Origin of the sequence: Kitasatospora sp. NPDC093679 (assembly GCF_040683455.1) — a bacterium.
Lineage (GTDB): Bacteria > Actinomycetota > Actinomycetes > Streptomycetales > Streptomycetaceae > Kitasatospora > Kitasatospora arboriphila.
Genome location: NZ_JBFBDW010000001.1, coordinates 338977 through 396647, shown reverse-complemented (window position 1 = coordinate 396647; position 57671 = coordinate 338977). Strand labels below are relative to the sequence as shown.

Here is a 57671-nt window from a genome sequence, read left to right as displayed (position 1 = left end):
CCTGCGGTCCTCCGTCGCTGACGTGGACCTGGACCCGACCCGGGCTGTCCTGGGCGGCGTGCAGGTGCAGGACCGCGGGGGGCCGGCCGTGGGTGACGGCGTTGGTGACGAGCTCGGAGAGGACCAGCAGGGTGTCGTAGAGCTGGTCGTCGTCCAGTCCCCATGCGCTGAGCACCGGGCGGGCCGCGTGGCGGGCGGTCGCCGCCGCGCGCGGATCGTGTTCCAGACGCAGGCCGAACACCCGCTCGCCGCCGCCTGCGGTCTCCCCGGGCCGGCGGCCGAGGGAGGAGGTGGGTGCCGTCATCCGAATCACCGCCGTCCACGGATCGGGGTCCGCACGGTTCTGCTTCCGGCGTGCGCCTACCCCGGCACGGGAAGGTAGAACAGTCGATCCGGCAATCGCCGTGGAACCGGTGCCCGGACGGCGTCGCTCGGCGGGCCCCAAGAGTCTCCGGACTGCGCCCGAGTCGGCGGGAGCGGCCGGGTCAGGTGTCCGCCCGGCACTGGCGGCGCGGCCGCCGGGGGCGGGGGCCGTACTGGTCCAGGCACAGCACGGTGGCGTCGTCCGCCAGGTGGCCGCTGAAGGCGCCGGTGACCGCGTCCGGCAGAGCGGACACCATCTCGCGGGGACGTTCGCCTGCGGTGTCGCGGATCAGTGCGGGCAGGTCGACGGCTTCCCGGCGCGTTCCTGCACGCCGCCGGTGTGCATCAGCAGGCGGTCGCCCGGGCGCAGGTCCGGCTTCTGCACCCGGTACGGCGACCCCATGATGTCGAGGCCGGAGGGCATGTCGGCGTTCAGCCGCACCTCGCCGACCGCGCCGTCGCGCAGCCGAAGCGGACAGATCGAACACGGCCCCGCGGGAGTGCTTCCCCAAGTCGCGAAGATCTGCTGTGGGAACTCGTGAACAGAGCCACCCGCCCTGCTCACGACCCGAAGCCAAGGGATACGGGAGGTGAGCCTTCGGGATTGCGGCGGGACTCCGGCCCGCCGCAGATTCAGGCGCCCCGACAACCGGTCCTCGGACGACGGCGCTCCGCCGGCGGCGACTTGCCGTGCCGGTGGCCGGCCCGGCGCCGGTTCCGGCCGGGCACGGGGCGGGGTGGGTCCCCGGGCCGCGCAGAGCGTTCTCAGGACGGGGGCAGGAGGACCGTGTCGACGATGTGGACGGTGGCGTTGGCGGTCTGCACGTTCCCGCACAGCACCTTGGAGTTGCCGTTGACGGTGTAGTCCTCGCCTGAGCCGGTGACGGTCACCGTGCCGCCTTCGAGGGTCTTGTGGTCGCCGGGCAGGGTGGCGGGGGCGAGCCGTTCGGGGACGACGTGGTAGGTGAGGACCTTGGTGAGCTTGGCTTTGTCGGCCAGGAGGGCGTCCAGGTCGGCTTTCGGGATCTTGGCGAAGGCGTCGTTGGTGGGGGCGAACACCGTGATGTCCTTCGCCGAGTTGAGCGTGTCGACCAGGCCCGCCTGGGTGACGGCGGTGACGAGGGTGGACAGCATCGGGTTGTTCGAGGCGGCGGTGGCGACCGGGTCCTGGGCCATGCCGGCGAAGCTGCCGGCGCCGTCAGCGGGGACGGCGGAGCAGGCCGCGCCGAACGGCTGGGATGTCGGCGAGGCTCCGCCCGCGCCCGGGGAGGCGGAGCTGGACGGGGCTGAGGCGGCCGTCGACGCGGCCGGGGCGGCGGAGGATCCGCCGCCGCCGCTGCACGCGCTCGCGCCGAGGGCGAGCGAGCCCGCGGCCAGCAGGACGGCGAACGACTTGGGTCGGGGGAGACGGGACATGGTGTGCTCCTGAGGTGGTCGTGGTGGTGTGTCAGGTGACGGTGACGACGGTGCTGTGCCAGCCCGTCGAACCGGACGGAAAGGGGGGCTTGCGGGTTTCGGGCTGGGTGCGGCCGAGTGCGTCGGTGGCGCGGACCTCGATGCGGTGGGTGCCGGGTGCGGCCGTGTGCCAGGTGTGCGACCACTGGCGCCACAGGTCCGGCCCGGCGTCGGCGGCGAGGTCGGCCTGCTGCCACGGCCCGCCGTCGACGCGGACCTCGACGGCGGCGATGCCACGGTGGGTCGCCCACGCGGTGCCGGCCAGCTGCACGTCGCCGCGCGGCACCCGGGCGAACGGCGCGGGAACCTCGATCCGGGAGGCGGTCTTGACCTCGCCGGTGCGGTCCCAGCCGCGGCGCACCCAGTACGGGTCGAAGGCGGCGAAGCGGGTGACCTCCAGGTCGACGAGCCACTTGGTGGCGGAGGTGTAGCCGTAGAGGCCCGGCACCAGGGACCGGCAGGGGAAGCCGTGCGCGATCGGCAGCGCCTCGCCGTTCATGCCCACCGCCAGCAGGGCCCGGCGGCCGTCGAGGACGGACTCCAGCGGCGTGCCGATGGTCATGCCGTCCCGGGAGCGGGCGATGAGTTGGTCCGCTCCGGGCCGGACGCCGACCCGGCGCAGCAGTGCGGGCAGGGAGGCGCCGAGCCAGCGGGCGGTGCCGGCGTAGGTGCCGCCGACCTCGTTGGAGACGCAGGTCAGGGTGTAGTCCATCTCCTCCAGGGGCTGGCGGAGCAGTTCGTCGAGGGTGACGACGGTGGGGTGGTCGACCAGGCCGTGGATCCGCAGGGACCAGTCGCGGGGATCGATCTTCGGCAGGGTGAGGGCGGTGTCGACGCGGTAGAAGGCGGTGTTCGGTGTGGTGAAGGTGGTGAGGCCGGGCACGACCGGCCGGGTGCCGGCCGGCAGGGGCCGGGCGGGGACGGCGGGGGCGGGCAGTCGGACGGCGGCGCGGGCGGCGGTGATGTCGCCTCGGCTGTCGGCGAGGCGGCGGCCGCCGACGGCTGCGAGGGCGGCAACGGCGGCGGTGGCGCCGGTGGCGGCCAGGACGGTGCGACGGGCCGGGCGGGCGGCGGGGGCGGCAGTACGGTCGGCGGGGGGAGCGGCATCGGGCGCGGGGCCGGGGGTGGGCACGGTGGCGTCTGGCGCGGGTGAGGCGGGTGCTTGGGCTGCGGCCCGCAGCAGGCGGGCCAGCCACCACAGGGCGGCGGCACCGACGATTGCGGCGGCGACGGACGGGAGGGTGTCGTCGGGTCGGGCCGTCGGCCGGGAGAGGGCGGCCCACACGCCCACGCCTCCGAAAGCGGCGATGACGGCCGCGCCGGCGGCGGGCCGCTGACGGCCCAGCAGGCCGGCTGCGGCGGCGAGCAGCGCCATCGTCGTGTAGATCCCGGTCAGCAGCACGGTCTTGTCGTGGGTGCCGAAGGTGCGGACTGCGTATTCCTTCAGCGGGGTGGGTGTGAGGTCGATCGCTGCGGAGCCGACTGCGATCACCGGGGCACTGCCGGGGCCGGTGAACGCCGCGGTGATCTCGCCCGCTGCGACGGCGAGGCCAGCCGCGGCCAGTCCGGTCGCACCGGCGGCAGCGGACCGGGCCAGGGCCCGGGCGCGGGTGCGCGGCGGGCGCTGGCTGCCGGTCAGGTGATCGTCGGGTGTGTTCACACCTGGCATTCGGAGGGGTGGACGGGGCCGGATGGGTGGGCATCGCCGGCGCGCCGGGCCGAGGGTCGGGGGAACGGCTGTGCCGACGGGCCGTCATTGGGGCCGCAGGACCGTCGAGGGTGATGTGCTGGTCCGATCGGGGGACTTCCGGCTGTCGGCAGCCGTCCTCGTCGCCTCCGGCGGCGAACCCCAACTGCCCGGCGCCGCCGGAGGGCGATGGCCGGGCGGTCCCGGGGCGGGACCGTTCGCCGATCCAGTCCGACGCACAGACGGGCGGCCCGCCCCGTGGCCCGCGACGACCCGGCCACGCCGGCGGAGCTGAACGGCGGGCCGCGAACGGTCCCGGGAAGGGTCGGCGGGCTGCGTCTTCCCGCGTGCCGGAGGCGCCGTCCTACCACGGGCGGGCGACGCCGGGCGGCCGGGCCGCGGGCGGGCGGGGCGGCGGCGGGAGCGGGGCGAGGTGGGCGTGTACGGTCTTGCCGCTGGCCGTGTCCAGGGTGACCGAGACGCTGTCGCAGAGGGCTGCGACCAGGGTCAGGCCCCGGCCGCCGAGAGCGGCGCCGGGTTCGGCGAGGCGGGGCTGCGGCAGGACGCGGCTGGTGTCGCTGACGTCGACGTCGAGGCCGGACGGGCCGTGGGCGAGACGGAGGCTTCCCGGGGCGTGCGTGTGACGCACGGTGTTGGTGACGAGTTCGCTGATCACCACCAGGGCGTCCTCGCGCAGCGGCCTGGGAAGGTGAGCGCGGGTCAGGAAGGCGCGGGCGCCGGCCCGGACCTCGGCCACGCACCGGTCGGCGTCACCGAAGGCCACGGTCCATTCCAGCAGGGGCGGCTGTGCCGGGGCGGGTGCGGGCGGCGGGAGAAGGGCGGTGTTCATGGTTCAGGTCCTGGGTTCACTGGCCCGCGGGCTGTCGAGGACAGGGCGGGCCCGGCGCCGGGCGGCACCGGGCCCGCCGATGGCATGGGCGTACGGGTGTCGTCAGCGGCAGTACCAGCCGGCCGGGACCCAGACCTTCTCCCAGTGGGTGGGAATCCACTTCCACTCCCAGCCCGCCTTCTGCCACATTTTGTGCCAGTAGCCGTGGTGCCAGTGGTGGTGGGCGTCCCACCAGCCCGGGTGCCAGACGTTCTTCCAGTACCCGTGGTGCCAGACCTTCTGCCAGTGCCCGTGGACGAGCTTGTGCTCCCAGTGCGCCGGGTACCAGCGGCACTCCTTGTCGTGAGTGACCGAGGACGTGGCGGACGCGGTCGTGGTGGCCGAGGCGGTCGTGGCCGAGGTGGCCACGGCGGCGCCGCCGGCGAGGACCACGCCGGCCGCGGCGGTCGCCAGCGAGCGCCTGGTGCGCGTGGCAGTCATCGTCCCGCACCTCCTTCCTGAGGGTTCGTCACCGGACGCCGAGTGGTCGGCGCCCGGGCCGGGCGGTGTTCCATGACCTTGATTCGCGCACGGACGATGCTTGGACGGGAAGATCGCCCCATTTCTTTCGCTTGAATTTTCGACACTCGGACGGCCTACGTTCTGCGGCCCGGACCCGTCCGCAGCCACTCGGGGAACGAACCAACAACGAGGGCGCACAGGTCCCTCCCCATCCCCACCGGCGACCCGAAAGGCCCGATCGTGAAGCCCCGCCACCCCGACCCGCCCCGCTGCCGCTCCCACCCCCGATCGGGGCGGCGGGCTGCGGCCGGGTCCACACCGTGAACGAGCCCGTCCGGGCCACCACGGCCCGCACCGACGGGCCCCGGCTGGAGGCCCTGATGACCGAGGTCGCCATGGGCGACCAGGACGCCTACCGGAAGGTGTACCGGGCCCTGCTCGGGCCGGTCTTCGGAATCGTCCTGCGGGTACTGCGCGACCCTGCCCAGTCCGAGGAGGTCACGCAGGAGGTCATGCTGGAGGTGTGGCAGCGCGCGGCCCGCTACCGGCCGGAGCGCGGCGCCGTCGTCCCCTGGGTGATGACCATGGCCCACCGCCGCGCGGTCGACCGGGTGCGCCGGGCCCAGAGCGCCGCCGCCCGCGAGGAGCGCGCCGCGGCCCACGAGCACACCACCGCCTTCGACGAGGTCGCCGAAGCCGTCGAGGACCGCCTGGAGCATGAACGTCTGCGCCGCTGCCTCACCGCGCTGACCGGCCTGCAGCGCCAGTCGCTGACCCTCGCCTACTACCGCGGCCTGACCTACCAGGAGGTGGCCGACCTGGTGCACGCGCCGCTGAGCACGGTCAAGACCCGGATGCGCGACGGCCTGGTCCGGCTGCGCGACTGCCTGGGGGTGCACCCGTGAACGACACCGCCGACCTGCACACCCTGTCCGGCGCGTACGCCCTGCACGCCCTCGCCGAAGCCGAACGCGCCGCCTTCGACCGCCACCTCGCCCAGTGCCAGCCCTGCCGGACGGAGATCGCCGGATTCGCCGCAACCCTGGCCCGCCTCGGCCTCGCCGCCGCCACCGCGCCGCCGCCCGGCATGGAGGACCGCGCGATGGCCGCCCTCCCCCGCATCCGGCAGCTCCCGCCGCGCACCGTCGCCGACCGGCTGCTGCCCCAACGCGTCCGCAGCCGCCCCGGACGCACCGCCGCACGCCTCGCCCTGGCCGCCTGCCTCGCCCTCACCGCCGTCTTCGGCGGCCTCGCCGTTCACCAGCACGACCAGGCGCAACGGGCCGAGAGCAGGACCACACAACTGCGCACGGAACTCGCCGAATTCGGTGCGCTCCTCACCGCGCCGGACGTCCGCAGTGCCACCGTCCCCACCGGCGACGGCAGCGGGAGCGGCACCGCCGTGTGGTCACGCCAACGCGACCGGGCAGCGTTCCTCGCCACCGACCTGCCGCCGCTGCCCGCCGGCCGCGCCTGGGAACTGTGGCTCGACAACGGCGGCGCGCCCCGCCCCGCCGGCCTCCTCCACACCTCCGACGGCACCCTGCTGCTGCCGGGCGGCCTCGACGGCGCACGCGCCCTCGCGCTCTCCCAGGAACCCGCAACCGGCTCGCCGCAGCCGACCACCGACCCCGTCCTCCTGCTCCCCCTCACCTGACCCACCCCGGAACGGGGGCGGGCAGCAGCAGGGTGCCGTCAGGAGCGCCCCGTGCGCTCCTGACGGACAGAACCGGGAGACCTCCCCGTGTCCGCACTCCCCGAAATTCGGGGCCCCATTGGTGCAGCCGTTCCCCCGCGGCAGGCCCACCTTCCCGGAGTATCGCCACCAGCCGACCACCGCGGATGCCGTACTGGGCGGGGCCGTGCGGTAGGGCCGCTGCCGCACGGTGCGGCCTCAACGCGGCGGAGTGCTGTCGGTGCCGCGGATCGTCGGCCCGAAACCGCCGCCGGCGGCGGGGTGTTCCTGCGCCGCCGGGCGGTGCCGCATGCCGGGCTGGTCCTGCCAGTAGGGCGCACGGCGGTGCGGGCTGACGGGTGTCGCGGAGGCGAGCACCAGCGGTGCGCCGGTGAGCACCGCCGCGACCGCGTCCACCGTGAGCCGGTGCCAGCTGCGGACGTCACGCAGCATCGCGTGTCCGCCGCGCGGCATCGCGACGGTGCCGACGCGCGCGTCGGCAGTGGCGGCACGGCGGGCGAGATCCCAGGACTGCGCCGCCGAGGTGACGGTGTCGCGCTCGTCGTGGAGGATCACCAGGCTCCGTCCGGCCAGGTGGGCGACGGGTTCGCCCGGCGGGCACCAGGGTGCGAGCGCGACCACGCCCCGCACCGCGGGATGTCCGGCCGCGGCCATCGCCGCCCGGCCGCCCATCGAGTGGCCGACCAGGGCGACCGGCAGCCCCGGCACCAGGTCGGTCAGCTCCTCCAGGGCGCGGCGCGCGTCCTGGACCGGGTGCGCCGCGGGCCGGTTCCAGCCGCGGTACCGGTAGCGGACCCGCGCGATCAGAACGACGTCGCCCGGCAGTTGGCAGCGCAGCGCCCGGGCGAACGGGTTCATCCGGCGCCCCGGCAGGTTAAGGCGCGTCGGCGGGGCGAGGCTGTCGGCGCGGCCGCCGTGGAGCAGGAGCACCACGGCCTGCGGGCTGTCGGGGGTGTGCAGCACGTCGAGGGCCGGGATGGCCGTGCGGCTCCGCTTCACGGGAAGACACCTCCTGATCGGCCTGATCGGCCCCGGGACGTCGTACGGATCATGGACGCGCGCCCCGGGAGCGAGGTCCGGACCCTGGTGCCGGCGCCGGGGGACCGGGCACGGACATCACGGTCACCGGGGCCGTGGAAGTGCAGCCCCGGCCGGGAGTACCGGAGGAGAGCCGGGGCTGCACGCTCTCGGGCGGGTCAGGAGGCGGGCATGAGGACGGTGTCCACGATGTAGACGGTGGCGTTGGCGGTCTGGACGTTGCCGCACAGGACCTTGGCGTTGCCGTTCGCGGTGAAGTCCTGGTCGGCGCCGGTGACGGTCACGGTGCCGCCTTCCAGGGTCTTGTGATCACCCGCCAGGTCCACGGGGGCAAGGCGCTCGGGGGCGACGTGGTAGGTGAGGATCTTGGTGAGCTTGTCCTTGTCGGCGAGGACGGCATCCAGGTCCTTCTTCGGCAGCTTGGCGAAGGCGTCGTTGGTCGGGGCGAACACGGTGATGTTCTGTGCCGAGTTCAGGGTGTCGACCAGGCCGGCCTTGGTGACGGCGGTGACGAGGGTGGACAGCAGCGGGTTGTGGGAGGCGGCGGTGGCGACCGGGTCCTGGGCCATGCCGGCGAAGGAGCCGGCGCCGTCCTTGGGGACGGCCGAGCACGCGGCGCCGAACGGGCGGGCCGCGGCCATGGCAGGACTCGCGGCGGCGGTCGGCACGGCCCGCGAGGGTGCGGCCGAGGTGCCGCCTGCAGCGGCGTTGCTGCTGGAGCTTGCCCCGCTGCCGCAGGCGCTCAGGCCGAGCGCGAGGGCGCCGGCGGCAACGAGGACGGCGAAAAACCTGCTGCGGGACGTGGTGGACACGAGAGTGGACTCCTCAAAAGAAACGGCACGGGCGGAACGGGACGGCGCGCCGCACACTCGGCCCGGAGCCACTGCTGCCGGCCCGGCGCGCTGTGCGTTCGCCGTCACAGGAGCGTTCGGTGCGGGGCTGGCCGGGGTTTGGTGGCATTGCAGGAGTCACCCGCAGGAGTGACGGCCGGCCATCACACGTTCCCTTCACGCCATGGAAATCCGGCGGAACACACCTCACGGCCGGAAGGAACTGCGCGGCCGCGCAGCAGCCCACCAGCTGCAGCCGACCGCCTCGCAGCCGACCATCGCGGCGATTGCCGAGCGCGCCAGGGTCACCCGGCTGACCGTCTACCGGCACTTCCCCGACGAGACCTCGCCGTTCCAGGCATGCTCGGGGCACTGGCTGTCACAGCAGCAGCTGCCCCAACCCTAGGTGTGGGGCGCGATCGAGGATCCGCTCGACCACCCAGCGGACGGTGCCCAGGCCGGAGCCGTGCGGGACTCCGCGGCGGGCGATGACCGGCTTGATGCCGCGCTTCCAGAGCAAGCGGCGGTACTTGTCGAAGTCGTAGCCGCGGTCGGCGAACAGCTGGCGCGGGTGCCGGAGGGCATGTCGGCGTTCAGCCGCACCTCGCCGACCGCACCGTCGCGCAGCCGAAGCGGACAGGGTGGCCGGCGTTGACGGAGTTGGGCCCGGCTGCCGTCGAGGGCGATGCGCAGGAGCTGGCCGGTGGTCCGCCGGCCCCAGTGGCGACCAGGTACGCGAGGGCGTGCGCGCACCTGTTCTGGGACGTCCTCGGTGACGTCCCGGAGGTGCAGTTCCAGGACGCCGATGGTGTCGCCTCGGTTGGTGACGGGGGCGAGGATCCGCTGCCCGTGGTCGTCGTCGGGTGCGTGCAGCAGTTCCTGGGAGCGCAGCACGTCCTCGTAGCTGCTGCCGGACAGGCGGATCCGCTCGGCGCGGCGGCCCTGCCGGGTGGCCGTCTCCTCGCCGACCCGGACCATCCGCCGGCCGACGATGTCGACGAGCAGGAACGACACGTACTCGGCGCCGAAGCGCTCCCGCAGGTTGCGCGCGACGACGTCGAGGGAGGCCGTCGGCGCGTCCTGCTCCGCCGCGGTCAGCACGTCCGCCGGTCCGGTCCGCTGACGCACCACGCCACCTCCCGGATCACCGGTGCGTCTTTCCGGCGCCGCCGCGGAAACACCCCGCTGCGGGCGCGGTCCACCGGGGTCCGGGGCGAAGGGCGGGCCGGGAGCCGGCCCGCCCTTCGCCGTGGGGCCGGGGTCAGGACTTCGGCAGGGTGTCCACGAAGTCGGTGCCGGCGCTGTAGAAGCCGTCCACGGTCTTCTGGACGTCGGCGTAGGAGACGGCCTCGGCGTCCTTGTAGTAGAACCAGTTGATCTTCAGGTTCCAGGTGCGCTGTCCGCCGAGGGACGGCAGCAGGTCGATGAACCAGTTGCTGAAGTGGACGTCCATCTTCTCGCGCGGGACGTACTTGCCGGAGCTGGTGAACAGCTCCTTGCCGTCCATGGAGTAGGTGGCCTTCCCGCCCACGGAGGTGACCATCATGATGTGCCAGCCGCCGAGACGCTGCTTGTGGGGCTTGGTGACCCGGTCCGGCGGGTCGGCCTTGAACCAGCTGGTGGTGTCGAGCTGCGGACCGGGCGTGCCCCAGCCGCCGTTCGTCATGTACTCGTAGTCGAGCTCGCTGTAGTTCGCCGAGTCGTCCTGGGGGGAGATCGGGAAGTAGGACTGGACGACGTGGTCGCCGTTCTTGCCGCCGGCCGGCTTGTCGCTGAGGTAGACCCGGGCGGCGTAGGTGCCGTTGAAGAGCTTGGCGCCGGTGCTCTGGATCTCGACCTGCTTGGTGCCCTTCTGGGTGCCGTCGGTGGACGCCTGCAGCTGGAGGGTCCGCTTGCCCTGGGCGGTGGCGTCGTCGGGGAAGCTCGCGCCGGCGTCGGACCAGGTGTCCTTGATCCCGGGGCCTCCCTCGCCGGTGCGGATCTCCCAGCCGTGGGCGGTGAGCGCGGGGTCGGTGGGACCGGTGTAGTGGAAGTTGTCGAACAGGGTTCCCGGCGGGCCGGTCGGGGTCGGCGAGGCGCTGGTCACCGACCCGCCCTTCGCCGTCGTGCCGTCGCCGTCGCCGCCACCGGACGCCGGACCGCTCGAACAGGCGGTGAGCACGCACAGCAGGGTCGGGAGGGCGAGCACGCTCCACGCGCGGTGGCGAGGGGTGCGGCGGGGCTGACTCACGCGGGCTCCTTGGGGCGTGCCGGTCGCACGTGCGCACTGATCGGATGAGGGGGTCATCCTAACGGGACGCGAACACCCCTCCGGCGGGCGCCCGGCAGGAACCGGAGGGAGGGAGTCCGAGGTCGGGAAGGGTGCGTGCACGCCCCCGTTCCGGCATGCACCGACCGGTATCTCGATCCGATTACAACCCCCCGCCAGATCAGGCCAAATCCACCCATCGAACTCAATTCGATTCAGCCCGGTGCACTAACGTTCGCTACTACGCTCCCGCGGTCTACGTACCCTGCACGGAAAGGCGTCGCCCGGTGCGCCCAGCCATCTCGTTCCTCGAACGCGGATCGGCGCACCCGCCACAGCCTGACGTGCGCGAGTCAAGCTTCGAAGAGGCCGCTCCCGCACCGGTGTTCGTCGACCGGTCCGGTCCGCGCGGCCGGCTGCTGCGGGGCTTCGGCCGGCCGCCGACGTCGCCGCCCGGGACACCCTCCCGCTCGGGCCTGTAGCCCGAGCACCCCTGAACCGCCGCACCACCCATCTCCAGGAGCGCCAATGTCCCGCCACCAGCGCCGCCGGCAGTCCCTGCGGAGGCCGCGCCGACTGGCCGCGCCGCCGTTGCGCTTCTTCATGCCGCTGTCCCTGCTGGCATGCCTGCTCCTGCTCATCGTCCTGCGCGGCCTGGCCACCAACGAGGTGTTCCACGACGCCCGGGTCGCCGACTCGGCCGACCAGACGACCGTGCCGACGAACCTGCTCAAGGGCGGCCCGGTCATCGACGCGCGCGGCGACCGCAACGACGACCCGGTGAGCTACCGCATCCCGGACCGCACCGTGGTGCTCAGCTTCGACGACGGCCCCTCGGCGGAGTGGACGCCGAAGATCCTGGAGATCCTGGAGTCCCGCCACGTCCGCGCGGACTTCTTCGTGACCGGTGCCATGACCGCCCGCAACCCGGACCTGATCCGGAAGATCGTGGCGGGCGGCCACGAGATCGGCCTGCACAGCTTCACCCACCCCGACCTGGCGTTCCAGTCGCACGCCCGGATCAGCTGGGAGATGGCCCAGACCCAGCTGGCCCTGGCCGGCGTCGCGGGCGTGCACAGCTCGCTGTTCCGCCCGCCGTACTCCTCCAACTCGGCCGCACTGGACGACTGGAGCTACCCGGTCATCAAGTACCTGGGTGCCCAGGGCTACGTCACCGCCTTCATCGACCACGACACCGACGACTGGAAGCGTCCGGGCGTGGACGCGATCGTCAAGGAGGCGGTGCCGGCCAAGCCCGGTGCGGGCGAGCTGATCCTGCTGCACGACGCCGGTGGCGACCGCTCCCAGACCGTCGAGGCGCTCGGCGTGCTCATCGACAAGCTGCAGGCCGACGGCTACCGCTTCGCCACCATCACCGAGGCGCTCGGCGCCTCCAGCGCCACCACGCCGGTGCACGGCTTCCAGCTGTGGGCGGGCAAGGGCTACATCTGGGCCACCCAGCTCGGAGTGAAGACCCTGCCGGTGCTGATCGCGATGCTGGCCGTGGTCGGCTTCCTGAACTTCGGCCGGTTCGCGCTGATGCTGGTCCTCGCCCCGATCCACGCCCGCCGCAGCAAGCGGCTGGACCTCTGGGGCGATCCCGTCACCGAACCGGTCACCGTGCTCGTCCCGGCCTACAACGAGCGCGAGTGCATCGCCAACACCCTCAACTCGCTGGCCGCCAGTGACTACCCGATCGAGGTCATCGTCATCGACGACGGCTCCTCGGACGGCACCGCGGACATCGTCGAGGAGATGGACCTGCCGTTCGTCCGGCTCATCCGCAAGGTCAACGGCGGCAAGTCCAGCGCGCTCAACACCGGCATCGCGGCCGCCTCGTACGACATCGTCGTGATGATGGACGGCGACACCGTCTTCGAGCCGTCCACCGTCCGCGAACTGGTCCAGCCCTTCGCCGACCCGGGGATCGGCGCGGTCTCCGGCAACGCCAAGGTCGGCAACCGCGACACCCTGATCGGCGCCTGGCAGCACATCGAGTACGTCCTCGGCCACAACCTGGACCGCCGGATGTACGACATGCTCGGCATCATCCCGACCATCCCCGGCGCGGTCGGCGCCTTCCGCAAGGAGGCCCTGGAGGCGGTCGGCGGGATGAGCGACGACACCCTCGCCGAGGACACCGACATCACCATGGCGGTGCTCTGCGAAGGCTGGCGGGTCGTCTACGCCGAGCGCGCCCGCGCCTGGACCGAGGCCCCCGCCAGCATCCAGCAGCTCTGGTCCCAGCGGTACCGCTGGAGCTACGGCTCGATGCAGGCGATGTGGAAGCACCGCCGCGCCGTCACCGCCGGCGGGCCGGCCGGACGCTTCGGCCGCCTCGGACTGCCGCTCGTGGTGATGTTCGGCGTGGTCGCCCCGCTGCTGGCACCGCTCGTCGACATCTTCCTGCTGTACGGCGTGTTCTTCGCGGACGCCCGGCTTACCCTCACCAGCTTCGGCGGCTTCCTGATGATCCAGGCCGTGCTGTCCTGGTACGCCTTCAAGCTCGACCGCGAGAAGCCCTGGCACCTGATCAGCCTGCCGACCCAGCAGCTGGTCTACCGGCAGCTGATGTACATCGTCCTGCTGCAGTCCGCGATCACCGCGGTGACCGGTGGCCGCCTGCGCTGGCAGAAGCTCCGCCGCACCGGCGAGGTCGCCGTACCCGTGGAGGCGTGACCGCGAGCACGCCCTCCGGCCGATCCGGAGGCCGACGAGTCCCGGGCCGACGACCTGGTGCGGCTCACTCGGTCCTGTTGACGGTCTGAGCGCACGGACGCGAGGATTCCGATCATCATGAGGCGCATCGCGAAGTCGCTGTGGGACCCGGCCCGTACTTCTTCGCCGACCGCCCACTCACGCCGGGAGATCCGCGGGCTCCGGGCCCTGCGGACTTCACGCCGGACGACTCGGACGGTGAGGAGGGCCACGTCCTCCGCCTGGACGGCGGCGATGTCGTGATGCTCCGGCGAGGCCCTCACCACGCGCCCCGCACCTACGTACTGGCGGCCATGGTCGATGACGCCGCACGGCTCCTCGCGGAGTTCGCCGCAGAGTCGGAACATCCGGGAACCCGGGTCGACCGGTCCTGACTCCTGCGGACGCCGCCTCAGCGGGCGGTGCGGTGCTCGGCGCGACGGGCCGGTGGAGGTGCGGCCCCGTGCGTACCCGCCACCGCATCGTCCTCGCCGGGTCCGTCCGCTCCGTCGAGCAGGAGGGCGGCGACCGCCTGCGGGGCCTCGCGCATCGCGTTGTGGGCGGTCGGCAGGTCGTGGACGGTCCATGCCGGGTCGGCGAGCAGCCGGGTGCGCTGGTCGGCGAACGGTGTGCGGTCCTCCCATCCCGAGCAGTGGACGAATTCACGGCGGGGGACGTCGGCGTGAGCGCCGGTGAGGCGGACCGTCTGCAGGAGGGCGGCGAGCGGGTGGGGGCGGCGGCGGGGGTCGCCGTCCGGCCGCCACGGGGGTTGGACGGCGTAGCCGGTGGTGGCGGCGCCGGTGACGAACGACTGCCGGTAGCCCTCGTTCATGAGGGACCAGCACGAGTCGCCGTCGCGCGGCACGCAGGCGTCCAGGTACACCAGCCGGGAGACCCGGCCGCCGGCGCGGTCGGCGGCGGCGGTGATCACCATGCCGCCGTAGCTGTGGCCGACCAGCGTCACGTCGTCGAGGTGGGCGCGTTCCAGCAGGCGCAGTACGTCGTCGGTGTGGGTGTCGAGGTTGGCGGTGGCGATCGTGGCGGGGTCGTCGTGGGGGTGCAGGCCGGTCAGGGTCAGGGGGTGGACGGTGTGGCCGGCCCGTTCCAGCAGCGGGACCACCGCCTCGAACGCCCAGGAGCCGTGCCAGCCGCCGGGTACGAGAACGAACGTCGCCATGGGGGCTTCCCCTCTCCGCTCGGCGGTGGCACCGGGGGCCACCGCTCATGACGGGAAGTCTCGTCCTCGCGCGTCGTGGCGTGCTGTCGATACGATGCCGTCCGATGCCCGTTCACCGCCAAACCCGCCCGGACGCCGGCGCCACCTCGCTGACGTGGCCCTCCGGCGGTCGTCACCTGTGGCCCTCGGGCGGCGGCAGCGGAGCGCAGGCGCACGCCCGCGGGCACCTGGTGTACGCGGCCCGCGGTGTCCTGGTGCTGCACACCGAGAGCGGGACGTCGATCGTTCCGGCCAACCGCGTCGCGTGGACGCCCGCCGGGTCCACGCACCGGCACCGCGCCCACGGGGAGACGGACATGCGGATCGTCTTCCTCTCGCCGTCCCTGGCCCGGCTGTTGCCCGGGCGCCCGGCGGTGTTCCGCGTCTCCGGGCTGGCGCGGGAGGTCCTGCTCGCCCTGACCGGCCCGCGCGGCGGCGGCCACGACGAGGACGGGGCGGGCGACGGGATCGACGGTGACGGCGGTGGGGCGGTGCCCCGGTACGGCCGCGCCGCGCGTGGACGCCTGCTGCGGGTGCTGGTCGAGGAGCTGCGTGAGGCCGACGAACAGCCGCTGCACCTGCCGCACCCGCGCGACGACCGGCTGCGGGCGATCGAGCGGATCCTGACCCGGACGCCGGACGACACCACCACACTGGCCGGGCTCGGCCGGCGTGTCGGGGCCGGTGCCCGTACCCTCAGCAGGCTGCTGCGCGACGAACTCGGCATGACCTTCTACGAGTGGCGCACGCTGGTGCGGGTGCACCACGCGCTCGTCCTGCTGGCCGAGGGCCACGACGCCACGTACACCGCCCACGCCTGCGGCTGGGCCAACCCCAGCGGCTTCATCGCGGCGTTCACCGACCTCGTCGGCACGACCCCGGGCCGCTACCGGGCCGGCGGCTGACGCGGGGCCGGGATCCGGTCGTTTCCTGCGGATCATCGGGCGGTGCGGTCCCGGTCAGGCGGGGCGCAGGAAGACCTCGTCGGTGTAGCACCAGGCCCAGTCCTCGCCGGGTTCGAGCGAGCGGGCGATGTGGTGTCCGCCGTGGGCACGGGCGTGGCGGTGGGCGTGCTGCCCGGGCGAGCTGTCGCAGCAGCCGACGTGCCCGCAGCTCAGGCAGGCCCGCAGGTGGACCCAGGTACGGCCGGCCCGCAGGCAGTCCTCGCAGCCGGGGGTCGTCCCCGCGGACACCTCCCGAAGCCCGTCCAGATGCCCGCAGGTCCGCTGGACGACCAGCCCCGGATCCACCGCGACGCGCCATTCATGCCGTTCGTTCACGGCACCCACATTAGCGGCCGGCCCGGGAAGGCCGGGACGTGCGACGCTCGATGCCGTCGGGGCTCACGGGGTGGGGGATCCGTCCCGGACCGGCCACGTCAGCCGAGCGATGCGGCCCGCCGGACGGCCGTTGCGGCGAGCCGGTGCAGGTCCTCGGCCGTGAACGGCGCGCCCGTCTTGACGACGTCGAGGTACATCACGATCTTGCCGCGCCGAAGGCAGAGCACGTTCCAGGTGGTCTGGCCCTCGTGCTCCGTGAAGTACCGCTCCTCGTCGCCGAGATCGCGGAACGCGTCCGCCGAAACCTCCTTCGCCTGCGGCGTGATCGTTCCGAGCTCGCTGATCATCTCGGGGAAACGGGCGACTGCCTTCTCCGCGCTACCCGCGACCTCGATCTGCTCAGTAATGTGCTCCAGAGGACCGTTCAGGCCCTTGAATCCGGTGGTCGTGAGCTCGCCGTCGGTGTTGCACCGGTCGGGCACCACGGTCCGGTCGTAGCCGTCCGGGAGGTCCGTTCCGTTGATCATGGCGCTGCAGCGGTCCTGGCCGGCGGAACCGGCGGGAACGGCGGATGCACCGGCGGAGGCCGGCACCGTGGCCGACCCGCTGCCGGCCCCTGCGTTCGAGGCGCCTCCCGCGGACGAGCACGCCGTCCCCAGGACGAGCACCGCCCCCGCCAGCGCCGCCGCCCTCACGGCCCGTGCACATCGCCGCCGGCCCATGCCGCCCTCCCCGTGCTTGATCGTCGGACGGCGCGGAGCGTAGCAGCCGCGCCGAGGGGGAGGACCGACAGGGCGGTGGGGATCGCCGGCCGAAGGGGTGGCACCGCCGATGCCGGCCGCGACGACCATCATCGGGACGCCGGGGCGCCGGGGCGCCGACCGCGGCGCAGCGTGGTAATCAGTGACACCTGGGTGCCGTCGCGGCGAGGAGTGCGCCGGTCCCCGGGTCCGGCCGTCCGGCCGGGACGAACCCTCTTCGGGAGTGGGCATGGGCCTCATCCACATCGAACTGTTCGCGACCCTCGACCTCGTCGGGCAGGCGCCCGGCGGGCCCGACGAGGATCCGGCGGGCTTCCCGTTCGGCGGCTGGCAGGCGCCGTTGATGGACGAGGTCGCCGGGGCGCAGGTCGGTGCCGCGTACGAGGGCACGGACGCCCTCCTGCTCGGCCGGCGGACGTACGACATCTTCGCCGCGTACTGGCCGCATCAGGAGGGCGGCGCGGACGACGGGATCGCCACGCTGTTCAACCGCGTCCCGAAGTACGTGGCCTCCCGCGGCAATCCCGATCTCTCGTGGGCGGGGTCCACCCGGCTCGGGCCGGATCTGGCCGACGCGGTGCGCGAGGTCCGCGACCGGCACGAGCACGTGAAGGTCGTGGGGAGCCTGAACCTGGTGCAGACCCTCCTGCGCGAGAAGCTCTTCGACCGTCTCGACCTGTGGGTGCACCCCATCGTGCTGGGCGTCGGGAAGAAGGTGTTCGACGGGGGCGCGGTGCCGACGAACCTCACGCTCCTCCGGCCTCCGACAGCCGGTCCGAAGGGCACGGTGTACCTGCGCTACGGGCTCGCCGACGGCACGCCCGCGACGGGCGACATGAGCGCGCCGGATCGCGGTGCGGGTCGCGACGGCTGAGGGAGGCAACAGCCCTCCCCCACCGGCCGCGGGGCGGGACCGCACGTTCTCCGTACGGTCCGGACCGGCCTTCGCGGTCAGGAGCCGGGGGTCCAGGCGTTGTGCAGTTCGACGACGTCCTGCGGCGCGCCGGTGACCGGGATTCCGGCCTTCTCCAGGAGCGGCATCACCACCTCGCCGAACTTCTCCATCGCCTCCCGGCTCTCCCAGACGTCGTACACCTCCAGCGCCTGGTCGCGGACGAACGCGGCGTGCGACAGGCACCCCTCGAACGGGTTCCCGGGCAGCGCGTGCAGCGCCGCGTTCAGTGCGTCGTACTGTTCCGCCGTGACACCCGGCATCCGCCCGTGGACAAGAACCGCCATCACAACCTCCTCTGGGAACGGGCCCGCCCCTGCTCGCCGCCACTCGTGCGACCGTTCCAATCTCCGGCCGGCGCACGGTCGGCGCAACCGCCCGGGGTCGGGCCCCGCGGGCGACCCGGGGTGTGCGGTTCCGGGGACGGTCGTGTCGGCCGCGGGCCGTATCGTTGCGGTGATCGTCATCGGATCGCACACACGGGGGCTCACATGACCGTTCACCGGCCGGGACTGCCGGAGGACCTTCCGCCGGCGGAGGAGTTGTGGGCGCGCTGGGCGCTGCTCGCCGCCCTCGAGGCGACCACCGAGCACGAGGAGCGCCCGCCGCGCCACCGGACGGGCCGGTGGCTCGACGACGAGGGCCTCCACTGGGACGACTGCGGCTGCACCTGGTGGGTCATGTCGGCGCGGGGCGACGGCCGGTTCGTGCTGTACGGGGAGGACGAGGCGAGCGACGTCAAGTGGTACGAGCCGGCGATCGACGTGCTGGCGGGCGGCCCGGACTGGCTGCCGTACGAGGAACTGCGGGACCGCCTCGAAGGGTGCGAGATCGGCTGCGTCTACTGGTACGAGAACGGCGCCTGGGCGCGGGCACCGTACCCGGACGACCTCGGCGACGACGGCCTGGACTGCGGCATGGGCGACTTCGTCGACCGCGGCCGGGTGCTGGGCGAACTGGCGAACCGTCTGGACGGCACGGTCGACGGGCCGGGCGCGGACAGCCTGCTGGCCGACGCGGAGGCGTACCGGCTGGCGCCGCACGGGCTGCTGGAGCGGCTGGGTGCGACCGACCGCCACGACGATCCGCTGGACCGGCCGGCCCTGGTCCGGGTGCTGACCCGCGCCGGTCTGACGGGCGGGTTCGCGGGGGCGGACGCACGCTGACGAGCCGCTCGGGCCGGCTCCGAGCCGTCTTCCGCCCGTAGGCCGCGTCAGCCGCCGAGCGGCACGGCCTGCGGGAACCGGAACAGTCCGTTCGGGTCGTACGTGCGCTTGACGCTCCGCAGCCGGGCCGCGTTCGCCCCGTAGTAGGCCTGCTCCCAGCCGTCCAGGCGGGGGTCGACGTAGTTCTGGTAGGCCTGCCCGCTCGCGTAGGGACGCATCGCCGTCCACACGCCGTCCAGCCAGCTCCAGGAACGGTCGGCGTCGGTGCCGCCGGTCACCCCCGGTGGAAAATTGGCGGTGTACTGCGCGGTGAAGAGGCCGTCGCGGTGGACGAAGGCGGTGTCGCCCGCACCCACCCGGTTGATCGCGCCGCCCAGGGCGTCGAACGCCACCCCGGCGCTGCCGCCCTGCGGGCCGGTGCGCGGGTAGCGTTCGACCGCGGCGACCAGGGCCCGGGCGCCGGCGTCGTCGATCGGCCGGGTGAAGACGTCGGACTTGGCGCCGTACGACTCCCGGGGCACCCGTCCGGCCGGGTCCTGGCCGGGCAGGCTGCCCGGCAGGTGCGAGGCGGCCTGCGAGTACCCGGAGACTCCGCCCATCGCCTGCATGGTCGCCAGGTAGGACGCCGTGTGCAGCTTCGGCGCGGTCGGGGCGACCGCCAACCGGTCGATCAGGTCGGCGAGTTCGTCCTTCGGGCCGAGGTAGGTGACGGTGCTGCCCAGTTGGGTCCGGCCGTCCGCCCACACCAGCAGGTGCAGGTCCGCCCAGAGCGCGTCCGGCGCGGTGGGCGCCCAGGCCTGCCAGGCGGCGATGACGGCCACCGCCTTGGACCACGGCCAGCTCAGGAAGGCGTACGAGCAGTCCGCGGCGGGGTGCGTGCGGAAGGAGAACGAGGTGACGATCCCGAAGTTGCCGCCGCCACCGCCGCGCAGCGCCCAGAAGAGATCGGGCTCGGACGAGGCGTCGGCCGTCCGGATCCGGCCGTCGGCCGTCACCACCTCCGCCGCGGTGAGGCTGTCGCAGGTCAGTCCGTAGGCCCGGCCCGTGACGCCGATCCCGCCGCCGAGCGTGAGGCCCGCGACCCCGACCGTCGGGCAGCTCCCGGCGGGCACCGTGACCCCGGCGGCGGCCAGCCCGGTGTACACGTCGATGAGCCGTGCCCCGGCGCCGACCCGTGCCCCGGCCGCGTCCCCCGACACCCCGGCCAGCCGGCTCACGTCGATCACCAGCCCGCTCCCGGAGGACCAGCCGGCGTAGCTGTGCCCGCCGCTGCGCGCTGCCACCGGCAGCCCGTACCGGCGCGCGAAGGCCAGGCAGGCGGCCACGTCCTCGGCGTGACCCGGGTAGGCGACGCCCTGGGGCCGGAGCGTGTCGTACTGCGGCTGGAACAGCCGGCCGGCCGCGGCGTAGCGCGCGTCGCCGGGGCGGATCAGCTGCCCGTCCAGGTCCTGGGCCAGCCCCGCCCAGTCGGCGGGCTTCGGCGAGCCGGGGGACGGGGACGCGCTCACGGAGGCCGACGGCGCGGCCCCGGTCGAGCCCGTCGCCCGCGGCGAGCCCTGCGACCCCGCCCCGCCGCCCGAACACCCGGCGAGGCCGGCCGCACCGGCCGCACCCAGCGCGCCGGCCGCCAGGACGGCCCGGCGGGAGACGGTCCGCTCCTCCATGTGCCGACTCCCTCTCTCGACCTCGGGGTCTTCGCCGTGAGGTGCCCGCCGACGCCGTCGGCCGCCACCGGCGCGGCGCCGCGCGGAACCGTTCAGGCCTCGGGATCGGCGACGGCCGCGGCCCGCAGCAGCGTCACTTCAGCCTCCAGCTCGGCGACCCGCGCCTCCAGCCGGCTCACGTCCCGGAGGGCGTCGCGGCGTCCCTCCTTGTTGCGCTTGGCCACATCGCTCAGGGTGTCCACCCGGTCCGCGAAGGCATCGCGTTCGTCGGCGATCGGCTGCACGACCTGGACCGCGACCACCTCGGCGATCCAGTTCACCCACGCCGCGATGTGCCGCTCCCCCTCGGAGTCCCGGAGCACGGCACCGCGCAGCCCCGTGACCATGGCCGGGCCGATGGCCTCGGCGATGCGCGCCTGCGGACCGAGCGGCTCGGACACACCTGCTCCTGACGGTGGGAGGGACGGACGGCCACCGGAAGGCGGCTCGCCACAGATTCTCCCACGCACCGCACCTCCCCCCGCCCCTGCCCGCCTCTGCCCGGTGGCCCGCGCACGTCCCGCGCTGCCGCCCCCGTGACTCCCCTCCCGCCGAGCCAGGGGACCGGCGGACCGGCGGACCGGCGGACCGGCGGTGGAGCCTGCCGCGCCGGCGAATCCGACCTGCGCGGCGGGGCGCCGGGCCGGAGAGGCACGGAAAAGGGACGTCCGGTCCGTGGACCGGACGCCCCTGGCCGGGTGCGGGTTACCGGGCGGTGGGGAGCTTGGCGGTGAGGCTGGTGGGGACGCTGACCACGTCGTTGAGGCTGAGCTTGCCCGGGCCGAAGTCGGCGGCGGTCAGCGCCTTCTTGCCGCCGTTGTTGACGCACTGCCAGACCGTGGCGCTGTCGGGCGACAGCAGCAGGGTGCCGTCGCCCGGCGCGGTCCTGGCCGCGGCGGTGGCCTCCCAGGCGCCGGGGACGGGGGTCAGCGGACGCTTGTCGTAGCCCAGGCCGGTGTAGTCGGCGTAGCCGAGGGGGACGGCCATGCCGCCGGCCATCACGTACACGCTCGGGTCGGCGCCGGAGGCGTTCTTGACGACGGTGCCGTCGGCCACCGGGCGGGCGACCGCAGTGGCGAGCCAGGCGCCGGGGACGCCCATCAGGGTGCGGGTGTTGTAGCCGTCGGCGGTCCACTCGGAGGCGGAGATGTGCAGGGCCGCGCCGGCGGCCATGACGTAGCGGCTCGCGTCGGTGCCGGACTGGTCCATCAGGACGGTGCCGTTCGACGGCGTCCTCACCGAGGCGGCCTTGAGCCAGTCGGTCGGGACGCCCATCAGGGTGCGGGTGTTGTAGCCGTCGGCGGTCCACTCGGAGGCGGAGATGTGCAGGGCCGCGCCGTCGACCATGACGTAGCGGCTCGCGTCGGTGCCGGACTGGCCCATCACCACCAGGCCGCTGGGCAGTCCGCTCGCGGCGGCGGCGGCGAGCCAGGAGGAGGGAACGCCCATGTCCGGCCGGGTGTTGTAGCCGTCCGCCGTCCAGTCGGCGGCGGAGATCGGCAGGGCCGCGCCGGCCACCGCCACGTAGCGGGAGGCGCCGCCGGCCCGGTCGTGGAGGACCGTGCCCGCCGGCGGCGTGGTGGGCAGGGCGTTGAACGCCGCGTCGTCCACCAGCACGATCCGGCTCAGGTCGTAGCCGTCCGGGCCGACGTCCGAGCCGGCCACCGGCAGGCCGGCCCCGCCGATCATCACCTTGACCGAGGGTCCGCCGGGCGACTTGACGAGCGTGCCGCTCGGCAACGAGGACGGGTTGGGGTAGGAGGTCGTGGCCGGGTACGGGTCGGCGTGGTCGCTGCCGAGGCCGGCCAGCGGACCGCAGTGGGGCCAGGCGCCCTCGCCCTGCGAGGCGAGGACCTTCTCGGCGATCAGGATCTGCTGCTGCTTGGTGGCGCGGTTGGCGTACTGCGCGTACTGGCTGCCGCCGTAGCCGAGCCAGGTGCTCTGGGAGAACTGGAGGCCCCCGTAGTAGAGGCCGTTCGCCGAGACGATCGACCAGTCGCCGCCGCTCTCGCACTGGGCGACCCGGTCCCACGTGGACACCGAGGCGGCAGAGGCGTGCCCGCCGAGTGCGAGCGGGGCGGCGAGGGCGAGCAGCGCGGTGGCGGTGAGGGCGCGTACGGACTTCTTGCGGGCACTGGCGGTCATGACGGGTTCCCCCCTGGAACGGAGCGGGTCGAGGTCGGGCGGGGCGGTGCGCGGGGCAGCCCGGGCGGGCCGGGCCGCCCCGTGGGTGCGGTGCTGGTGCGTGCTCGTGCTCGTGCTCGTGCTCGTGCTGGTGCGGGCGCGGGCGCGGGCGCGGTGCGGAACTGCGGGACTACTGGGTGACGGTGGGGAGCTTGGTGGTGAGTGCGGTCGGGACCTTGACCACGTCGGTGGCGTTGTAGGAGTCCGCGGTGGCGGCCTTCTTGCTGCCGCCGTTGACGACCTGCCAGACCGTGGTGCTGTCGGGCGACTGCAGCAGGGTGCCGTCGCTCGGGGCGGCCTTGGCGGCGGCCGAGGCCTCCCAGGTGCCGGGGACCGGCCGCAGCGGCTGCTTGTCGTAGCCGAAGCCGGTGAAGTCCGCGTAGCCGAGCGGGACGGCCATGCCGCCGGCCATCACGTAGACGGACGGGTCGGCGCCGGAGACGTTCTTGATCACGGTGCCGTTCTTCAGCGGACGACCCACCGCGCCGGCCTCCCAGGTCTCCGGGACGCCGACCACCGGCTGGTTGGCGTAGGAGGTGGTGAACTCGGCGTTGGTCAGCGGCAGGGCGGAGTTGTTGACCATCACGTACACGCTCGGGTCGGTGCCTGCCTGGCCCTTGATCAGGGTGCCGTCCGCGACGGTGGAGCCGGCCGCGCCGGCCAGCCAGCCACCGGGGACGCCCATGAGCGACTGCCCGTTGTAGCCGTCGGCGGTCCACTCGTCGGCGGAGATGTGCACGGCCGCGCCGGCCACCATGACGTAGCGGTTGGCGTCGGTGCCGGACTGGTCCATCAGGACGGTGCCGGTCGGCGGGGTCTTCGTGGCGGCCTGGGCGAGCCAGGTGCCGGGGACGCCCATGAGGGGCTGGGTGTTGTAGCCGTCGGCGGTCCACTCGGAGGCGGAGATGTGCAGGGCGGCGCCGCCGATCATCACGTAGCGGCTCGCGTCGGTGCCGGACTGGTCCATCACCACCATGCCGGCCGGCAGGGTGGCCTTCAGGGCGTTGTTCAGCCAGGAGGTGGGCACGCCCATGTCCGCGACGGTGTTGTAGCCGTCGGCGGTCCACTCCGCGCCGGTGATCGGCAGCGCGGCGCCGCCGACGATGACGTAGCGGCTGTTGCCGCCGGCCTGGTCGTGGACCACGCTGCCGGACTGGAGCGAACTGGGCAGGGCCCAGAACTTGGCGTCGTCGACGGTGACGACCCGGCTCAGGTCGTAGCCGTCCGGGCCGACGTCCGAGCCGGCGACGGCCAGGCCCGCCCCGTTGATGATCAGCTTGACCGTCGGGTTGCTCGGCGACTTCACCAGGGTGCCGGTGGGAAGGGTCGCCGGGTCCGGGTAGCCCTGCGGCGCCGACGAGTCGACGATCTTGTTGTAGCGCAGGCCGTAGTAGCCCATGCTCTTCAGGTACGAACGCGAGTAGGTGGTGTAGCGGGTCGGGTAGTCCGTGCCCGACTCGGTGAAGACGTTGGCGTTGGTGTGGCTGCCGTCCGTCCAGCCGGCGAACAGGACGACGTGCGTGGCGCTGTTGATCGCGTCCCCGGGCTTGAGGTCGTCGAGGCCGGCCAGCCGGGTCGAGACGGAGGGGAGGCTGTCGGTGGTCAGGCTGCTCGTCAGCTGCCACGCCATCGAGACGAGCCCGGAGCAGTCCTCGCGGTAGCGGCCGCCGGTCGCGCTGTCGGCCCACCAGCCGTACGGGGACTGGAGGCCGTGCGGGCTGTACGGGACGAGGTTGTTGACCCAGTCCTGGGCGCGCTGGATCGCCTGGGAGCGGGTGACCGGGCCGCCCGGCGCGGCGCCGCCGCCGAGCGTGCCGGTGGACGTCACCGACTGGTAGCCGGACACCACGGTGTCGGCGTGGGCGGGCAGGACGACCAGGGCAGCGGAGGCGAGGCCGGCGGAGAGCACGGTGGCGACGGCGGCGACGGCGGTGCGCTTGCGAACGGACATGAGGGATTCCCATCGAGGTTGATCCGACGAACGGTCGGAGGAGTGAACTGACCGGGCACGGCCCGGTCCGGGGCGCGGACGGCTGCCCTGCAGGAGCAGCCGGGACGTGGGACGAGGGCATGCCGGAGGCGCTGGGCGCGTCGGGTGCGTCGGGCGCGCGGGATCCGCGTACGGGGAAGGCGGTCCGTGGGTGCGGTGCACATCCGGTGCGCGAAGCTCCGACCGGCCGGAGCAGCCGCTCCACGAGGAGCAGCCATCACCGGGGGAGACGGCGGCGTGCGGGATGTGACGGTGTGCGGGATGTGACGGTGTGCGGGATGTGACGGTGTGCGGCGGCCGATCGGTCATGCGCTCCGGACGGCCGGACGCCTCGGCGTCAGGGCGCACTGGTGACCGGATGCTCGGGTGCTCCGGCGGTGACGCCTTCCGGACGGTCAGCCGCTGCGGTCGTCGCGGACCGTGGCGGTGTCATCGGCTGCGCCGCCGTCGGGAGCCGGGCAGCCGTCGGGGGCCAGGTAGCGGCCGTGCAGCAGGGGCGAGGCCCGGTGACAGCGGGCGAGCAGGGCACCCGCTCGCTGAACGGCACCCGGCGCCTCGGGGTCGGACGGAGTGCGGGTGAGGAGGTAGAGCAGGAGGTCGATGCGGTCGTCCTCGCTGCGGGCCGACGCGTGTTCGAGACCGTCCACGGGCCGGGCGTGGGCCCACAGGGCCCCGACGACCTCGGCGGCTTCCCCCGCCCGGGCGGGTTCGGGCCGCCTGCGCTTCAGGCTGGCGTAGACGATGTCCATACCCCCATCACCCCCAGGTGAGGTTGTCGGACGAGGACGCGGTGGCGGACGGGGCGGTGACCGACGGGGTGACCGGGTCCTGGACGGCGGTGGCGGTGGGCGCGGAGAGGACGACGGTGCCCAGCGCGAGGGCGGCGACCGCGGTGGCCTGGGCGATACGGGTGCGGATCATGGCGACACTCCTTGTGGTGACGTGACGGACGGGTTCGCTCTTCACCGGTCGTGCGTCCCGCGGTTGACGCTCCGTCCGGCTTGCCGTCCGGGTCTCTCCCCCTGCCGGCGATCAATAGCTTCGCCCAGGCCGGAACCCCCGGAAAGGGTTTCCGGCTGTCGCCAACTCGCCTGGCGGGATCCCGACATCAGATCATGTCCATGACAATTCGGCAGGCACGGAGCTCGCAGGTGGAAGGGCCGACCGCACGGCGCCCGGAGGGGACACTCCCCCGGCGACAGACGGCAGTCGCACCTGCCCGCCGCGTGGCGGGCAGTGCTCAGCGCGCGCGGAGGCCGTTCAGGAGCCATTCGACGCGGGCGGTGGTGTCGTCCGGGTCGAGGGGGTCGGTCCCGAGCAGGAGGCGGTAGTAGACCGGGCCGAAGAGGAGTTCGACCATGGTGCGGGTCGGGACGTCGGCGCGCAGTTCACCGGCCGCGACGGCCCTGTCGAGACGGTCCTGCCAGCTCTTGTTGCGCGGTTCGAGGAACTCGGTGAGCAGGTCGCCGGCGAGGCGGGCGTCGCCCTGGGCGTCGGCGACCAGGCCGCGCCAGATCGTCCCGAGGTCGGTGCCCAGGGCCTCGACGACCCCCTGGGCTGCGACGACCATGTCGGCGACGACGTCGCCGGTGTCCGGAACCCCGGAGAACGGTCCGGTGCGGTCGTTGAGGGCCTCGAGGACGACGGCCGCCTTGCTGGGCCACCAGCGGTAGATGGTCTGCTTGCCGACCCCCGCCGCCGCGGCGATGGCCTCGACGGTGACCTTGGCGTAGCCGTCGCGGGCGGCCAGTTCGAGAGCGGCGTCGAGGATGGCGCGGTGGGAGCGGGGGTTACGCAGATCCGGATTCGGTGCGGGGGCCATGGCCACGGATTCTTTCACGAGACGGTCCGCCCCGTCTTGACGCGGTCGACCCCGTTCGACCAGCATGTGCGAAGCGAAACGAGACGTATCGACTCGTCGTTCTGATCAAGTGAATTGGTGCAGCTGGGGGGCTCACATCGTGCTGGAGACTGTCGGCCTGACCGCCGTGGCGGGCGCCGTGTACGAGGCCATGCTCGACCAGCCCGGCATGGGCGTCGACCAACTGGCCGCGGCCTGCGACCTGAGTCCCGCCCAGGTCCACGACAGCCTCGACGAACTCGCCGCACTCATGCTGGTCCGCGGGTCCACCGAGCACCCCGGGCGGATGCGCGCCGTCAGCCCCGAGATCGGACTCGCGGACATGCTCGCCCGCCAGGAGGCCGAACTCGCCGCCCGCCAGGCCCAGTTGGCCGCCTCCCGCGCCGCGGTCACCCGGATGGTCGCCGACCGCGCCGAACACCGCACCGCCCACGGACAGCGCCTGCTCGGCATGGACGCCATCCAGACGCGGCTCGAACAGATGGGCCGCGACGCCCGAACCGAGGTCCTGGGCGTCCACCCCGGCTCCGCCATGCGGCCCGAGGACCTCGCCGCCGGACGGCCCGCCAACGCCGATGCCATAGCCCGTGGCGTCACCATCAAATCCCTCTACCAGGACGCCACCCGCAACGACCCCCACACCACCGCCTACGCCCACTGGCTCCTCAGCCTCGGCAGCGAGGTCCGCACCGCCCCCGTGCTCCCCCAGCGCCTGATCATCGTGGACCGCACCCAGGCCCTCGTCCCCGTCGACCCCACCGACACCCGCAAGGGCGCCCTCCACGTCACCGAGCCCGGCATCCTCACCGCCCTGCTCGACCTGTTCGACCAGGCCTGGCACACCGCCGTCCCCCTCGGCGCGACCCGCCCCACCGACCCCACCAGCGGCCTGACCGGCACCGAACGCGAACTCCTGCGCCTCCTCGCCGCCGGCCTCACCGACGACGCCGCCGGCCAGCGCCTCGGCATCTCCTCACGCACCGTCAGCCGCCACATGTCCTCCCTCATGGAACGCCTCAACGCCACCAGCCGCTTCGAAGCCGGCATCAAAGCCGCCCAACACGGCTGGCTCTGACCACACCCACCAGCCACCCGGGCCCCCACCGGGTGCACCCGGGCACGGACCGGCGACCTCCGACGGACCGGCCCGGCGGACCCGGCCCCGCCCCGCACTGCTCGCGGGGCGGGGCCGTGCTCGCTGCGCCGACCGGCCTTGCCGCACCCCGTCGACGGACAGACCGACCTGACGGGCTTCTCAGCGGCCGTTCAGGACACGATCGAGCGCCGACCGGCCTGCTGGCCGCCACTCCGGCTTGCCGCCGGGCAGGCCGCGGTCCCCGTTCTGGCCCATCAGCATCAGGAAGAGGCTCTTCATGGCGGCCAGCCCGCGCGCCCGTCGCACCGCCGCCGCGTCCGCTCGCGCGTAGCCGTCGAAGAACCGCGCGGCGCCGCCGGCGGGGAGCAGCAGCCAGGCGGCCGCGAGGTCCCACGCCGGGTCGCCGGCGAAGAGCGCGCCGAAGTCGACGACGCCCGCCAGGGTGCCGTCCGCGACGACGACGTTCGCGGGATGGAGGTCGCCGTGCACCCACACCGGCGGGCCCTCCCACGCAGGGGCCGCCACCGCGTCGTCCCACACGGCCCGAACGTCGTCCTCGGAGACGGGACCGAGGTCCACGGCCCGCAGGAAGTGCTCGAAGCCGTCCGTGCAGTCCTCGGGGGGAGCGCCGAAGTCCGAGGCCGTGGGCGCGTCGGCGGGGGCCTCCACGTGCAGGGCCGTGAGGAAGGCCGCCAGACCGTCGGCCGCGTGGTCGCCGCGGGTGATGGAGCCGTGGTCCAGCGGCGTGCCCTCGACCCACGTCATGACGGTCCAGATCTTCGGGAACCGCTCGGACGGTGCACCGTCGCGCACCGGTGTCGGGATCGGAAGCGGCAGGCGCGAGGCCAGCACCGGCAGCCAGCGACGCTCCTTGAGCTGGAGCTCGGGCGAGTCGTCCATCCGCTGCATCCGGACGGTCAACTCGTCCCCGAGCCGCCACATCTGGTTGCCCCAGCCACCCGCCACCTCACGGATCGGCAACTCGGCCAGGTCCGGATGCTGTTCCCGCAGCAGGGCGCGGACCAGATCCTCGCTGATCTCGATCTCGGATTCGACCACGAGCAGTCACAGTAGTTGAGCCGGGCAGAACGGGCCCGCCCCCCGGGGGATCCGGTTTCGCCGACTCGGGCCTACTACCGCCCGACTACGCGATGTCGTCGAGCGATTGACACAAGCCGGGAACCGGCGGCCGGGCGACCCGGAAATCCCGATCATGACGGACTCCGGCTACGACATCGTCTACCTCTCCAACGCTCTCGCGGACCCGCCGGTCGTGCCGGTCGGACGCCTGCGCCCGGACCGCGTCAACACACCTTCCGCCTGATGGAGCAGACGCTCGGCCGGACCGCCCCGAAGATCCGCCACGCCGACAGTGCCGACCTGTGGACCTGGCTCATCATCGCCGTCCGCACCCCACTCCGGCTTGCCCGGCCACTGGCCGAGGACCTCCACCACCCTTGGGAACGACCCGCCGAGCCCCGCCGCCTCACCCCGCCCGAGCTCAGGGGACGTTCCTACCGTTCCCGGTATGACCGATCACCTGCGCACCACCACCCCGACCACGCCCGGCCCGGCACCCTCGTGCTGCTGCCCGCCGGCCCGGCCTGCAGCAGAGCCACCCACCGGGGGTGGCGGCATGAGTCCGACCTCCGGCATCAGCCCCCTCCCCGCACACCGCTGCGCCGCTTCCCGGACCGGGAGATGTCCGCCGGCCCCGAGCCGCTGCGGGAGAACTCCCGCGCCCGCTACGCCACCGAGCCCGTGCTGATGCCGCCCACCGGCGCGCTCCGACCCTCGCCTGGCCGGGCCGACCGGTTCCGCCGGAACGGCTGATTCCCCGCCACGCCTGCCGGAGCACCGCCGGGACGCCTCTCACATCCTCCATCGGCACAACGCTCCGAAACTTTATCTCCGGTTTAACCGGCTTCCATTCACGGCCTGGATCGACTACGCACTGAACCTGCGTGAGAAATACGTACACCCATTTGGATTCCCGCGCCGGTAGCCCGCCCCGCGGCGCAGTACTCTCATGATTTGGCGGCCGTTACCTGCGGATTCGGCCCGACGTCGCGCATGGCCGCGGCCCTCGCACAGCGCTTTCGAGACTGCGGATGAGAATTTCCTTTGACCTCGCCCGTCTCGCATCCACTCGCCACTGGAGCACCCCATGGCGAATGGGAACGTAATCAATCCGAGATCGTCACACACCCTCATTCCCGTGCGGGGGAGTGCCCTACCCGCGTCGTACTCAGCAGTACACGGAACCGAGGAAGAGACCTTATGGACACACGCGAGAACCCGGCGGGCGTGAACACGCTGAGCCGACCCTCGCCGGGCACCGGCACCGGCACCGGCGCCGGTTGGCCGGTGGCCGCGGCGCCGGAGGCCCGCAGCCTGTTCGACATCATCTCCGCCACCGCCGACGCCCATCCGGACGCGCCGGCGCTGGACGCCGGTGGCACGGTGCTCGGCTACCGCGCGCTGCTGCGCGCCGTCGACGAGTTCGCCGAGCGGCTGACCGGTTACGGCATCGGCACCGGCGACCGGGTCGGCATCCGGGTGCCCTCCGGCACCGCCGACCTCTACGTCGCCATCCTGGCCGCGCTGCGCGTCGGGGCCGCGTACGTACCGGTGGACGCCGACGACCCGGACGAGCGGGCCGCACTGATCTGGCAGGATGCGCAGGTGAGTGCCGTGGTCGGGGCGAACGGGCAGCTCGCCCCCGGCACGCGGCCGGTCTCCGGCGCCGTCCCGGGTCCCCTCCCGGCCCCGCCGACCCCGGCCGACGACGCCTGGATCATCTTCACCTCCGGCACCACCGGCCGCCCCAAGGGCGTCGCCGTCACCCACCGCAACGCCGCCGCCTTCGTCGACGCCGAGGCCCGGCTCTTCCTGCGCGAGCGCCCGCTCGGCCCCGGCGACCGGGTACTGGCCGGTCTGTCCGTCGCCTTCGACGCCTCCTGCGAGGAGATGTGGCTGGCCTGGCGGCACGGCGCCTGCCTCGTCCCCGCTCCCCGATCCCTGGTGAAGGCCGGCACCGACCTCGGCCCCTGGTTGGTGGAACGCGGGATCACCGTCATCTCCACCGTCCCCACCCTCCTCGCGCTCTGGCCCGAGGAGTGCCTGGACGCCGTCCGGCTGGTGATCGTCGGCGGCGAGGCCTGCCCGGCCGACCTGGTCGAGCGCCTGGCCGCCCCGCACCGGGAGTTCTGGAACACGTACGGGCCCACCGAGACGACCGTGGTGGCCACCGCCGCCCGGCTGCTTCCCGGGCAGCCGGTGCGGATCGGCGCCCCGCTGGACGGCTGGGAGATCGCCGTCGTCGACGCCGCGGGCCGACCGGTCGGCTGGCACGAGACCGGCGAGCTACTGATCGGCGGCGTCGGCACCGCGCGCTACTTAGAGGCGGCCAAGGACGCCGAGAAGTTCACCGCCAATCCGCACCTGCACTCCGAACGCGTTTACCGCAGCGGCGACCTGGTGCGCAACGAACCCGAGGGCCTGATCTTCGCCGGCCGCGCCGACGAGCAGGTCAAGCTGGCCGGCCGGCGGATCGAGCTCGGCGAGGTCGACGCCGCGCTCCAGGCGCTGCCGGACGTCCGGGCCGCCGCCGCGGCCGTGCGGACCACCCCGGCCGGCAGCCAGCTGCTGGTCGGCTACCTCGTGCCGCAGGCCGACACCGAGCTCGACCTCGTCGCCGCCCGCGCCACCCTGCTGGAACGGCTGCCGCAGTCGCTGGTACCCGTCCTGGCCGTACTGGACGAGCTGCCCACCCGCACCTCCGGCAAGGTCGACCGGGCCGCCCTGCCCTGGCCGCTCACCACCGGCCCGCAGCCGGGCACCGGCTTGCGCCCCGCCAGCACCGCCGGCTGGCTCGCCGAGCAGTGGGAAGCCCTGCTCGGCCTGCCGGTCGGCGCCGACGGGGACTTCTTCGCCCTAGGCGGCACCAGCCTGACCGCGGCGAAACTGGTCTCCGCGCTGCGCGCCCGCCACCCCGGCGTCTCCGTCGCGGACCTCTACGCCCACCCCACCCTGCTCGATCTCGCCGCCCGGCTCGACGAGTTCGACACCGGGCCGCGCGAGCACCGCCAGGTGCGCCGCACCCCGCTGCGCGCAGGCGTCTGGCAGACGCTCGTGCTGGCCGCGCTGTTCACCGTCGTCGGGCTGCGCTGGGTGCTCACCCTCGCCGCGCTCGACAACCTGACCGGCAACACCCTGCGGCAGGCCCCGCACACCCCCTGGTGGCTGATCATCACCGGCCTGCTGCTGCTCTCCAGCGCCCCCGGTCGCCTACTGCTCGGCAGCGCCGCCGCCCGGCTGCTCACCGCCGGCCTCAGGCCAGGCAGCTACCCGCGCGGCGGCGCCGTGCACCTGCGCCTGTGGGCGGCCGAGCGCATGGCCACCGCCTTCGGCGTGGTCGGCCTGACCGGCACCCCCTGGGCCCGGCACTACGCACGGGCCCTCGGCTGCAAGGTCGGCAAGGGCGTCGACCTGCACACCCTCCCGCCGGTGACGGGCCTCGCCCGGCTCGGCGCGGACTGCAGCGTCGAGCCCGAAGTCGACCTCGCCGGCTGGTGGTTGGACGGTGACGTGCTGCGCCTCGGCGCGATAGAGATCGGCGAGGGCGCCCGCGTCGGCACCCGGTCCACCCTCATGCCCGGCGCGCGCGTCGGCGCCGCCGCCGACGTCGCCCCCGGCAGCTGCGTCCTCGGCACCGTGCCCGCCGGCGCGCACTGGCACGGCTCCCCGGCCCGCCCCAGCACCGAACCGCGCCCCGACTGGCCCGCGCCGCACCGCCACCACTACCGCCGCTGGGACCTCGCCTACGGTGCGGGGCTGCTGGTACTCGGCCTGCTGCCCGTACTCTCCTCCCTCCCCGCGCTCGCCGTCCTCTACCCGCTGATCGACACCGACCCCACCCTCGGCACCGCACTGATCCAACTCCTACCCTCCACCGTGCTGTTGATCGCCATCACGCTCACCTGCTACGCCACGCTGCTGGCCCTGCTGATCCGCGTCCTCAGCCGTCCGATCCGCCCGGGCTTCCACCCGGCACAGGGCAGGGTGGCCTGGTGCGTGTGGGCCGTCAGCCGACTGTCCGACACCGCGCGCCGCTCGCTCTTCCCGTTCTACGCAAGCCTGTTGACGCCCGTCTGGCTGCGACTGCTCGGCGCCAGGGTGGGCCGCCGCGTCGAGGTCTCCACCGTGCTGGCGCTGCCCGGGCTGATGCGGGTGGACGACGGAGCGTTCCTCGCGGACGACACGCTGATCGCGCCGTTCGAGGTGCGCGGCGGCTGGCTGCGGATCGCACCCTCGCGGGTCGGGCGGCGCTCGTTCGTCGGGAACTCCGGCATCGTCGGCCCCGGCCGCACCCTCCCCGACGACGCGCTGGTCGGCGTCCTCTCCGACGCCCCCGCGCACAGCGAGCCCGGCTCCTCCTGGCTGGGCCGCCCCGGCATCGCCCTGCCCCGGGTGGCGGACACCGTCGAGGAGAGCCGCACCTACGACCCGCCGCGGCGGCTGGTGTTCGCCCGGGCCGCCGTCGAACTCTGCCGCTTCATCCCGCTGGTCATCACCGCCGTGCTCGCCGACCTCGTCTTCGGCGCACTCCAGACCCTGCGCGACCAGGACGGCCTCGCCCTCACGCTGGCCGGCGCCGGGCTGGTGACGGCCGGTGCCTCGCTCGTCGCCTGCCTGCTCACCACCCTCGCGAAGTGGCTGCTGGTCGGCCGCTTCAAGGCCGCCGAACACCCGCTCTGGTCCAGCTTCGTGTGGCGCAACGAGCTCTACGACACCTTCGTCGAGGAGCTCGCCGTGCCCTGGGGCGGCCAGATCCTGCTCGGCACCCCGTACCTCAACCTCTGGCTGCGCAGCCTCGGCGCCAACATCGGCCGCGGCGTGTGGTGCGAGACGTACTGGCTTCCCGAGAGCGACCTGGTCACCGTGGAGGCGGGTGCGAACGTCAACCGCGGCACGGTGCTGCAGACCCACCTGTTCCACGACCGGGTCATGCGTCTGGACGCCGTCCGGCTCCAGGCCGGCGCCACCGCCGGTCCGCACTCGATCGTCCTGCCGGGTACCACCGTCGGACCGGGCACCACGATCGGTCCGGCCTCACTCGTCATGCGCGGCGAGGAGGTCCCCGGCGGCACCCGCTGGCTGGGCAACCCGATCGCCGTCTGGCCCACCGAGCACGCCGAACCCGCGGATCCCCGCCCTCGCCGCCTGCCCGGGCCTGATCACGGTCGCGGTCGCGATCGCCGGCCGCTCCGCCTTCACTCCGGTGCGCGCCATCAGCCCGGGCATCGCCGCCATCGGCAACGCGATCACCGCCGCCCTGCCCAAGTCCGCCACCGGGACGTTCTCTGACCACGGCGCGGCGGCCTTCTTCACCACGTGGCAGACCTACGGCTTCGCCCTCACCGGCATCGCCGCCGTCCTGCTGCCGGAGAACGCCCTCTGAGGTGTCCCCCCGGTGCGCCGAACTCTTACGGCAGCCACCTCGTGTGTGCCAGCTGCTCATCCGAAGTAGGTCGGCCCGGGTGGACCTGGGCGGAACGGGTGAAGCCATGAGCACGCGTCTCAGTCCCACACGGCCGGGGTGCAACCCGTCGACCCGGGATCGTCGACTCGGTCGGGTGACCCTTCCGGCCGGCCGGCCGCGGAAGCGGGGCCTCCCCCACAGCTCGTGGAGGTGGCGGATCCGACCGGCCGACAGCCGGGCCGTGTTCGGCAGGCCGGGGACGGGGACGGAATCTCTTCACACCCCCGGCCACTGCCGCCTGGTGGCGTCCGCCCTGTGGAGCGGGCAGTGGCGACGACCGCCCGGACCGGGTCAGTGGTAGGCGGCGTCCGTGTTCTTGGTCGGGCGCTCCTCCGGCGGCAGCGGCTTCAGCCCGGCCTTCGTCACCGCGACCGCGCGGGCCGCGTGGAACGCCTCGACCGGATCGCCCTGATCCGCCCAGACCTCGGCGCCGCACCAGCGGCCGATCAGCCGGAACTGCTCCACCGCCGCCTCGTACATCGCGGCCTCGCCGAGGTGGTACGCCAGCAGCTGCCGCAGGCCGGGCAGCTTGTCGTTGTCGGCCGGCACCTCGGCCAGCGCGTCCGCCACCGCCCACAGCCGCTGCCGCGCCTCGGGGCCGATCGGGAGGGTGGAGCGGCGCTCCCGGAGCTCCGACAGGGCGTGCAGGTAGATGCCCGCGAGGGGGCTGCCGACCGGCGCGCCGTCCATGGCGCGCTCGGCGAACTCCATCATCTGCTTGTTGGAGCCGAACCACTTGGCGCACCAGTACTGCATGCCCTGCCAGTGGCCCTCGTAGTGGTGCGGGGCGCGGGCGACGAGCCCGGCCCACAGCGGCCGGAAGCGGTCCGGCTGGTACTGCGCGCCGCGTGCCGCCGTCACCATGACCACCCACGGACCGGGGTTCTCCGGCGCCAGTCGGGTCGCCCGCTGCGCCGCCTCGATCGCCGCGGGGAGCAGCGCCCGGAACTCCGCCATCCGCTCCGCAGGTACCTCGCGGGCGTACCCCGAGCCGCGCACCGCCCAGGCGCGGTGCACCATCAGGTCCGCCTCCAGGGTGGCCGCGTCGCAGTCGCCCGGGTCCGCGTCGCGCCACTTCGTCAGCCACGCGTCGTCCTCGCGGGCGATCGCCCGCAGCAGCTCGAAGCGGTTCCAGTGCTCGTCCCAGTCGGTGCCGGCCGCCTTGATGTACGCGGCGGCCGCCCGCCAGTCGCCGCCCCAGACGGTGTTCGCCAGCTCCTGCGACTCCTCGCGCGCCCGCTCGCCCTGCGGCGGGCCGGACCGGCGCGCATCCAGCGCCTCACGCGGCACCAGACCGTACGCGGCGGCGTCGAAGGACACCGGCGCCCGCCGGGCGGGGGCCGACGCTGCCGGGGAGGACCTGCCGCCGGAGCCGCTCCGCATGCTGCGGACCACGGCGAAGATCAGGAAGATGACGAGTGGGGCGATGATGTGTGTCACGCGCGGAGATGGTCCCGACTCGAACAGCCGGCGGCAACTGCGTTTCCCGTCCGCCTCCGTGACAGCCCCGCACCGTCGCGACGGACGGCGTTCCCGCGGCGGGGCTGAGCCCGGCGGACGGCCTGTCGGTGGGCATGGCTACTGTTCCTCCCCTGATCAACCGTTCGAGGAGAGGGCGGAGCTGTGCGGCGCTGGGAGTTCGTCGAGGGTGGCTCGGACAAGTTCTGGGAGGCCGCGGTCGACGGTGTCGTGGTGACCGTGCGCTACGGCCGGTCCGGCACCGACGGGCGGGAGCAGAGCAAGGAGTTCCCGACCGCGGAGGCGGCGCAGGCGCACTTCGCCAAGACGGTCGCCGAGAAGGAGCGCAAGGGCTACCGCGAGGCCACCGCCGGTGCGGCGCCCACCGCCGCGCAGCCGGTCGTGGCAACCCGAGCGGCCGCCGCCCCGGACGCCCCCGCGACCACGACCACGACCACGGACCTCCCGGCCGCCCCGCTCGACGAGGACGCCTTCGTCCTGCCGGACGCCTGGCGGCGGATCCTGGTCCCCCGCCGCGGCGGCGTGGCCCGTGCGACGACCGCGCCGACGCGGAACGCACCGGCGAAGCTCAGCGCCCTGATCGCGGAGCGGGCGGAGTGGGTGGAGCAGGCGCTCGCCTCCTCGCACAGCGACGCCGACCTGGTCGCGGCCGCCCGCACGCACCTGGGCGGTGTCACCGACGCGCGCGGTGCCGCGGTGGTGGCGGCGCTGGTCGCCGACTCCCCGGAGGGCTACCGCCGGGCGGTGGACGGCTGGGTGGTGGAGCACGGCCTGCCGTTCGCGGCCCGGGCGGTGGTCGAGCTGCTGGAGGTCTCGGTGACCTCGGACTCGTCCAACTCGCGCCGGTTCAATCCGCGGGTCAATGCGGCCAAGCACCGGCACCGGGCGTCGGTGGCGCACCGCCCGGCCCTGGACCGCGTCCGCGCCCTGCTGGCGGTCTGCGACGAGGAGACCCACGCCGCCGTGGTCGAGGCCCTGGCCGGCTGCCGTCGGAACCTGCCGCGCCTGGTGGCGGCGGTGTACCTGGTGCCGTCCGAGACCGCCTGGGCCGAGGAGTGCGTCCGCGCATCCGGGGGGCTCGACACGACCGCGTGGTCGATGCTGCTCTGCTCGCTCTCCTCGGCCGAGCCGCTCGAGGAGCTGGACCGCCTGCCGGGCCTCGGCTGGGACGGCTGGTCGGCGGAGGTCATCGCCACCGTCGCGGAAGGGCTCGGCAGTGGCGCCGCGCCGCTGCTGCTGCACGCCCTGGCCCACGACTACCTCTACAGCGACCGGCGTAAGCAGTTGCTGGCCGCGCTCGCCGAGCTGCCGTCCGACGACGCCTTCCGCGGCCTGCTGACCCATCAGGGCGACGACAAGGCGGCCCGCGGGGCCCTGGTGGCGTCGGTCCGCCGCTACCCGCGGCGGGCCGTCCGGCTGCTCTCCGAGGCCGCGGCGACGTCCGCCGATCCGGCCGCCCGGCAGCTCGCCGGCCAGCTCCTCGCCGCGCACGTCGCCGCCCACCGTGCGATCGCGCTGGAGCTGCTGCCGGAGCTGACGCCGGAGCAGGCCGCCGTCGTGCAGCCGCTCACCGAGGTGGCCGACCGGGTGCCGGACGTCCCGGTCGCCTCGCTGCCCGAGCTGTTCACCAGCCCGCCGTGGACCCGGCCGCGCTCCACCGCCAAGCCGCGCGTACTGACCGGCCTCACCGCGCCGGACGGACCGCATGCACCGGACCCGGCGGGCGGGCCGCAGCTGCGCTGGCTGCCGGGCGAGCAGGACGCCTGGGCGATCTCCGAGTCCTGGTACGCGCGCTGGTCGGACGGCGACTGGCAGCGGATCGCCGACACGATGCGGGCCGTGGCCGAGCGGCCCGGCGACCCCCGGCACCACTCCAACCGGCACGAGGAGCTGGGGCTGTTCGCGTACGGCGACGAGGAGCTGGGCCGTCCGCTGATCGCGGGGTGGCGCGGCGGCGAGCACATCTGGGACGCCGTCGGCGCGCTGCGCCGGGTCGCCGCCCGCTTCGGGACGGACGCGCTGGAGCCGATGCTGGCCGCCGCGCAGCACAACCCGGCCGCCCACGCGTCGCTGCTGCTGCCGTACCTGGACGGCCGGGTGGCCGCGACCATGGCGGACTGGCTGGTGCGCCTCAAGTCGGCCGGGGACACCGCCCGTGCCTGGTTCGGCCGGCACGGGCTGGACGCCGCCCGGCTGCTGGTGCCCGCCGCGGTCGGCAAGGTCGGCGTGGCCCGGCGCAGCGCCGAGCACGCCCTGCGGCTGATCACTGCCGCGCACGGCGCCCCGGCGGTGTGCGCGGTCGCCGGTGAGTACGGTCCGGACGCGGCGGAGGTGGTGGGCGTGCTGCTGTCCGCCGACCCCCTGGTGAACGCGCTGCCGGCGAAGCTGCCCCAGCCCGGCGACTGGGCGGAGCCGATGATGCTGCCGCAGCTGCTGGTGCGCGGCGGCGGGGGCGCGCTGCCGCCCGAGGCGGTGCGGCACGTGCTCACCGTGCTGGCGCTGTCCAAGCCGGGGGCGTTCTACCCGGGCCTGGAGCAGGTGGCGGAGGTGTGCGAGCCGGAGTCGTTGACGGCCTTCGCCTGGGCGGTGTTCGAGCAGTGGAGGCTGGCCGGCATGCCGTCGCAGGACGGGTGGGCGCTGCACGTGCTCGGCCGGCTCGGCGACGACGGGACGGTCCGCCGGCTGACGCCGGTGCTCCGGGCGTGGCCTGGCGAGGGGGCGCACCACCGGGCGGTGGACGGTCTGGAGGTGCTGGCCGCGATCGGCAGCGACGTCGCCCTGCTGCACCTGCACGGCATCGCGCAGCGGGTGAAGTTCAAGGCGCTCAAGGCCCGGGCGCAGGAGAAGATCGCCGAGGTGGCGGCCGGGCTCGGCCTGTCCGGGGAGCAGCTCTCCGACCGCCTGGTGCCGGACTTCGGGCTGGACGCCGACGGCACCACCGTCGTCGACTACGGCACCCGCACGTTCACCGTCGGCTTCGACGAGCAGCTGAAGCCGTACGTGCTGGACGCGGACGGCGCCCGCCGCAAGGACCTGCCGGTGCCGGGGGCGCGGGACGACGCCGAGTTGGCGCCGGCCGAGCGCAAGCGGTTCGCCGCGCTGAAGAAGGACGTCCGCACGGTGGCGGTGGACCAGATCCGCCGGCTGGAGGACGCGATGGTCACCCGGCGGTCGTGGACGGCGGAGGAGTTCGACCAGCTGTTCGTCGGGCATCCGCTGCTGTGGCACCTGGTGCGCCGGCTGGTGTGGCTGGCCGAGGCGGACGGCGTCACGACGGCGTTCCGGGTCGCCGAGGACCGCACGCTGGCGGACGTCCGGGACGAGGTGTTCGCGCTGCCGTCGGGGGCGACCGTCCGGCTGGCCCATCCGCTGCTGCTCGGCGACGACCTCGGCGCCTGGTCGGAACTGTTCGCCGACTACGAGATCCTGCAGCCGTTCCGTCAGCTCGGCCGGCCGGTGTACGCGCTGAGCGACGAGGAGCGCGCCGGTCACCGGCTGACTCGCTTCGAGAACGGTCCGGTGCTGCCGACCGCCCGGCTGGTCGGCATGGAGCGGCGCGGCTGGCAGCGCGGCGCGCCCCAGGACGCGGGTGTGGAGCGCTGGCTGTCCCGCCGGGTGGGCCCCGACCGCTACGTGGTGCTCGCCCCGGAGCACGGCATCGCGGTCGGCATGCACGACGTGTATCCGGAGCAGCGGGTCGAGACCGTGTGGCTCGACATCCGCCCGGGCGACTACTGGTCCCGCGACCGGACGTTCCCGACCTTCGCCGAGCTCGACGCGGTGACCGCCTCCGAGGTGATCGCCGACCTGACCGAGCTGACCTCGCCGTGAACCCGCCCGCCGATACCAAGAGCTGCACCCCCACCGACAGCTGCACCGACAGCCGCACGGACCACCCCGGGAAGGCCGCCATGACCACCACCGCCGAGGAGCAGCTCCAGCGGCCGCCCGCCGAGGTCCGGTACGCCGAGGAGCTGGCGGCGCTGCGCGCCGAGGACCGCGACCACCGCCCGCCGGGCTGGGAGCTGAGCCTGCGCGCGGCCCTGCGGTTCGTCGTCGGCGACGCGGCGGCGGGCATCGCCCGCAAGTTCGTCGGCGATCCGGCGCTGGTCGAGCGTGCCCTGGTGACGCTGGCCACCAACCGCGGCCTGCTGCTGGTCGGCGAGCCGGGCACCGCCAAGTCGCTGCTGTCGGAGCTGATCGCGGCGGCGGTCAGCGGCACCTCCCGGCTGACCGTGCAGGGCGGCGCGGCGACCACCGAGGACCAGATCAAGTACTCGTGGAACTACGCCCTGCTGGTCTCCGAAGGGCCGTCCACCCGCTCGCTGGTGCCCGCGCCGATGCTGCGCGGCATGGCCGAGGGCCGGATCGTCCGGTTCGAGGAGATCACCCGCTGCCCGCTGGAGGTGCAGGACTCGCTGCTGTCCCTGCTGTCCGAGCGGGTGGTCGCCGTCCCGGAGCTGGACGGGCCGGAGGGCATGGTCTTCGCCAAGCAGGGCTTCAACGTGATCGCCACCGCCAACACCCGCGACCGCGGCGTGAACGAGATGAGTTCGGCGCTCAAGCGCCGGTTCAACTTCGAGACGGTCTTCCCGATCCCCGATCTGGACACCGAACTCGCCCTGGTCGAGGCCGAGTCCGGGCACCTGCTGCGCCGCTCGGGGGTGGCCGCGGCACCCGACCGGGACCTGCTGGAGGTCCTGGTCACCGCCTTCCGGGAGCTGCGCGCCGCCGAGGGCGGCGACCGCCCGTCCGCGGTGATGAGCACCGCCGAGGCGGTGTCGGTCGCCCACGCGGTCGGGCTGCGCGGCTGGTACCTGCGCGGCGAACCCGGCAACGCGGCCGACCTGGTCTCCAGCCTGGCCGGCACCGCCGCCAAGGACAGCCCGGAGGACCTGGCCCGGCTGCGCCGCTACCTGGAGCAGCGGGTGCCGCGGCGGCGCGGCCCGCACTGGCAGGCCGTGCACGACGCCCGCCACCTGCTGGCCGGCTGATGCCCGCGGTCTTCCTCGGCGTCCGCCACCACTCGCCCGCCTGCGCACGCCTGGTGGCTGACACCGTCCGCCGGCTGCGGCCCGCGTACGTGCTGGTCGAGGGCCCGGCCGACCTCAACGGCCGGCTGGACGAGCTGGCCCTCGGCCACGACCTGCCGATCGCCGTGTTCGGCCACTACCGCGACGCCGGACGCACCGCCACCACCTGGGCGCCGCTGTGCGACCACTCGCCCGAGTGGGTGGCGTTGCAGGAGGGCCGGGCGGCCGGCGCGGAGGTGCTGTTCGTCGACCTGCCGTCCTGGCACCCGGCGTTCGCACTGCGTGCCAACCGGTACGCCGACGCGGAGGCCCGGTACGCCGAGGCCACCGCCCGGCTGTGCGAGCGCTTCGGCACCGGGTCGGTGGACGCGCTGTGGGACGGCCTGTTCGAGGTGGCCCCGCCGGAGGGGCTGGCCGAGCGCCTGGACGCCTACTTCGACCTGGTCCGCGGCGACGCCGAGGCGGACGAGGGCGACCGGGCCCGCGAGGCGTACATGGCCGACTGGGTCCGCGCCGTCCTCGCCGAGGCGGGGACGGCGACCGTGCTGGTCGTCACCGGCGGCTTCCACACACCCGCCCTGCGCACCCTCGCCGCACGGCCCGCCGAGGCGCCCGGCCGGCCCGCGCTGCCCGCGCCGCCGCCCGGCGCCGTCTGCGGCAGCTTCCTGGTGCCGTACTCGTTCCGGCAGCTCGACGCGTTCGCCGGGTACCAGTCCGGCATGCCCTCGCCGGCCTACTACCAGCGGCTGTGGGAGGACGGACCGGAGGCCGCCGCCGACCACCTGCGGCGGTCCGTCGTCACCCGGCTGCGCCGGCGCCGCCACCCGGTCTCCACGGCCGACCTGGTCGCCGCCGCCGCGCTCACCGGCGGCCTCGCCGCGCTGCGCGGCCACCCCGTGCCGTCCCGCACCGACGTGCTCGACGGACTGGTCGGTGCACTGGTCAAGGACGACCTGACCCAGCCGCTGCCCTGGTCGGAGCGCGCCCCGCTGGCGCCGGGCAGCCACCCCGTGGTGGTGGAGATGGTCGCGGCCGGCAGCGGCACCCGCACCGGACGGCTGCACCCCGACACGCCCGCCCCGCCGCTGGTCCACGACGCCGCCGCCCGGCTCGCCGCGATCGGCGCCACCGGCACCCGCCCGCTGACCTGCGACCTCACCACCGAGGACGGCCTGACGGCGAGCCGGACGCTGCACCGGCTGCGCGTCCTCGGCGTGCCCGGCCGCCACCGCACCGCCGGACCGGCCCACGGTGCCGACCCGGTCACCACCGAACGCTGGGAGGCCGGACCGGAGGCCGGCCGGGACGCCGCCCTGATCGAGGCCGGCGCGTACGGCGCCACCCTCGACGAGGCCGCCGCGACCGTCCTCGCCGAACGCGCCCGCACCACCGGATCCGCCGACGCCGGACTCGCCGCCCTGCTGTTCGACACCGTCCTGTGCGGCGCCACCGCCCTCACGGACCGCCTGCTGACCACGCTCACCGCCACCGTCGCCCGCCACCCGGACCCGGGCGCGCTCGGCGCCGTGCTCGCCACCGCACTCGGCCTGTGGCGGCACGACCGCGTGTACGGCACCGCCCGCAGCCCGCTGCTCGCGGCCGTCCTGGAGGGCGCCGTCAGCCGCATCCTGTGGCTGGTCGAGGGCGCCCACGGCCGCTCCGGCGCCGACCCGGCCCGGCTCACCGCCCTGGCCGCCGTCCGCGACGCGCTCCGCCACGCCCCCGAGCAGCTCACCGCCACCCCGGCCGACACCGCCGCGCTCGCGCTCCGCATCACCCGCGACCCCCACGCCCCCGCCGACCTCCGCGGCGCCGCCCACGGCCTCCACCTCACCCTCGCCACCACGGCCGCACCGACGGCCGCCGCACCGACGGCCGCCGCCCTGAACGCCGCAGGCGACCCGCGCACCCCGGCCGGCCCCCGGGCCGCCGGCGCCCCGAGCCCTCTCGACCTCCCCACCGCCGCCCTGAACGCCGCGGGCGACCCGCGCTCGCTCGGCGACTGGCTGGGCGGCCTGTTCGCCCTCGCCCGCGAGGAGGTCACCGCCGATTCCGGCGACGGCTCGCTGCTGGCCGTCCTGGACTCCGTCCTCGCCGAGCTCACCGACGCCGAGTTCCTGATCGCCCTGCCGGCCCTGCGCCAGGCGTTCGCCTGGTTCCCGCCGCGCGAGCGCGAGCGGATCGCCCGTCGGCTGATCGAGCGCCGCGGTCTGCGCGGCTCCGGGCGCGGTCTGCTCCGCACAACCGCCGACCCCCTGCACCTGGCCGCCGCCCGCGCCCTGGAGGAGAACGTGACCGCCCTGCTCGACCGCCACGGCCTGCGGAGCGCCCGGTGACCCCGCCCGACCCGACCGCCGAGTCGGCCCCGGACCCCGCCCTGGAGCGCTGGCGTCTGGTCCTCGGCTCCCCCGCCGAACCGTGGACCGGCCGCCCGAGCGCCGACGGCGCCGCCCGCGACGCCGCCCTGGAGTGGCTCTACGGCCGCGACCAGGATCTCGACCGCCGCGGTGTCCGCAGCGCCGGACTGGAGCCGTCCCGGGTGACCGCGGTCGACTGGCTGGACGACATCCACCGTCTCTTCCCCCGCGAGACGATCGAGCGCCTGGAGCGCGACGCGGTCGAGCAGTACGGCATCGACGAGATCGTCACCGACCCGACGGTGCTGGAGCGGGTCGAGCCGAGCCCCGCCCTGCTGCGCGCGGTGCTCCGCACCAAGCACCTGATGAACGATCAACTGATCGGCCAGGCACGCCGGATCGTGGCCGCGGTGGTGCGGCAGCTGATGGAACGGCTCACCCCGGAGCTGCGCCAGGCGTTCACCGGTGCCCGGTCGGCGCGCCCCAGCCGGCGCCCGCTGGCCCGCGACTTCGACTTCCGCCGGACCGTCCGGGCCAACCTCGGGCGTTACCGTCCCGCCGAGCGGCGGATCCTGATCGAGCGCCCGCACTTCCACTCCCGCACCCGCCGGCACCTGGAGCAGTGGCAGTTGATCCTGCTGGTCGACCAGTCGGGATCGATGGTGGGTTCGGTGATCCACTCCGCGGTGACCGCGGCCTGTCTGTGGAGCCTGCCGGGGCTGAAGACCCATCTGGTCGCCTTCGACACCCAGGTCGTGGACCTCACCTCCGACGTGACCGACCCGGTGGAGCTGCTGATGCGGGTCCAGCTCGGCGGTGGCACCGACATCGCCCGCGCGGTCGACTACGCGGCCGGCCTGGTGGAGAACCCGCGGCGCACGATCCTCGCGGTGATCAGCGACTTCTACGAGGGCGGCGACCGGTACCGGCTGCTGCGCACCGTCCGCTCCCTGACCGGGCAGGGCGCCACGGTGCTGGGCCTGGCCGCGCTGGACGAGGAGGCGGCCCCGGCGTACGACCGCGAGCTCGCCGGGCTGCTCGCCGACGCCGGGGCGCACGTCGGGGCGATGACACCGGGGATGCTGGCCGAGTTCGTCGCCGAGAGGCTCGGCCGGTGAGCGCCGGGACCCGCCCCGACCTGCTGGCCCTGGACGCGGAGACGCTGGCCGCCCTCGCCAACCGCGGCCTGGTCAAGCGCGCAGCCCGGGAGGTCGACGCCGGGGACGGACCGGTGCCCGCGCTCGACCCCGACGGCACGCTGCGCGGCACCTGCCCCGACGGCAGCACCGTCGCCCTGCCGCCCGGCACCGGGCTGGACGGCGGCAGCTGCAGCTGCGGCGCACCCGGCGTGTGCCGCCACCGGATCGCCCTGGTCCTCGCCCACCGACGCACCGCCGCCGGTGCCCCCGACAGCTCTCCCGGGCCCGGCGCCCCCGAGAGTCCCCAGGAGCCCGGAACCCCTGCCTGGTCCCCCGGCGCGCTCGACGACGAGGCGCTGACCGCCGCCGTCGGTGCCCGCGCCGTGGCCGCCGCCCGCCGCACCCTGGAGCGCGGCTACACCGCCCGGCTGCACCACGCCCGCCCGGACGCCCCGCAGCCGGTCGCCGAACTCGCCGCCTGCACGGTCCGCTTCCCCGTCCCCGGCGAGCTGGGCTTCGCGGTCACCGACGCCGCGCAGGACCGCCGCGGCGAGATGATCGCCCTCGCGGTCTGGGCCTTCCGCGCCGCCGACGGCCGACCGACCGTCGCCCTCGGCGGCCGCTCCGAGCCCGACCCGGACACCCCGCCGGTCCTGGACGCCGCGCAGCGCTCCGCCCTGGACACCGCGCTCGACCTCACCCGCGAGCTGCTGCTCGACGGCGCCGTGCACGCCGGGCCGGTCCTCGCCGCCGCCTTCCACCGGGTCCGTGACGAGCTCGCCGCCCGGTCCCTGCACTGGCCGGCCGGCGTACTCGCCGACCTGATCGGCCAGCTCGACGCGTACGCGGCCCGGGCCGCCGACCACCGGCCCGAGGAGACGGCCCTGCTCCTGGCCGAACTGCACGCCCGCCACCGCGCCACCGCACATCCCGGGGCGGCGCCGTCCGAGGTGCTGGGCGTCCGGGAGACCGCCGAGACGCCGCTGCGCCGGGTCCGCCTCACCGCACTGGGCTGCCGGGTGCGCGGCACCGCGACGGCCCGCTCCGCCGAGGTCTACCTCGCCCACCCGGCCGCCGGGACGGTCCTGGTGCTGCGCCGCAGCTGGGACCTGCCCGCGGACGGCACCCCGCCCACGGGGCACGCGCTGGGCGCCCGCCGGATCGCCGGCCACCGCCTGGCCGCCCTCGCCAGCGGGAACGTGGTCAGCGAGAGCGCGGTCCGCAGCGCCGCCCGCGAACTGGGCCTCGGCCGCGGGCGGATCGCCGCCACCACCGTCTCCCCGGTCGGCACCGCGTGGACCGACCTGCCCGCCCCGCTGCTGCTCACCGACCTGGACGCCCGGCTGCGCAGTCCGGAGGGCCGACCTCCGCGGCTGATCCGGGCAAGGATCGCCGCCGAGTCCGTGCACGTGGTGGAGCTCTCCGCCGTCGAGGACGTCCGCTACGACGCAGCCGAGCAGCGCCTGGAGGCCGCCGTCCGGGACGCCGTCGGCAACCCGGCCACCCTAGCCGCCACCTACGACCCGGCCTGTCCCGGCGCCCTCGACGCGCTCGCCGCGGCCCTCGCCTCCAGCACCGTCACCCACGTCAGCGCCACCGTCGGACGCGTCGCCGGCCGTACCGTGCTGGAGCCCGTGGCGCTGCTCGCGGGCACCGCCGTGGTCGTCCCCGACCTGGCACCCGGCGGCGGCTCCGGCACCCTCGCCCCCGCCGCAGCACCGGCGGCCGACCCGGTCGCCGCCGACCTCGCCGAGGCCCTCGCCGCGCTCGCCGACACCGCCCACCGCGGACTACGCCACCCGCACGGTCCCGCCCTCTCCCGCCTGGAACGCACCGCCGACCGGCTGGGCCTCGGCGGCCTGGCCACCACCGCCGAACTGCTGCGCGCCCTCGCCCACGCGCTGCGCAGCGGCGACCGGGAGGCCGCCGTCCGCGGCTGGGCGGACGCCGCCGTCCGGGTCGCCGTCGCGACCGAGGCGCACCGGGAGGCCGTCCGCCACGGATGAGTCGGGGCGGGTGAGTCGGGGTCGGCGCCCACCGTGCGGCGGATCAGCCCTGCCGTCGGCGGACCGTCAGAGACCGTCCGGTGCCACGGCGGCCTCGCGGACGGACCGGAGGCGCAGCAGGGCCACCTGGCCGTCGAAAACGCCGATGCAGTGCGCAGAGGCCGACCATGAAGCCTGCCGCTGGAGGACCGCGGTGATCTCGATCGTCGGTCACCGCGCCGCGCCGTCCCTGCGTGGACGGGTGTCCGCGGGCCGCCGGGCCGCGGCCGCGTGGCCTGTGCGGTGTGCGGGTGGCTCCGCGGGGCCGGGCGGGTGATGTTCCCGGGGTGTCGGCCGGGCTGCCGCCGCGGCCTGTGCGAACGCTGGGAGGGCGGTGCCCCGGGGTGCCGGCCGTCCGATCGTCGACCCTCTCGGGGAGCGCTCCGCAATGTCCGTCGCCCACCGGATCCTGCAGTTACTCCTCGCCCTCGTCTGCGCCACCGGGCTGTGGACCGCGACCACCGCCCCCGGCCACGCCGCACCCGCCGCAGGCAGCACCGCCGTCCAGGGCGTCGACTGGGACCGCATCGCGGCCTGCGAGAGCGGCGGCCGCTGGCAGGCCAACACCGGCAACGGCTACTACGGCGGCCTCCAGTTCGACCGCGCCACCTGGCGCGCCAACGGCGGCACCGCCTACGCGGCCCGCCCCGACCTCGCCACCCGCGAGCAACAGATCGCCGTCGCCGAACACCTCGCCGCCCGCCGCGGCCTCACCCCCTGGCCCACCTGCGGCCCCCGCACCGGCGGACGACCTACCGCGGCCCACCACGCGGTGCCCGCGCCCCGGCCCGCCACCCAACAGCCCGCCGCCCGGCAGCCCACCGCCGAACCGGACACCGCCACCGTCGTGGTCCAGGACGGCGACACCCTCGACGCCATCGCCCAGGCACAGCAGGTGGACGGCGGCTGGCCCGCCCTCTACCAGGCCAACCACGACACCATCGGCGACGACCCCGACCTCATCCTCCCCGGCCTGCCCCTCCGACTCCCCTGACGGTCCGATTCGGGCGCACGGCAGGCCGAGGACGTCCGCAAGAACGTCGGGTCGGCTCCGCAGCACCCCCATGTCCTCGGGCCGCGGGAAATTCTCCTCCCCGGGCAACCGGCCGAATTGTCATGGCGTCTTCACCATCAACAGCACGCAGCCGTACCGACATTGACGGTCCGTCGGCTGTTATGACGATCCGGGGGGATCCAACCGGGCAGCCGACGGGCAGGGTCCACTGCTGGTCGGTGGGACCGTTGCAGTCCCAGATGCTCAGGACATCGACTGCCCCGGAAACCCCGGAACTCGCCGACGCACTCCCCACGGGGCGGCCCCGACCCCCGTCACCGGCCGGGCCCGCCGGCTGACCCGACCTGTGACCGACACGGCCCGGCCCGACGCCGTACGGCGGAGTCGTCCGTACGGCGAGCAACAGGGTGGCGAGCAACAGGGTGGCGAAAGGCCGTCAGCCGATCCGTTCGGCCAGGGCGAGCAGGATGCCCGAGGGGCCGCGGAGGTAGCAGAGGCGGTAGACGTCCTCGTACCGCGCCACCTCGCCGATGAGTTCGGCGCCGTGGAGGCGGAGGCGGGCGACGGTGTCGTCGATGTCGTCGACGGCGAACATCACCCGGTGCAGGCCCAGCGTGTTCGGCGGCGGGTTGTGCGATCCGTCGCGGATCGCCGCGGGGGCGTGGTACTGCACGAGCTCCAGCTTGCCGTGGCCGTCCGGGGTCCGCATCATCGCGATCTCGCTGCGGACCCCGTCGAGTCCGACGGCCTGGTCCGCGAAGAGGCCCTCGATCCGCGCCCTGCCCTCGACCTCCATGCCCAGTTCCGTGAAGAAGGCGACGGCGGCGTCCAGGTCGTCGACGACGATGCCGACGTTGTCCATCCGTTGGAGCGGCATGACGGTCTCCCTCTGCGTTGCGCGGTCCTCTGCGGAGTGCAGCCCTGCAACGACCGTCAGAGCCGGTACCGGGCCTCGCAGTGATGGCAGTGGAACACGGCCACCGGCTCACCGGAACGGGATTGCCGTACGACCCACCCGAACGAGAGCGCGGACAGCGCCCCGAGGACGAACGCGACCGCCGCCCCCGTCGCACGGCCCGTCAGCAGCAGCTCGACGGCAAGGACGACGAGCACCCCGGCCGCCAGGAGCCGCCCGAGACCACGGCTGCGGGCCACGGTCCGGTACCGCTCGCGCACCACCGTGAAGTCCGCCGTCTCCTCGCACCGCGAACACCCCGACCCCGGAGCCTCGCAGGCCTGCACCGTCTCGCCCCACACCTCGTCCGCCACCCGGCCAGCCTAGGGTTGCGTCCGGGCCGTGGGAACGGCGAACGGACGACCCGTTCAAGAACTGCCTTCCCCCACACGCACCGTGAGTGACGGGATGCCGGGGTTCGGCGACGGCCCGGCCGCAGCCACCTGCACCCGCCCCCCGCTCCGAAGCGCCCGGCTGCGCTGCTCGGCGAGTGTTACGTTAGCGAGCCTAAGTAAAAGACATGAGGAGAGCGTCCATGGCAGAGCGTCAGGCCCGCAGGCCCCGGAAGCCGCACACCGCGCACGTCGTCCGCACCGAGCGGATCACCCCCCACATGCAGCGCGTCGTGCTCGGCGGCGACGGCCTCGCCGCGTTCCCGGCCGGCGCCTTCACCGACCACTACGTGAAGGTGCTGTTCGGCGCCGAGGGCGTGACCTACCCCGAGCCGTTCGACCTGGAGCGGATCCGCGAGGAGTTCCCGCGCGAGCAGTGGCCGGTGACCCGGACGTACACCGTCCGCGCCTGGAACCCCGAACTGCGCGAGCTCACCCTCGACTTCGTCGTCCACGGCGACGAGGGCCTCGCCGGTCCCTGGGCGGTGCGCGCCCGACCGGGCGAGACCGTCCGGTTCATGGGCCCCGGCGGCGGCTACGCGCCCGACACCACCGCCGACTGGCATCTGCTGGCCGGCGACGAGAGCGCCCTGCCCGCCATCGCCGCGGCCCTGGAGGCCCTGCCGGCCGACGCCGAGGTCCGCGCGTTCGTCGAGGTGGCCGGCCCCGAGGAGGAGCAGAAGTTCGACTCCGCCGCGGAGGTCGTCTGGCTGCACCGAGGCGACCGCCCCGTCGGCGAACTGCTCGTCGAGGCCGTCCGCGCGCTGGAGTTCCCCGCGGGCCGGGTGCACGCCTTCGTCCACGGCGAGGCCGGCTTCGTCAAGGAACTCCGGGCACTCCTGCGCGTGGACCTCGGGATCCCCCGCGAGGACCTCTCCGTCTCCGGCTACTGGCGGCTCGGCCACAACGAGGACGGCTGGCAGGCCTCCAAGCGCGAGTGGAACGCCCGGGTCGAGGCGGAGCAGGAGGGCCCCGCCTCCTGAGCCCGGCTCCCCCGTCGCGGAACGGCGTCGGCTCCCGCCGCGCGCGATCAGCGCGGCGGGAGCCGACGGGGCGGCCACGGGTGCCGTCGGGCTGTCAGGTGCCGCGCAGGAACGCCGTCACGGTCGCCGCGTACTCCCGGGGGTGCGTCACATGGGGGATGTGGCCCGCGCCCCGGAAGGTGTTGCGCTGCGCCCGCGGCAGGGCCGCGGCCAGACGGTCCAGCACGGCGCCGAACCACGCCGGGCTCTCGGTGCCGCTGCTGAGCAGCACCGGCGCCGTGCAGGCAGCGAGTCCGTGGACGTCCAGGGCGGCCCAATCCGGGTCGTCCTGTTCGTCGAGCCAGGTCTGCGCGTGGGTGACGAAGGTGTCCCGGAGCGGTTCGGGCATCGCCTCCCAGGCGCCGGGGCCGAGCGCGATCCGCTCGACGAAGACCTTCGCGCCGGCGGCGTCCTCGCCCTCGCGCACCAGCCGTTTGGCCTCCTCGACGGCCGCCGTCACCGTCCGCATCTCCGCCACCGCGGCGGGGTCGTCGAGGACGAGTCCGGCCAGCGGGGGTTCGTGCAGGACGATCCGCCGGAACAGCTCGGGGCGGCGGGCGGCCAGACCCGCCGTGATCGATGCTCCGAAGGAGTTCGCCGCCACGTTGGCGGGTGCCGGGCCGAGTACCTCGATCAGTGCTGCCAGGTCGTCCTCGTCCTGCCGCCGGGTGCCGGGGCCGGGTACCCGCTCGCTGCGGCCGTGGCCGCGCCGGTCGTACGCCACCACGCGGAACGACGCCTTCAGGTCGGCGTCGACGGCGGGCCCCCACGAGCGGTGGTCGTTCCACGAGCCGTGCACCAGCACCAGCGGCTCGCCCTCGCCGGTCTCCTCGTACTGCAGCAGCACGTCACCGGCGCGGACCTCGGCCATGGCGACACCCTTTCGAGGCGGGCTCAGGGTCTCCTCGGTCTCGGCGCGACCCCGGTGCAAGCGTTCCACAGGCACGTCCTCCCCCGGCGGACGCGACACGGGCGTGGCGGGGGCGTCGGTGGGGGTCGTTAGGCTGCACGGGCCGTTTGAACGATCATCACGGGGGCGTGCCATGGGTTGGGAGATCACTGCGCAGGGGTACTCCGCGCGGCTGGAGAACGGGCGGGTGGTCCACCGCAACGAGCGCGGGCGGGTGCTGAAGAAGGTGCCGCCCCCGCTGGTCGGCCATCCGGGCCTGCTCCGGCTGACCGCCCTCGCGGACGGTGTCGCGGCACACCGCCGGACGTGCCGTCAGACGGCCGAGCGCCTGGTGCAGGAGGCCGTCGCCGTGCCGGCCGACGTGGTGGAGATGCTCGCCGCGGACTGCGCGTGGAAGGAGGCGGTGGCGCAGGCCGGGCTCGTTCCCGCTGCCGCCGGGAGCCCGGGGCAGGAGGGCGACGACCTGCTGCTGGCCCGCCGCTACCGCCATCCCGCACTGCCGGACGAGGAGCGGATCCTGCTCACCACCGCCGATGCGGTCCGGCACCGCGACGAGCTGATGGTCCACCTGGGCTGGGAGCCGGTCGACATCCGGCCGACCGGGCTGCCGGGCCCCACAGACGTGCCCTTCCCCGAGTCCGCGCTGGCCGAGCATCCCGCGCGGACGGACGAGGTGCTGCACCACGTGGAGCGCCTGGAGCAGGTCACCTCAGCCTGGCAGGTGTTCATCAAGCGTGACGTGGACGCCGTGCTGAAGGAGGTCGCCGGCACCGAGCCTGCCCTGCTGCGCTGCTTCCTGGACGGCGTCGCCGACCAGTGCCTGCGCCACGGCGGCGAACGGGCCGATGCGGCAGCCTGGTTCGGCCGGGCAAGGACCGCCGAGCGGACCGCCGGTGAGCACGTCGACCAGGAATGGCTGGACGCCCGCTACGCCGCCATGGACGCCGCCGGTGCCCTCACCGACACCGCCCTGCGCGAGCGCATCAAGCAGGTCACCGCGCGGGGCGCCGACCCGAAGGCGGCCCGCCGCGTCCTCGCCCTGCTCACCACACGGACCCTCCGTGAGGGCGTGCGCCCCCGGCTCGCCCTGGACGTCACACGCACCGCCCGCGCCGCCGGGCTAGACCCCGACCGTGAACTCGCCCGGCTCGCCGCCCTGAGACTGCCCGCCCGCGACCTGTGGGGCGACGCCGCCCGCGAATTCTGGAACGCCGTCCTCGCCTCACCCGCCTGGAACCTCGTCCTGGCCGAACTCCCCGACCTCGCCCACGACGTGGTCGCCGCCGGGCCGCAGACCGGGATGCTCGACTCGGACCTACCGGTCTCCTACCTGGAACAAACCGGTGCACTGGCCCTTCTGACAGAGCCAGCCGGCGAAGGCGGGGCCGCTCCCGGCACCGCAGCCGAGTGGCTGCGCCGCCTGGTCGTGCTGGCCGACTGTTCGTTCCGCCCGGGGCCCGCCCCCGGTCTGCACCGACTCGCCGCACTGCTGGCGCCGCGAATCGCCGCCGACGGCGTGCCGGTGGACCTGCCCTACTCCAGCCGGTGGGACCGCAATCGCCGGACCCCCGGGGCCGTACGGCTGGACATCCTCGACCTGCTGCTGGCCGCGGGTGCGCCCGTCGCCGACCCGCCGCCACGGCTCGCCGACCCGTACCTGCACCACATCGCCGCAGCGCCGCGCCCCGAACTGCGCGCCCTGACCGCCGACCCACGGTTCGCCCGCGAGATCCGGGCACTGCTGCGGGCCGAGTTCGAACTGACCAACGGCGGCGACTCGGACAACCTCTGGTACCAGCCGCACGACCCCAAGGGCTGGGCCAAGGTGCCCGCACTGGTCGACACCGCGCTGGGCCGGCGCACCCTCGCCGAGTGGTGCGACGAGGAACTCGCCGAGCTGCCCGTCCTCGACCTCGACGAGGTGGCACTGATGCTCGCCCGCTTCATGCACATCGGCGCCGCCACCGCACTCCTCGCCGACCCCGGCCGGGCCGAACGGCTCGCCGCCGTGGACGTCGCCGCACTACTGCTGGCCGCCGTGGCCGAAGCGGCGCCCGAGCCTGCACTAAACCGGGCGGGCGCCGAGCTGCTGCTGCGCGGGGTGGAAGCACAGTCCGTCTTCCGGGACGGGGTTTCGGTCCCCGTCCGGCGGCGGATCGGCCGCCTCCTGGGAATCGAGGAGGACGAGGTCGGCGCCGAGTTCGCCCGGCTGGTACAGATCGCCGCGAACTGCCGCAACGGGCTCGCCCACCTCCTCGCGCAGCTGACCCCGACCGATGTCGTGCCGACCGGTCCGTCCAGCGACACCGCCACCGGCACCGGCACAGCGAGCTCCTCCCCAAAGGCGGCCGACCGGCCCGCCGCCCCGGTGCCGGCACGTGTCCGGCTCGGCCGCCTCCTGCACACCGTCGCCACGGCCGCCGACGGCGTGCCGTGGAACGGCGACCTCGACCATCCGAGTGCCATCATCCCCGGCACGTCCGCCGCCTCCCCCTACCTGGTCATCGACCCGCAAACCGAGTTGCTGCGCGGCGACGCAGTGAGCGGCACCGTGCTGCGCGAGTACGCCGATCTCCCGTTCGTCGCCGAGCAGGGGACGGGCCGCTGGCGCACCGTCAAGCTCACAGATCCGGGCAACCGGCCGGTTCCCCCAGCGGGCCACGTCTACCGCACCGCCCTGTCGACCGCCGTGGTGCTCCACAGCAGCTTCAACCGCTCCCAGCTGCTGGAGTACGCGCCCTCGGGCACCTTCCCGGAGGACGGCCCCCTGGCCACCGCCGGCTACGAGGTCGAGCACGCGCACGAGCTGGTCGCACAGGGCGGCGTCCGCTGGCTGCACCGCTACCTCGACCTCCTCACCGCACGGGGCCCGCTGCCCGCCCACCCCGAGGCAGCCGAAGAGCTCGCCCGACGGCTCGCTCTGACGGCCGACGAAGCGGACGCCCTACTCGCCGTCCGCAAGTACAACCGGGACCACCCGACCGCCGCCGAGAAGAAGATCGCCGACCGCATCGGGCACAACGCCCTCCGGGAGATCCGAAACCAGCTGCTCCCGAAGGACCCGGAGCGGCTGTGGACGCACGGGCCCGATATCGACGAAGCCGTGGCCTGGTGGCACGAGCACTTCGGCGCACCCCCGGTCGACACCAAGCTGCAGGCGCAGGCCCGACGCGAGATCCGCTTCCCCAAGGGCGACTGGGCCCCCACCGGCGCCGGGCCCGCGGTCGACCCAGGCCCGGACGGGCTCCGCAGGCGCCGCCAACGGCTCGACGCCCTGCTCGCCGCCGCCCTCGCCCCCGACACCGGCCCCGACTGCGCGCCCGCCCCGTACGCCTCGCCCTACGCAATGGCCTGGCTGGCCTACCGCACGCCCGCCGGCCACCCACTGCGGCCCGCGCTCGGCACGGCGGCCCTCCGCACGGCCGAAGCCGCGGGACGCGCCGACTCGGCGGCGTGGCGGGTGTTCTCCGCCGACCGGTGGGCGGCCATGGGCGAGCCGCCGTCCCCGCTACCCCTGGCAGACCTGACCGGCATCGAGGTGGTGGACGACCCGGCCAAGCGGCAATGGCACGTCCTGGTGCACCCGGAGCTGCTCAACGGCGCCGACGACCCGGCACTCGACGCGCTCGACGACTACTACGACCGCCTCCAACCGTCACAGGCCCTGCCCTCGGGCACCGGGCTTCCCGCCCTCACCGACCTGCGGATCCTGCTCTCCGGCGACCTCGACGCGCTCGGCCGGCACCTGACGACCGACACCGACCGCACCCCGGGCTGGGAGCAGGACCCGCGCCGCAGCGCACCGGAGATCGTCGCCGCCTGCGCCGATGCTCTCACCCTGTCGACGGACGCCGCGGCGCTGTACCTGATGCTGCTCGCCCTACCGGACCCCACCGACCGCCACGTGCGGCAGTGGACCGGCTGGTCGCCGACCGTCCTGAAGGTCGCGCAACAGCAGCTTTGCGGTACCGGCCTCGTCATCGAGGCCCGCCGGCCGCGAGCCGGGCGCAGCCTGTTCCTCCCCGGCCCGTGGCTGGAGTCGAAGGTGCCGCGGCTGCCGGTCGAGGCCGGGAAGCGTGCCCTGCTGCCCGCCGACCCCGCCCGGGCGAGCGGCGCGCACACGGTGGTGGTGCCGTCCCGCCCGCTGCCCGTCCTGTTCGCCGACGCCTGGCGGTCGGCCGACCCGGCGAAGGAGGAGCCCGGTCATGTCCGGTGAGTTCAGCAGCGGTGGTCCGGTCGACGAAGTCGCGCCGGTGGTGGACGGGCGGTTGACCGATCCGGGGTGGCTGGTGACGGCCGCGCCGGAGCAGGTCGCGGCGGCGCTGGAGGGCGCCGTCGGGCCGCGGGAGGTGACGGCGGCGGCCGTGTACCGGGCGTCGGGGCATGTGCACCGTGACGCCGGTCCGGTGGTGCGGCGGCAGGTGCTGGCGCTGGACGCGGCACGGTGCGGCGACCGGGAGCTGCTGGCCGGTCTCACCGAGGTGCCGGTCCGACAGGAGGCGGACGGTTCCTGGACGGTGCAGTGGGCGACCGGCACCGGCCTGGACTCCCGGCTGCGGCACGCACTGCCCGCGCCGGCCGGGGTGACCGCGGTGGCGACCGTGGTCGTGGAGGGGCGTGGACTCGCCGTCGCGGGCTGCGCGGACGGCACGCTGCTCTGGTGGGATCCGGTCACGGGCGGGCAGCTCGGCCGGGCCGCGACCGGTCACCCCGGCGGGGTGCGCGGTCTGGCGACGGCGGTGGTGGACGGGCGGCCCGTGGCCGTCACCGTCGGTTCCGACGGGACGGTCCTGGTGTGGGACCTCGACGAGGGGGAGCCGGTCGGCGAGTACCGCGCCGGCGGTGACGACCGGATCTTCACGCTGGCCACCGCACGGGTCGGGGGCCGGCCCGTCCTGGTGGCCGGCAGCACCGACGGCGTGGTGAGGGTGTGGGACCTGGCCGCCCCCGCCCGCGCGGACGCGCTCCTGACCATCCGCACCGGCCATGTGCCGGCGCTGGCGACGGCGGTGGTGGACGGCCGGCCCGTCGCCGTCACCGGCCATGCCGAGGGCGCCGTCCGCAGGTGGGACCTGACCACGGGACGGGAGTTCCGCGCCGGGGGCGACGGCGCGGAGGATTCCGGGCCCTTCGCCGATCCGCCGTCCGACCTGCCGGCGGCCGCGGAGGGCGGCGCCGGTGACGACGACGGTGACGACGGGTTCCGCCGCTGCATCACCCTGGAGGTCAACGCCATGACACACCTCCTGGCGACGGACCCGGTGGTCGAGTGCCCGGTGGCGATCAGCGCCAACGCCTACGAGACGTACGTCTGGGACCTGGCCACGGGCGAGCAGCGGAGCGGGGACGCTCCCGGGTTCGCGGAGGCGGCGGCGCTGGCGGTGCTCGACGGCCGCCCCACCGCCCTCCTCGGGTTCGGCCGCGGGCGGGTCGCGGTCTTGGACCTGTCCGCCCGTAGGCGTCCGTGCCGGCCGCTGATCGGCCACGAGGGGACCGTCCGAGGTGCGGCGGCGGTGGCGGTGCAGGGGCGGCACTTCGCCGTGACCGGCGGCGACGACCGGTCGGTTCGCATCTGGGACCTCGACGGTGCGTCCGACGGCGGGCTCGGCGGCGGCAGGGCCACGGGCAGCTTGCCGGCCGGCCGTGCGGCGCCGGTGCGGGCGGTCACCACGGCCGTCGTGGACGGCCGCCCCGTCCTCGTCACCGGTGGCGCGGACACCGAGGTGCGGATCCGCGACCTCGACGGCGGCGGACAGCTCGGTGGGCCCCTGACCGGCCACACCGCCGCCGTGGAGCTCCTGACCGCGGGCGCGGTGGAGGGACGGCTCACCCTCCTCAGCCGCGACCGGCACGAGTCGGTCCGGATCCGGGACCTGACCACCCGGGAGGAACTGCACGGACGGTCGACGAGCGAGTACGCGAGCCCGTCCGTCCACTCCTTCGCCGTGGTGGAGGGCCGCTTCGTCGCGGTGACCTCCGAGGGACGCGTGTGGGACCTCTCGGCGCACGCATGGATCGGGGTGCAGCCCGAGCAGGGCGGCGCCCTGGCCCTGGCGGCGCTCGGCGGCCGCCACCTCCTCCTGACCGGGCACCGGACGGAAACGGCCCAGCTGTGGGACCTGGCCACGGGTGACCGGACGGGGCCGCCCCTGACGGGGCACACCGGCACGGTGTCGGCCGGCGCGATGGGGATGCTGGACGGTCGTCCCGCCGTCGTCACCGGGTGCGGCGACGGCACCGTGCGGGTGTGGGACGCCGCCGCGGGGCGGCGGATCGGCGCGTACGCGTTCCCTGCCGCGATCGGCGGACTCGCGCTGGCGCAGGACGGGCGGCTGGCGGTCGTCTTCGGCCCGGACGTCGCGGTCCTGGCCCGCCGTTGATCCGGCTACCAGAACTGCGCGAGGGCGCTCTCCTTGAACGGTGCCGGGCTGACCGACAGGTCGCCGGCGAAGGGGCGGTCGAGGACGACGACCAGCAGCAGGCTGAAGCCGATCAGGGCGGCGACCGCCCCGACGAACACGAGCCGGATGCGCCTGCTGCGGCTGCCGTAGAGGAAGGTGAGCGGGAGCATCACCAGGGCGCCGCCCAGCACCAGGACCTTCAGCAGGATCGGGAGTTCCTGGTTGCTCTGGTCGATCCGGGCCCGGCGCTGCGTGACCACGTCGTCCAGGCTCGCGACGGCCTGCTCGTAGTACGCCTGCTCCACCGCGCTCTGCGGCTCGTACGAGCGCAGCGCCGTGTAGATGGCCTCCACCCGGGCCCCTGCCACGAGGTAGTCCGCCGTCCCGGCCTTCATCCGGGGCCAGGTCTCCTCGACGACGGCGTGCACGTAGTCGCGGACCGCCGCGTTGACCGCGTCCCGGGGTTCGGCGGGGAACGCCCCGACGTCCCGGACGATCTTGGACGCCGAGGTCGCCTCGGTCGCCACCACCGTCGAGGCGGTCTCCAGCTGGGTCCACAGATTGACGATCACGAAGGCGAGGATGATGCCGTAGATCGCGCCGAACATGCCGAGCACCACGCCCACCATCTCGTTGTGGTCCCCGCGCGCCAGCGCCGGGTACCGGCGGCACGTCAGGATGCTGCCGGCCACCGCGAGCAGGACGAACCCGCCGACGATCACCAGGGTCAGCGTCAGGGCGGAGAAGTGGTTGAGCAGCCAGAGTTCCACGGCGGTTCCTTGTCGGATCGTGACCGAGGCAGACG

General features: G+C 74.5%; 46 protein-coding genes and 3 pseudogenes (1 of these 49 running past the window's edge). 20 read left to right on the top strand and 29 right to left on the bottom strand.

Annotated features, from left to right (window positions below; all coding sequences use genetic code 11):
• The 7 genes from AB0O09_RS01735 to AB0O09_RS01705 form a co-directional block, all read right to left on the bottom strand.
• Positions 1-304, bottom strand: the 5' portion of a protein-coding gene (locus AB0O09_RS01735) for an ATP-binding protein (protein WP_363539119.1). Its footprint begins 146 nt before the window's first position; the window shows 304 of its 450 coding nt (coding positions 1-304); it begins with the start codon at positions 302-304; its stop codon lies beyond the left edge, outside the window.
• Positions 305-485: 181 nt separating this feature from the next.
• On the bottom strand, positions 486-620 hold the full coding sequence (locus AB0O09_RS01730) for a hypothetical protein (protein WP_363539117.1): 135 nt from the start codon (positions 618-620) through the stop codon (positions 486-488).
• Between the two features lie 32 nt (positions 621-652).
• Positions 653-805 carry a hypothetical protein gene (locus tag AB0O09_RS01725; protein WP_363539115.1) on the bottom strand — a complete coding sequence of 51 codons (153 nt, stop codon included), beginning with the start codon at positions 803-805 and terminating at the stop codon, positions 653-655.
• A gap of 323 nt (positions 806-1128) precedes the next feature.
• A complete protein-coding gene (locus AB0O09_RS01720; RefSeq protein WP_363539113.1) occupies positions 1129-1779 on the bottom strand; it encodes a fasciclin domain-containing protein in 651 nt (216 codons plus the stop codon).
• A gap of 31 nt (positions 1780-1810) precedes the next feature.
• Positions 1811-3478 (bottom strand): molybdopterin-dependent oxidoreductase, encoded by a 1668-nt coding sequence (locus AB0O09_RS01715; RefSeq protein ID WP_363539111.1) that lies wholly within the window; start codon positions 3476-3478, stop codon positions 1811-1813.
• 391 nt (positions 3479-3869) lie between these two features.
• On the bottom strand, positions 3870-4355 hold the full coding sequence (locus AB0O09_RS01710; RefSeq protein ID WP_363539109.1) for an ATP-binding protein: 486 nt from the start codon (positions 4353-4355) through the stop codon (positions 3870-3872).
• 102 nt (positions 4356-4457) lie between these two features.
• Positions 4458-4835 (bottom strand): hypothetical protein, encoded by a 378-nt coding sequence (locus tag AB0O09_RS01705; protein ID WP_363539107.1) that lies wholly within the window; start codon positions 4833-4835, stop codon positions 4458-4460.
• A 401-nt stretch (positions 4836-5236) separates the two neighbouring features.
• Between AB0O09_RS01705 and sigK the strand changes: the two genes are divergently transcribed.
• Both sigK and AB0O09_RS01695 read left to right on the top strand, forming a co-directional pair.
• Positions 5237-5761: an ECF RNA polymerase sigma factor SigK gene (gene sigK, locus AB0O09_RS01700; protein ID WP_363539265.1), complete on the top strand. Its 525-nt coding sequence runs from the start codon at positions 5237-5239 to the stop codon at positions 5759-5761.
• Positions 5758-6513, top strand: coding sequence for an anti-sigma factor (locus tag AB0O09_RS01695; protein ID WP_363539105.1), 756 nt, complete (start codon positions 5758-5760; stop codon positions 6511-6513). Before sigK ends, AB0O09_RS01695 begins: the two co-directional genes overlap by 4 nt.
• A gap of 237 nt (positions 6514-6750) precedes the next feature.
• Here the strand turns inward: AB0O09_RS01695 and AB0O09_RS01690 are convergent, their stop codons facing one another.
• Positions 6751-7551 carry an alpha/beta fold hydrolase gene (locus AB0O09_RS01690; protein WP_363539103.1) on the bottom strand — a complete coding sequence of 267 codons (801 nt, stop codon included), beginning with the start codon at positions 7549-7551 and terminating at the stop codon, positions 6751-6753.
• A 197-nt stretch (positions 7552-7748) separates the two neighbouring features.
• Positions 7749-8402: a fasciclin domain-containing protein gene (locus tag AB0O09_RS01685; RefSeq protein WP_363539101.1), complete on the bottom strand. Its 654-nt coding sequence runs from the start codon at positions 8400-8402 to the stop codon at positions 7749-7751.
• Positions 8403-8604: 202 nt separating this feature from the next.
• Between AB0O09_RS01685 and AB0O09_RS01680 the strand changes: the two genes are divergently transcribed.
• Complete coding sequence (locus AB0O09_RS01680; protein ID WP_363539099.1) at positions 8605-8826, top strand: hypothetical protein; 222 nt, start codon at positions 8605-8607, stop codon at positions 8824-8826.
• A 21-nt stretch (positions 8827-8847) separates the two neighbouring features.
• Here AB0O09_RS01680 and AB0O09_RS01675 read toward each other — a convergent pair.
• From AB0O09_RS01675 to AB0O09_RS01665, 3 genes and pseudogenes are all read right to left on the bottom strand, one after another.
• Positions 8848-8991, bottom strand: a pseudogene (locus AB0O09_RS01675) (IS5/IS1182 family transposase); the annotation flags it as partial.
• Positions 8992-9212: 221 nt separating this feature from the next.
• A pseudogene (locus AB0O09_RS01670) lies at positions 9213-9521 on the bottom strand (serine/threonine-protein phosphatase); the annotation flags it as partial.
• A 160-nt stretch (positions 9522-9681) separates the two neighbouring features.
• Entirely contained in the window at positions 9682-10650 is a 969-nt protein-coding gene (locus tag AB0O09_RS01665) for a glycoside hydrolase family 16 protein (RefSeq protein ID WP_363539097.1), read from the bottom strand.
• A 546-nt stretch (positions 10651-11196) separates the two neighbouring features.
• On the opposite strand from AB0O09_RS01665, the gene AB0O09_RS01660 reads away from it, so the two are divergent.
• On the top strand, positions 11197-13347 hold the full coding sequence (locus AB0O09_RS01660) for a glycosyltransferase (protein ID WP_363539095.1): 2151 nt from the start codon (positions 11197-11199) through the stop codon (positions 13345-13347).
• A gap of 430 nt (positions 13348-13777) precedes the next feature.
• Here AB0O09_RS01660 and AB0O09_RS01655 read toward each other — a convergent pair whose 3' ends face one another.
• A complete protein-coding gene (locus tag AB0O09_RS01655) occupies positions 13778-14542 on the bottom strand; it encodes an alpha/beta fold hydrolase (RefSeq protein ID WP_363539093.1) in 765 nt (254 codons plus the stop codon).
• A 104-nt stretch (positions 14543-14646) separates the two neighbouring features.
• Between AB0O09_RS01655 and AB0O09_RS01650 the strand changes: the two genes are divergently transcribed.
• Positions 14647-15486, top strand: coding sequence for a helix-turn-helix transcriptional regulator (locus tag AB0O09_RS01650; protein ID WP_363539091.1), 840 nt, complete (start codon positions 14647-14649; stop codon positions 15484-15486).
• A gap of 54 nt (positions 15487-15540) precedes the next feature.
• Here the strand turns inward: AB0O09_RS01650 and AB0O09_RS01645 are convergent, their stop codons facing one another.
• A complete protein-coding gene (locus tag AB0O09_RS01645) occupies positions 15541-15792 on the bottom strand; it encodes a UBP-type zinc finger domain-containing protein (protein ID WP_363539263.1) in 252 nt (83 codons plus the stop codon).
• A gap of 167 nt (positions 15793-15959) precedes the next feature.
• Positions 15960-16454: a hypothetical protein gene (locus AB0O09_RS01640; protein ID WP_363539089.1), complete on the bottom strand. Its 495-nt coding sequence runs from the start codon at positions 16452-16454 to the stop codon at positions 15960-15962.
• Between the two features lie 397 nt (positions 16455-16851).
• On the opposite strand from AB0O09_RS01640, the gene AB0O09_RS01635 reads away from it, so the two are divergent.
• Entirely contained in the window at positions 16852-17496 is a 645-nt protein-coding gene (locus AB0O09_RS01635) for a dihydrofolate reductase family protein (protein ID WP_363539087.1), read from the top strand.
• 77 nt (positions 17497-17573) lie between these two features.
• On the opposite strand, the gene AB0O09_RS01630 is transcribed toward AB0O09_RS01635, so the two are convergent.
• On the bottom strand, positions 17574-17861 hold the full coding sequence (locus AB0O09_RS01630; protein ID WP_363539085.1) for a hypothetical protein: 288 nt from the start codon (positions 17859-17861) through the stop codon (positions 17574-17576).
• Between the two features lie 204 nt (positions 17862-18065).
• On the opposite strand from AB0O09_RS01630, the gene AB0O09_RS01625 reads away from it, so the two are divergent.
• Entirely contained in the window at positions 18066-18740 is a 675-nt protein-coding gene (locus tag AB0O09_RS01625; protein WP_363539083.1) for a hypothetical protein, read from the top strand.
• A 47-nt stretch (positions 18741-18787) separates the two neighbouring features.
• Here the strand turns inward: AB0O09_RS01625 and AB0O09_RS01620 are convergent, their stop codons facing one another.
• The 7 genes from AB0O09_RS01620 to AB0O09_RS01590 all read right to left on the bottom strand — a co-directional run bounded on the left by AB0O09_RS01620 (position 18788) and on the right by AB0O09_RS01590 (position 26439).
• The gene (locus AB0O09_RS01620; RefSeq protein ID WP_363539081.1) at positions 18788-20404 is read right to left on the bottom strand and encodes an FAD-binding oxidoreductase; all 1617 of its coding nucleotides are present in this window, start codon (positions 20402-20404) and stop codon (positions 18788-18790) included.
• Between the two features lie 92 nt (positions 20405-20496).
• Positions 20497-20844: a hypothetical protein gene (locus AB0O09_RS01615; protein WP_363539079.1), complete on the bottom strand. Its 348-nt coding sequence runs from the start codon at positions 20842-20844 to the stop codon at positions 20497-20499.
• A 304-nt stretch (positions 20845-21148) separates the two neighbouring features.
• Complete coding sequence (locus tag AB0O09_RS01610; protein WP_363539077.1) at positions 21149-22588, bottom strand: transglycosylase family protein; 1440 nt, start codon at positions 22586-22588, stop codon at positions 21149-21151.
• A 169-nt stretch (positions 22589-22757) separates the two neighbouring features.
• Positions 22758-24578, bottom strand: a complete 1821-nt coding sequence (locus tag AB0O09_RS01605; RefSeq protein ID WP_363539075.1) for a hypothetical protein — start codon at positions 24576-24578, stop codon at positions 22758-22760.
• Between the two features lie 434 nt (positions 24579-25012).
• Positions 25013-25366, bottom strand: coding sequence for a hypothetical protein (locus tag AB0O09_RS01600; protein ID WP_363539073.1), 354 nt, complete (start codon positions 25364-25366; stop codon positions 25013-25015).
• A gap of 7 nt (positions 25367-25373) precedes the next feature.
• Complete coding sequence (locus AB0O09_RS01595) at positions 25374-25538, bottom strand: hypothetical protein (RefSeq protein ID WP_363539071.1); 165 nt, start codon at positions 25536-25538, stop codon at positions 25374-25376.
• Positions 25539-25857: 319 nt separating this feature from the next.
• On the bottom strand, positions 25858-26439 hold the full coding sequence (locus tag AB0O09_RS01590) for a TetR/AcrR family transcriptional regulator (protein WP_363539069.1): 582 nt from the start codon (positions 26437-26439) through the stop codon (positions 25858-25860).
• Between the two features lie 139 nt (positions 26440-26578).
• Here AB0O09_RS01590 and AB0O09_RS01585 point away from each other — a divergent pair, with 139 nt between their 5' ends.
• Positions 26579-27553: a LuxR C-terminal-related transcriptional regulator gene (locus tag AB0O09_RS01585; protein WP_344624905.1), complete on the top strand. Its 975-nt coding sequence runs from the start codon at positions 26579-26581 to the stop codon at positions 27551-27553.
• A 180-nt stretch (positions 27554-27733) separates the two neighbouring features.
• Here the strand turns inward: AB0O09_RS01585 and AB0O09_RS01580 are convergent, their stop codons facing one another.
• Positions 27734-28633 carry a phosphotransferase gene (locus tag AB0O09_RS01580; protein ID WP_363539067.1) on the bottom strand — a complete coding sequence of 300 codons (900 nt, stop codon included), beginning with the start codon at positions 28631-28633 and terminating at the stop codon, positions 27734-27736.
• A gap of 246 nt (positions 28634-28879) precedes the next feature.
• Here AB0O09_RS01580 and AB0O09_RS01575 point away from each other — a divergent pair.
• The 3 genes and pseudogenes from AB0O09_RS01575 to AB0O09_RS01565 form a co-directional block, all read left to right on the top strand.
• Positions 28880-29095: pseudogene (locus tag AB0O09_RS01575) on the top strand (transposase); the annotation flags it as partial.
• A gap of 759 nt (positions 29096-29854) precedes the next feature.
• Positions 29855-33943 (top strand): Pls/PosA family non-ribosomal peptide synthetase, encoded by a 4089-nt coding sequence (locus tag AB0O09_RS01570; RefSeq protein WP_363539065.1) that lies wholly within the window; start codon positions 29855-29857, stop codon positions 33941-33943.
• On the top strand, positions 33858-34037 hold the full coding sequence (locus AB0O09_RS01565; protein ID WP_363539063.1) for a hypothetical protein: 180 nt from the start codon (positions 33858-33860) through the stop codon (positions 34035-34037). The genes AB0O09_RS01570 and AB0O09_RS01565 overlap by 86 nt, the downstream gene beginning before the upstream one ends.
• Before the next feature lie 372 nt (positions 34038-34409).
• Here the strand turns inward: AB0O09_RS01565 and AB0O09_RS01560 are convergent, their stop codons facing one another.
• The gene (locus AB0O09_RS01560; protein WP_363539061.1) at positions 34410-35558 is read right to left on the bottom strand and encodes a hypothetical protein; all 1149 of its coding nucleotides are present in this window, start codon (positions 35556-35558) and stop codon (positions 34410-34412) included.
• 183 nt (positions 35559-35741) lie between these two features.
• On the opposite strand from AB0O09_RS01560, the gene AB0O09_RS01555 reads away from it, so the two are divergent.
• The 6 genes from AB0O09_RS01555 (at position 35742) to AB0O09_RS01530 (ending at position 47165) form a co-directional block, all read left to right on the top strand.
• The gene (locus AB0O09_RS01555; protein WP_363539059.1) at positions 35742-39428 is read left to right on the top strand and encodes a DUF4132 domain-containing protein; all 3687 of its coding nucleotides are present in this window, start codon (positions 35742-35744) and stop codon (positions 39426-39428) included.
• Between the two features lie 80 nt (positions 39429-39508).
• Positions 39509-40591 carry an AAA family ATPase gene (locus AB0O09_RS01550; protein WP_363539057.1) on the top strand — a complete coding sequence of 361 codons (1083 nt, stop codon included), beginning with the start codon at positions 39509-39511 and terminating at the stop codon, positions 40589-40591.
• The gene (locus tag AB0O09_RS01545; protein WP_363539055.1) at positions 40591-42966 is read left to right on the top strand and encodes a DUF5682 family protein; all 2376 of its coding nucleotides are present in this window, start codon (positions 40591-40593) and stop codon (positions 42964-42966) included. Before AB0O09_RS01550 ends, AB0O09_RS01545 begins: the two co-directional genes overlap by 1 nt.
• A complete protein-coding gene (locus AB0O09_RS01540) occupies positions 42963-44105 on the top strand; it encodes a VWA domain-containing protein (protein WP_363539053.1) in 1143 nt (380 codons plus the stop codon). Before AB0O09_RS01545 ends, AB0O09_RS01540 begins: the two co-directional genes overlap by 4 nt.
• Positions 44102-46132 carry a hypothetical protein gene (locus AB0O09_RS01535; protein WP_363539051.1) on the top strand — a complete coding sequence of 677 codons (2031 nt, stop codon included), beginning with the start codon at positions 44102-44104 and terminating at the stop codon, positions 46130-46132. Before AB0O09_RS01540 ends, AB0O09_RS01535 begins: the two co-directional genes overlap by 4 nt.
• Before the next feature lie 427 nt (positions 46133-46559).
• On the top strand, positions 46560-47165 hold the full coding sequence (locus AB0O09_RS01530) for a transglycosylase family protein (RefSeq protein ID WP_363539049.1): 606 nt from the start codon (positions 46560-46562) through the stop codon (positions 47163-47165).
• Positions 47166-47622: 457 nt separating this feature from the next.
• Here the strand turns inward: AB0O09_RS01530 and AB0O09_RS01525 are convergent, their stop codons facing one another.
• On the bottom strand, positions 47623-48063 hold the full coding sequence (locus tag AB0O09_RS01525) for a VOC family protein (protein ID WP_363539047.1): 441 nt from the start codon (positions 48061-48063) through the stop codon (positions 47623-47625).
• Between the two features lie 56 nt (positions 48064-48119).
• Complete coding sequence (locus tag AB0O09_RS01520) at positions 48120-48455, bottom strand: hypothetical protein (RefSeq protein ID WP_363539045.1); 336 nt, start codon at positions 48453-48455, stop codon at positions 48120-48122.
• A gap of 221 nt (positions 48456-48676) precedes the next feature.
• Between AB0O09_RS01520 and AB0O09_RS01515 the strand changes: the two genes are divergently transcribed.
• Positions 48677-49516, top strand: coding sequence for a siderophore-interacting protein (locus AB0O09_RS01515; RefSeq protein ID WP_363539043.1), 840 nt, complete (start codon positions 48677-48679; stop codon positions 49514-49516).
• A 94-nt stretch (positions 49517-49610) separates the two neighbouring features.
• Here the strand turns inward: AB0O09_RS01515 and AB0O09_RS01510 are convergent, their stop codons facing one another.
• Positions 49611-50426: an alpha/beta hydrolase gene (locus AB0O09_RS01510; protein WP_363539041.1), complete on the bottom strand. Its 816-nt coding sequence runs from the start codon at positions 50424-50426 to the stop codon at positions 49611-49613.
• Positions 50427-50598: 172 nt separating this feature from the next.
• Here AB0O09_RS01510 and AB0O09_RS01505 point away from each other — a divergent pair, with 172 nt between their 5' ends.
• Both AB0O09_RS01505 and AB0O09_RS01500 read left to right on the top strand, forming a co-directional pair.
• The gene (locus AB0O09_RS01505) at positions 50599-54681 is read left to right on the top strand and encodes a hypothetical protein (protein WP_363539039.1); all 4083 of its coding nucleotides are present in this window, start codon (positions 50599-50601) and stop codon (positions 54679-54681) included.
• Positions 54671-56845 carry a hypothetical protein gene (locus AB0O09_RS01500; RefSeq protein ID WP_363539037.1) on the top strand — a complete coding sequence of 725 codons (2175 nt, stop codon included), beginning with the start codon at positions 54671-54673 and terminating at the stop codon, positions 56843-56845. The genes AB0O09_RS01505 and AB0O09_RS01500 overlap by 11 nt, the downstream gene beginning before the upstream one ends.
• Positions 56846-56850: 5 nt before the next feature.
• Here AB0O09_RS01500 and AB0O09_RS01495 read toward each other — a convergent pair whose 3' ends face one another.
• The gene (locus tag AB0O09_RS01495; RefSeq protein ID WP_363539035.1) at positions 56851-57636 is read right to left on the bottom strand and encodes a hypothetical protein; all 786 of its coding nucleotides are present in this window, start codon (positions 57634-57636) and stop codon (positions 56851-56853) included.
• Positions 57637-57671 lie beyond the last annotated feature (35 nt).

Excerpts from the sequence above, each read along its gene's own strand:
- AB0O09_RS01550 (WP_363539057.1), top strand. The coding sequence starts at position 39,509 with ATGACCACCACCGCCGAGGAGCAGCTCCAGCGGCCGCCCGCCGAGGTC.
- AB0O09_RS01525 (WP_363539047.1), bottom strand. The coding sequence starts at position 48,063 with ATGCCGCTCCAACGGATGGACAACGTCGGCATCGTCGTCGACGACCTG.
- AB0O09_RS01705 (WP_363539107.1), bottom strand. The coding sequence starts at position 4,835 with ATGACTGCCACGCGCACCAGGCGCTCGCTGGCGACCGCCGCGGCCGGC.
- AB0O09_RS01710 (WP_363539109.1), bottom strand. The coding sequence starts at position 4,355 with ATGAACACCGCCCTTCTCCCGCCGCCCGCACCCGCCCCGGCACAGCCG.
- AB0O09_RS01610 (WP_363539077.1), bottom strand. The coding sequence starts at position 22,588 with ATGACCGCCAGTGCCCGCAAGAAGTCCGTACGCGCCCTCACCGCCACC.
- AB0O09_RS01625 (WP_363539083.1), top strand. The coding sequence starts at position 18,066 with ATGACCGTTCACCGGCCGGGACTGCCGGAGGACCTTCCGCCGGCGGAG.
- AB0O09_RS01530 (WP_363539049.1), top strand. The coding sequence starts at position 46,560 with ATGTCCGTCGCCCACCGGATCCTGCAGTTACTCCTCGCCCTCGTCTGC.
- AB0O09_RS01605 (WP_363539075.1), bottom strand. The coding sequence starts at position 24,578 with ATGTCCGTTCGCAAGCGCACCGCCGTCGCCGCCGTCGCCACCGTGCTC.
- AB0O09_RS01505 (WP_363539039.1), top strand. The coding sequence starts at position 50,599 with ATGGGTTGGGAGATCACTGCGCAGGGGTACTCCGCGCGGCTGGAGAAC.
- AB0O09_RS01595 (WP_363539071.1), bottom strand. The coding sequence starts at position 25,538 with ATGATCCGCACCCGTATCGCCCAGGCCACCGCGGTCGCCGCCCTCGCG.
- AB0O09_RS01730 (WP_363539117.1), bottom strand. The coding sequence starts at position 620 with ATGGTGTCCGCTCTGCCGGACGCGGTCACCGGCGCCTTCAGCGGCCAC.
- AB0O09_RS01600 (WP_363539073.1), bottom strand. The coding sequence starts at position 25,366 with ATGGACATCGTCTACGCCAGCCTGAAGCGCAGGCGGCCCGAACCCGCC.
- AB0O09_RS01620 (WP_363539081.1), bottom strand. The coding sequence starts at position 20,404 with ATGGAGGAGCGGACCGTCTCCCGCCGGGCCGTCCTGGCGGCCGGCGCG.
- AB0O09_RS01680 (WP_363539099.1), top strand. The coding sequence starts at position 8,605 with ATGGAAATCCGGCGGAACACACCTCACGGCCGGAAGGAACTGCGCGGC.
- AB0O09_RS01510 (WP_363539041.1), bottom strand. The coding sequence starts at position 50,426 with ATGGCCGAGGTCCGCGCCGGTGACGTGCTGCTGCAGTACGAGGAGACC.
- AB0O09_RS01545 (WP_363539055.1), top strand. The coding sequence starts at position 40,591 with ATGCCCGCGGTCTTCCTCGGCGTCCGCCACCACTCGCCCGCCTGCGCA.
- sigK (WP_363539265.1), top strand. The coding sequence starts at position 5,237 with ATGACCGAGGTCGCCATGGGCGACCAGGACGCCTACCGGAAGGTGTAC.
- AB0O09_RS01635 (WP_363539087.1), top strand. The coding sequence starts at position 16,852 with ATGGGCCTCATCCACATCGAACTGTTCGCGACCCTCGACCTCGTCGGG.
- AB0O09_RS01500 (WP_363539037.1), top strand. The coding sequence starts at position 54,671 with ATGTCCGGTGAGTTCAGCAGCGGTGGTCCGGTCGACGAAGTCGCGCCG.
- AB0O09_RS01660 (WP_363539095.1), top strand. The coding sequence starts at position 11,197 with ATGTCCCGCCACCAGCGCCGCCGGCAGTCCCTGCGGAGGCCGCGCCGA.
- AB0O09_RS01590 (WP_363539069.1), bottom strand. The coding sequence starts at position 26,439 with ATGGCCCCCGCACCGAATCCGGATCTGCGTAACCCCCGCTCCCACCGC.
- AB0O09_RS01630 (WP_363539085.1), bottom strand. The coding sequence starts at position 17,861 with ATGGCGGTTCTTGTCCACGGGCGGATGCCGGGTGTCACGGCGGAACAG.
- AB0O09_RS01650 (WP_363539091.1), top strand. The coding sequence starts at position 14,647 with ATGCCCGTTCACCGCCAAACCCGCCCGGACGCCGGCGCCACCTCGCTG.
- AB0O09_RS01515 (WP_363539043.1), top strand. The coding sequence starts at position 48,677 with ATGGCAGAGCGTCAGGCCCGCAGGCCCCGGAAGCCGCACACCGCGCAC.
- AB0O09_RS01720 (WP_363539113.1), bottom strand. The coding sequence starts at position 1,779 with ATGTCCCGTCTCCCCCGACCCAAGTCGTTCGCCGTCCTGCTGGCCGCG.
- AB0O09_RS01655 (WP_363539093.1), bottom strand. The coding sequence starts at position 14,542 with ATGGCGACGTTCGTTCTCGTACCCGGCGGCTGGCACGGCTCCTGGGCG.
- AB0O09_RS01570 (WP_363539065.1), top strand. The coding sequence starts at position 29,855 with ATGGACACACGCGAGAACCCGGCGGGCGTGAACACGCTGAGCCGACCC.